This is a genomic window from Bradyrhizobium sp. LjRoot220 (assembly GCF_964252915.1).
Classification (GTDB): domain Bacteria; phylum Pseudomonadota; class Alphaproteobacteria; order Rhizobiales; family Xanthobacteraceae; genus Bradyrhizobium.
This window is the reverse complement of sequence record NZ_CAXUPS020000001.1, coordinates 1,764,884-1,821,760: the sequence shown is the minus strand read 5'-3', so window position 1 is coordinate 1,821,760 and position 56,877 is coordinate 1,764,884. Positions and strand designations below refer to the sequence as shown.

The window sequence follows — 56,877 nt, the reverse complement described above, 5'->3', positions numbered from 1 at the left end:
ATAAAAATCCTCACTGAAAACGTCTATTTCTCCGCCGCCGTTCCCGCGATCGTCAACGGTGCTACGCTAATCGGCCAACTAATACCCGAGAGCATTATTGCGCTTGCCAAGGCCGGGAAGGAGCTCGGCGGCCACATCGTAAACGAGGCCAAAGCGGTTGCAGACTTTGTCGGCGGGCTCTTCTCCTCCCCGCCACCGCCGCCGCGCATCGTCCGCGATGTCGGCGCGGTCGCCAATGCCGGCTACCATTTCCCGCATTCGCGCAGCAATTACGGCGATTTCTATTTCGGCAATGCCGTGGACGGATATATTTCGGGCTCGACAGTCTTCGTCGACTTCAACGAAAACGGCATACTCGACAACGGCGAATTCAGCACGACCACCGACGCAAACGGTGCGTATGCTTTGCCCCTCGGCCTCGGCGGCTCGATCGTCATCACCGGCGGCACCGATACCTCGACCCATCTGCCTTTCAATACCACGCTGACGGCGCCGAGCGGATCGACCAGCGTCACCGCGCTGACCACGCTGGTCCAGAAGATCGCCGCGACCAATGGCGGCAACGTTTTTGCGGCCGAGCAGAGGGTGGCGGCGGCCTTCGGGCTCCCGGCGACGACTGTGGTCACGCAGGTGGATCCGATCGCCGCGGTGAGAGCAGGGCAGGCCGATGGCTCCCGGCTCGTTTTCGCAACCACGGCTGCGCTGAACACGCTGATCCTGCTCGAAGCAGCCGGTGCAACCGGCGACCCCACGGCGGTGCTCGCGGCGAGGATCGGCAACGCCCCGTTTGGCACGATTATCGACCTGACGAACCAGGCGACGATCGCGGAGCTCGCCAACGCCTCCGGCGTATCGGCCGGTCCCGGCGCGGCGGTCGCGCAGCTTGTCGGCGCCAGCAATACGTTGTTGGGCAACCTGGTGAACACCGCGCCGGATCCGACCAGTCTGCTTAATCGGGCGACCGCGGTCACGGTGGTGGCGCAGGGCGAAACCGCCACGGCCCTTGCGAATGCCGGCGATGATCCGACGCTGTTGGGCAGCGTCGTCAATCAGTACACGGGCACGAACCTGGTTACGACGGTGCAGACCGAGCTGACCGGCATCGAGTTGCAGCCGGCCGAACCTTACTACGGACCGCCGCGCTGGTACCTCGATCCAGCGGTTACCGGCGTGGTCTCGACCGGCTCGGCGTCGGGCAATTCGTTGACGGGATCGCAGAGCAATCAGCAGATGCAGACCGCTTTCCACGACGCTGCCGGCAGCCCCAGTTCGGTCGCGTTTACCCCGACCATTGACCTGTTGGCGTCGGTCACCGGATTAACCGCTCCTGTCGACAGCCTGTTGCCTGTGTTCTGAGGAGCTGGTGTTGTCGTACTGCAAAGAACCGGGTGGCAGGTGTCAACGCCCGAACCCGGGAGCATCTGCCCTGTCCGCCCGTTCGAAGAGGTTGCGGTGACCATAGCAATCGATAAACCGTCGGCTCAGAAGCTCGACAGCGGATTGATGGCGCTATGCGGTATTGCGTCCTTTTTTCGGATCGCAAGCGACGCGGCCCATCTCAAGCGCGAACTGGCACTGCTGGACCAGGAATCCGCACCAGACGATCTGGTGCGGGCTGCCAGGATCATCGGCCTGAAGGCGCGCGTGGCCGAGAAGATCACCGCCGACCGGCTGCGCCGCGCGCCGCTGCCGGCAGTGGTCCAGTTGCGCGCCGGCAATTTCGTCGTGTTCGTCGCGCGAACCGAAGGCGGAACGTGCCGGCTGGTCGATCCCGTCACCAAGATGGTACGTGAGCTGACGGTTGCCGATCTGTTTGAAGCCATCAAGCCGCATATGGTGCTGGTGGCGCGCCGTTTTCGGGGTGAGGGCATCGATCCCCTGGCTTTCGGGTTCAGCTGGTTCATTCCCTCGATCTGGCGCTACCGGCGGCCGATCGCGCACGTGCTGCTCGCCTCGCTGTTCGTTCAGATATTCGCGCTGGTGACACCGCTGTTCTTTCAGGTGATCATCGACAAGGTGCTGACCCATCGCGCTTACTCGACGCTCTATGTCCTGGTGGCGGGCCTGGCGCTGATCGGGATATTCGACACCATCCTGCAATATCTGCGCACCTATGCGCTGTCGCATTCGTCGAATCGGATCGATGTCGAACTCGGCCGCCGCATGTTCGCGCATCTGATGCGGCTGCCGCTGCACTATTTCGAGACCCGGCCGGCGGGCCAAACCGTGGCGCGGGTTCGCGAGCTCGAGAACATTCGCTCCTTCCTGACCGGGCAGGCGCTGTTCTCCGGCCTCGATCTCATCTTCGCGTTCGTCTTTATCGCGGTGCTGTTCGTCTATTCCTGGTCGCTGGCGCTGATCGTGTTGGCGACCATACCGGTCTACGCCTTGATCGGGATCGTGCTGCGGCCGTTCTTGCGCGACAAGATCAACGAAAAGTTCAACAAGGGCGCGGTCAGTCAGCAATTCCTGGTCGAGACCATCGTCGGCATGTCGACGATCAAGGGCAGTGCCGTCGAGCCGATCATGCAGGCGCAGTGGGAAGATCGGCTGGCGACGTACGTCAAGACCTCGTTCGACGCCACCATGCTGAGCGCCGGTGGCCAGAACGCGATCCAGTATGCGAGCCGGCTGACCACGGCGCTGACCCTGCTGTTCGGGGCCCAGGCCGTGATGAACGGCGAGCTGACCGTCGGCGCCCTGGTGGCCTTCAACATGATCGCCGGCCAGACCATCCAGCCGATCCTTCGCTTGTCCCAGCTCTGGCAGGATTTCCAGCAGGTCCAGATCTCCGTCGAGCGGCTTGGCGACATCCTCAACTATCCCGCCGAAAGCAGCGCGGGGAACACCTTCCTTCCGCCGAGGCCTCATGGCGCCATCGAGCTGAAGCGCATCAAGTTCCACTACCGGCCTGGCACGCCCGACGTGCTGCGCGACGTCTCGCTCGAGATACGTTCCGGCGAGGTCGTGGGCATCGTTGGCCCCTCCGGCTCCGGCAAATCGACCCTGACCAAGCTGGTCCAGCGCCTGTACGTCCCGACCGAAGGCACGATCCTGCTTGACGGAAACGACCTCAGCAATCTCGATCCATCCTGGCTGCGTTCCAACATCGGCGTCGTGATGCAGGAAAACATCCTGTTCAATCGTACCGTGCACGAGAACATCGCGTTCGCCGATCCGGCGCTGTCACGTTCGGAAGTCATGCGGATCGCCCGGCTGACCGGCGCCCATGAATTCATCTCGAAGATGCAGCAGGGCTACGACACGGTCATCGAGGAGCGCGGAGCAAATCTTTCCGGCGGGCAGCGCCAGCGCATTGCGATCGCGCGCGCGCTTGCGACCAATCCGCCGATCCTGATCTTCGATGAAGCGACGAGCGCACTGGATTACGAGAGCGAGCAGATCATTCAGGCCAACATGGCCCAGATCGTCAAGGGGCGAACGGTGATCATCATCGCGCACCGGCTCGCCGCGGTCCGCGGCTGCAATCGCATCGTGGGGCTTTCCGAAGGCCGTGTCGTCGAGGTCGGCTCCCACGATCAATTGCTGGCGCTTCCAGGCGGCCTGTACGCGCGTCTTTGGGCCATCCAATCCGGTCATACCGTGTCATGAAGCAGAAATTCACCGGGTTCTTCAAACGACGCTCCGCCGCGATGACGGACCGGGAATTCCTGCCGGCCGCGCTGGAGATTCTCGATACCCCGCCGTCGCCGGTTCAAATGTCGCTCATCCTCATTATCTGCGGCTTCTTCACCATTGCGCTGTTGTGGGCGTTCTTCGGCCGTATCGACATCATCGCGATCGCTCAAGGCAAGTTGCAGCCGACCGGCCGCGTCAAGGTTATCCAGCCTTTCGAGACCAGCCGCGTGCTGGCGATCCGCGGCCAGAACGGTTTGCAGGTCAGAGAGGGCGACGTGCTGGTCGAGCTCGATGCACGAGAAGCCAGCGCCGATGTTGCGGCCTTTTCCGCTGACCTGTGGTCGTACCGCGCCGACGTGCTTCGCCGGGAAGCCTCGATCGGCGCCGCGCGTGCCAACCGGATCGAGACGTCGCCGTCAATCGCCTGGCCCGCCGAGATCCCGGCGAGCATCAGATTGCGGGAGGAGCGGGTCCTCGTGGCGGACCTGGTGCGCCTCAATGCGCAGGTCGCCAGCTTTGGTGCGCAATCCGAACAAAAACGCGCCGAGCGGCAACGGATCGCGACGATGATCGTCCAGCAGAAAGAGCTGCTCGATACCCTTCAGCAGCGGGTCAACATGAAGCTGGAACTGGTGGCGCGGGATGCCGGCTCCAAATCCAACGTGATGGATGCCCTGGAATCCCTGCAATCGCAACGCACCACGCTGGCGCAGCAGGTCGGGCAGCTGGCCGAAGCCGAGGCAAACCTGGATGTCATCGCCAAGGAGCTCCAGAAGACGTTCGAGATATTCGTCGCTGAAAATGCGCAGCGGCTGGCCGAGTCGGAACGCCAGGCCGGCGATCTCGCTGAAAAGCTCGTCAAGGCCAAGGCGCGCCTCAGCCATTCGATCCTGCAGAGTCCGATCGACGGCGTGATCCAGGCCTCGACCCTGACCACCGTTGGACAGGTCGTGGGGTCGGGTGAAGAACTGATGCGCGTTGTGCCGGCTGACGCGATCCTGGAGATCGAGTGCTATCTGCCAAACAAGGACATCGGCTTCGTAAAGGAAGGGCAGGAAGCGATCATCAAGATCGATTCCTTCCCGTTCACCCGCTATGGCACCATCAAGGCCCGCGTCACCCGGGTTGCGCGCGACGCCATTCCCGAGCCTGATGCGGCGCAGCAGGAAGCCAACCCGACCAAGTCGGGGCGAAGCGGCGGTCAGGCCGGCGCGCAGCGCACGCAGAATCTGGTGTTTCCGGTGACGCTGCAGCCGGAATCCAGAACGATCAATGTGGACGGGGTGCTGGCGCCGCTCGGAGCCGGCATGGCGGTGACGGCGGAGATCCGCACCGGCGATCGCCGCATCCTCGAATACGTGTTTTCTCCGCTGACGCAAATCGCGTCCGAGGCCATGCGCGAGAGGTGATCGCGCTTCGCCTAACGTGCGCAAACTGAGATATGCCTTTGTCTTTCGCGCGTTAAAAAATCAGGATTCCCCGTAAATCACCTTTCGCAGTTGGTCGAAGGGTGTGCCCTTTGGGGAACAGTATCGTTCTCAATTCCGGCTACCATGTTCCCCAGTAATTTCACGAAAGGTGCTCATTATGAAGAAACTTCTCATTGCAGCTGCGGCAGTAGTTGCATTGTCTGCACCTGCGGTCGCGGCCGATATGGCCCCCCGTTACGTGAAAGCTCCGGCCCCGGCTCCCGTTGTCTACAACTGGACTGGTTGCTACATCGGCGGCAACATCGGCGGGGGCTGGGAACGCACCCGGCAAACCCGGACTGGTCAGCAGACCGCCGCTGGTGTGTTCACCGCGTTGCCGGCTGATTTCGGCTCCAGCGATGGCAGCGACTTCGTCGGCGGTGGCCAGATCGGTTGCGACTATCAGTTCGCCAACAACTGGGTGATCGGCATCCAGGGCATGTACGATTACGCCAGGATTGACAGCACGCACGTCATTCCGGCTTTTTTCCCGCTGTTCAACTCGAACGTCCGCGTCAAGGACATGTATACCGTGACCGGCCGCCTCGGTTATCTCTTCACGCCACAGCTGCTGGGCTATGTGAAGGGTGGCGGCGCCTGGACGTCAGTCGATTATGTAATCAATGGCACATTCCCCGTTGCCTTCAACGCTGAAAACGCGTTCGGCGTGAATCGTTCCGGCTGGACTGTCGGTGGCGGTCTCGAATGGATGTTCGCTCCCGGCTGGTCGGTGTTCGGCGAATTCAACTATATGGATTTTGGCACCAAGACCTCGGTCTACGCAATCGGTCGGGACGCGGTCCCAGGCCCCTTCGGCACGGATGTCGTCAGCAGCAAGCTCGAGGTTACGCAGTTCCTGGCAGGTGTGAACTACAAGTTCAACTTCGGTGGCCCGGTCGTCGCCAAGTACTGAGTTAAGTACTGAGTTCTTCCGCGATCAATCAAAAGCCCCGGCACCGACCGGGGCTTTTTTGTTGTGTGCCGAGTATGAACGGCGGCCTGGAGGTGAAGGTGCGCTGGCCAGCCTGAAGGCAGCGAAGGATGAGCGCGGCGCAAGGGCGTCATCGCAAGATGGGGTCTGAGGAAGGCGCGGACGAGTGGTTCAAACGGCGGTCGCGCGCCATTTCCTGGAAGCCGTGGAAGACGAGACCCGCTCGCTTTGCTGAGTTACGATGCTGCGGCCCAGCTTCTTCAGATCACTTAGGGGCTTGCGGCCGGGGAAAGTGTCAATTCGCGCGGCAAGGCTCCCGGCCTGCTCAGGGGTGCAAAAGGCTTGCGTTCTTAACCGAGCGCAAAAGCCAGCAAGCTCGAGCACAGCAGCACCAGGCTGGCTGTGGTCAGTGCGAGGAATCCGTTAGAGACCAAATCGTGGTTGCGCATGATACACCTGCCACTCTGGATGCTCGTCCGAATTTATTAAACCTTTCCGAATCTCCCGCCTCGAAAGAGGTGATGCGTCTTTCCGCCCGAGGCCAAGCCACAGGCAGGGCCCGAAACTCAGGCCCGGGAACGATAACCTTCAAACGCATGGGCCAGGAAAATCCCCACGCTCACCAGGCCCATTACCGCTGTAACCGTCTCAATCATCGCACAAATCCTTTGCGCCCCTGCACCCACAGAACGACTGCGCCGTTGCACAGTCAAAAAGATTCAGCGGCCGAAACGACAGATCCGGGACGAGTGATGATTTGCTGCAACAGATTGTCTGAAAGCGGGACAGGGCAGGGATGCCTCGGCCATAGTCTGCGGGCGAACGTCACAATGAAGCCCGTAAATCGCCGGATACACAGGGAGATCCAGCGCGGCCATTGGAGTTAGCAACCATTGATTCACCACGGCGGCGTGCACCCCATTTTCGCCGCGTTCGGGTTGCGATATCTTCACGACTTGGTGCGGAGGTGGGCCGTATCAAGGAATCAGGCCGTGCGAGTCGCAACGTAGGCACGCAGGCCGCTGGAATGGTAATTGGGGCGAATGGGGATCCGACAGTCAACTTCGATGGTCCGGGTGGTGCGCAGCGCCGCTGCGGTGGGTGCCTGCCTCGTCCTCGCCAACTGCGGCTCGTCGGGCAAGTTCGCCAGCCGCGTCGATCCCAAATACGGCGTTTCCTCCAGCCCCCGGGTGGTGGCGATGGGCGAGCCCGTGCCGAAGGGCGGCGGGACCTACCGTATCGGTAAACCCTACACGGTGGCCGGCCGGGTCTACGTACCCGAGGAAGACCCTGACTATCGCGCGGAAGGCATGGCCTCCTGGTACGGCGATGATTTCCATGGCCGGCTGACCGCCAATGGCGAAGTGTTCGATATGCTGTCGCTGACCGCAGCCCATCCGACGCTGCCAATCCCGAGCTACGCGCGCGTCACCAATCTGCGGAACGGCAAATCCCTGGTCGTTCGCGTCAATGACCGTGGTCCCTATCATGGCAACCGCCTCATAGACGTCTCGAACAAGGCCGCCGAACTACTTGATTTCAAAAGCAATGGCGTCGCCAAGGTCCGCGTCGAATATGTCGGGCGGGCTCCCTTGGAGGGTTCCGACGACCGCCAGCTGATGGCGACCCTGCGGACCGGTGTTCCGGCACCGTCGCCGTCCACGGTGCGGGTGGCTTCTGCGCGGCCGTTCGTCCCCGAAATGCCGTCATCCGCGGGCCGGATCCGGGGCGAGGTTCCGATGCCGGAAGGGCGGCCCTACAGCCTCGGCAACAGCTCGGCCGATTACGCCTCAAGCAATGCGACCTCGGAACTGTCGGCCTCCAGCCGTTCCCGCGGCCGGGCTTTGGAAAATCCACGTGCGGTGTCGTACGAGAACGAGCCGGGCTATGCGGCCGCGCCGCGCGCGGCCTATCTGCCGATTGATCCGCGGGGGCCGAGCGAGGTCCTGAGCGGGCGCGGGCTCTACTGATTCTTCAAGAAGGCGATCAAGGCGGCGTTGACCGCGTCGGGGCGTTCCTGCTGGACCCAGTGACCGGCGCCCTCGATGATCAGCTTCTGCCGCAGGTTCGGCAGTATCCGCTCCAGTTCGGGGACGCGCTTGGCGCCGATCAGGCCGGTGATGACGGAATCTTTCGATCCCGCAACGAATAAGGACGGCTGATGGATCTGGGCGCCCTGCCAGGGGGCGGTCAGTTCCCAGTTGCGGTCGAGATTGCGGTACCAGTTCAGTCCGCCGCGAAAGCCGGATTCCCGATAGATCTTGGCAAAATAGGCGATGTCGGCCTCATCGAGCCAATCCGGCAGCTGCTCGACGGGGCTGATATTGCCGAGAAAGCCCTTGCCCTCGGTGATGTAGAGCGCGGCCGGATCGGAGACGCCGCGCCCAAGCACCAGGCGCATGGTCAAGGCGACATCCCGCTCGAACTCGGCTTCGGCAACGCCGGGGGTTTGAAAGTACTGCCAGTAGAAATTGGTGATTCCACCTTCGCGCAGGCTCTCCAGCGGCCGGCTGCGGCCGCGGAACGGTGGCGGCACGCTGAGGCCGGCCACCTTCGTGAAGATGTCGGGGCGGAACAGCGCCGCATGCCAGGCGACCGGCGCGCCCCAGTCATGGCCGACAATGACCGCCTGCGTTTCGCCAAGCGCCGACACCAGTGCGACCATGTCGCCGACATGGTCGAAGATGCTGTAGGCGGCAACATCGGCGGGCGCGCTGCTGCGACCAAACCCGCGCATATCGGGCGCCACGACATGGAAGCCGGCAGCCGCGAGCGCAGGAATCTGGTGCCGCCACGAATACGACAGTTCCGGCCAGCCATGACAGAGCAGCACCAGCGGACCCTGGCCTTGCTCAAGCACAAACAGTTCAATCCCGTTGGCGGAAATGGTGCGTGAGGATGGCATCGCGTTTCCGCCCTGTTTTTCGTATCCTGTCGGGGAAATTGCAGCGTGCGCAGGATACGGTCGTTCGTTTGCCCCCGCAATCGGCTGCTCCATAAGCCCGAAAACCTGTGTTGTTTGCGATACTTCCAACTGTTAGAAGGCCGGGATTCAGGACATTGCCGATGGCTGCCGAGAAACCCGTTTCCCGCAAATCCGACGCCGCGGCCGCTCACTTGTGGCGCGGCCTGATCGCGGTCGCGCTGGCACTGGCCGTCGGCTGGGGCGGGATGGTCTATGCCGCCAACAACAGCGTGCAGGGTGGCAAGAAGGAGGTGGAAGGCGGCTTTGACGGCGACGCCCCGACCGCGATCCTGATCGAGGCCGGTAGCGGCAGCGTGCTGTTCGAAAAGAACGCCGACGAGCTGCGGGCACCGTCCAGCATGCTGAAGCTGATGACGACCGAGGTGGTGTTCAACGCCGTCAAGACCGGCAAGGTCAAACTCACCGACGAATACCGCATCAGTGAAAACGCCTGGCGCAAGGGCGGCGCGCCGGCGGGCGGCTCGACCATGTTTGCCATCCTCAACAGCAAGGTTTCGGTCGAGGACCTCCTCAAGGGCGCGATCATCCAGAGCGGCAATGATTCCTGCATCGCGCTCGCCGAGGGGATGGCGGGAAACGAGAAGATCTTTGCCGCCGAATTCATGACCAAGCGGGCGCGCGAGCTCGGCATGACCAGATCGACCTTCGGCAATTCCAACGGGCTGCCCGATCCCGCCAACCGCATGACGGTCCGGGAGCTGGCCAACCTCTCGCGCCATATCATCCTGACCTATCCGGACATGTACAAACTGTTCGCCGAGAAGGAATTTACCTGGAACAAGATCCGGCAGCAGAACCGCAATCCGCTGTTGAACTCGCTCAATGGCGCCGACGGCCTCAAGACCGGCTACACCAAGGACGGCGGCTACGGCATGGTCGGCTCCGCGGTGCAGAACGACACCAGGCTGATCGTCGTGATCAACGGGCTCGACGATCCCGATGATCGCGCGTCCGAAGCCAAGAAAATGCTGGAATGGGGCTTTCGCAATTTCGAGGCGCGGACGCTGTTCGCGGCCAACCAGCCGGTCGGATACGCCAAGGTGTTCGGCGGTGAAAGCCGCTCGGTCAAGCTCGCGAGCCCCGCGCCGATCAAGGTGATGATGCCGAAACAGGGCAACGAAAAGCTGATCGCGCGCATCGTCTATAGCGGACCGGTGCGGGCGCCGGTGGCCGAAGGCCAGCCGGTCGGCGTGGTGCGGGTCTGGCGCGGCGCCAACGTCGCGATGGAAGCGCCGGTCTATGCCGCGGAGGCGATCGCGACCGGCTCGACGATGCGCCGCGCGGTCGACGGCGTCAGCGAACTCGTCATCGGCATGTTCCGCGCGAGCGCAGAGAAGCTCTGACCATGGCGGACGCAACGATTAGCCGGCCTTCGGGACGCGGAAAATTCATTTCGTTCGAAGGCGGCGAGGGCTCCGGCAAGTCCACGCAGATCAAGAAGCTCGCCGACCGCCTTGCTACCGCAAAACTGCGCGCCATCGTCACCCGCGAGCCCGGCGGATCGCCGGGCGCCGAGATCATCCGTCATCTTGTGCTGTCAGGCATGGGCAAGCTGCTGGGGCCGGAGGCGGAAACGCTGCTGTTCGCCGCTGCCCGCGACGACCATGTGCGCACGGTCATTCAGCCCGCGCTCAGTCAGGGGCTCTGGGTGCTGTGCGACCGGTTCTCGGATTCGACGCGGGCCTATCAGGGCCGGCTGGGGCAGGTTTCGCCCGCCGTGCTCAACGCCATGCAGCGCGTCACCATCGGCGACCTCAAGCCGGACATGACCATCATCCTCGATATTCCCGTTGAAGTCGGCCTCAAGCGCGCCGCCGCCCGCCGCGGCACCGGCGCGCCCGACCGTTTCGAGGCGGAGGATGTCAAATTCCATCAGGACCTGCGCGATGCCTACAGGCAGATCGCCGCCGAAGATCCGCAGCGCTGCGTGCTGATCGACGCCAATGCCGATGCCGACACGGTTGGCGACCGGGTCTGGAAGGCGCTACGCGATCATCTGTTTGCCATTCCCTCGACGGTGAGTTCCGCATGAGCGCCCGCAAGATCGAGCAGGAGACCACGGTCCGGCATCCCCGCGAAACGCCTGATCTGTTCGGGCATCGCGAGGCGGAGACGGCGCTGCTGAATGCCTACCGCAGCGGCCGCATCCCGCACGCATGGCTGATCGGCGGCGCGCAGGGCATCGGCAAGGCGACGCTGGCCTATCGGATGGCGCGGTTCGTGCTGACGCATCCCAATCCGCTGTCGCCATCGGTGCAGCGCGCGGAGACGCTGGCCGTCGATTCCGCCGATCCCGTTGCCCGGCAGGTCACCAATGGCGCCCATGGCGGGCTGCTGGTGCTGGAGCGCAGCCTGAACGACCGCGGCGTGATGCGCACGGTCATCACCGTGGATGAGACGCGCGAGACGATCTCGTTCTTCGGCTCGACCGCGGCGGTCGATGGCTGGCGGGTCTGCATCGTCGATACTGTCGACGAACTCAATCCGAACGCCGCCAACGCGCTGCTCAAGATTCTCGAGGAGCCGCCGCAGCGATCGCTGTTCCTGCTCGTCAGCCATTCGCCGGCGCGGGCGCTGCCGACCATTCTGTCCCGCTGCCGCAAACTGCCGCTGCGTCCGCTCGCCACCGACGACGTGATCCGCGCCGCCACGCAGGCCGCGAACCGGGCGGCCGATGATCCCGCGCTTGCGGAAGCTGCCGAGGCGGCGGAGGGCAGCGTGGCCCGCGCGGTCACATTGCTCGGCGGCGATGCGCTCAAGCTGCAGCAACGGACCGCGGCATTGCTGGCGACCCTGCCGCAGGTCGATCCTCGCGAGCTGCACGCGCTCGGTGACGCGCTCGGCGGCACCGACCGCGTCGCACTCGCCGCCTTCATCGACGGTGTCGATCGCTGGATCGGCGAAAAGCTGCGCGCGGACGATGCCAACGCCAACCTGCCGCGCCTTGCACGGCTGGCGGAGGTATGGGAAAAGATCATCCGTGCCGCGCGCGATACCGAATCGTACAATCTGGAACGAAAACCGCTGGTTTTCTCGGTATTCGGGATGCTCGCGGAAGCCACGCGGTAACGCTCCGCCTGAGATCAATCCCGACAATCTGATTTGAACGTCCAAAGGAAATTCGTCGTGGCGAAGGCCAAGAAGAAAAAGAAGACAAAAGCTAAGAAGGCCACCGAGGCGGCTGCGCCGAAAAGGCGCGTGAGGAAAAAGGCGCCTGCCGCAAAGAAAGCCAAGAAAGCCGCAAAGAAAAAAAAGCCAGCAGGGAAGGCTGACGTAAAGCCCGCTCCGCAACAGTCCGCAAAAAAGTCCGTCAAGAAGGCAGCGAAGAATGCGACGTCAAAAGATGTCATCTCTACGCCGAGGCCAACGGGAGTTGTAAAGACGGCCGCGAAGCCTAAGGCCAGCACCACGACAGCGAAGACAACCAGAGACGTTGCACCGAAGACGCGCGCGAAGGCAAGCGAGTCTGAAACTAAGCGAAATGCTGCAGGGAAGAAAAAATCCACCAAGAAAACTGGAGAGCAGTCGGTTCCGCAAAAGGCCGAAGAAAAATCCGTAAAGAAGTCCACAAAGAAAGCTAAATCAAAAGACGTTGTCTCTCCGCCAGAGCCAACAGTCATTGTCGAAAAGACGATTACAAGACCAAAGGCCAGGAAAGCAAAAGCTGCTCCGGTAGCAACGCCCGCGCCGGTCCCGTCGCGCGAAAATATCTTCTACATCACGACAGCGATCGCTTATCCAAACGGACTCCCGCATATTGGCCACGCCTATGAAGCGATCGCGACCGATGCACTGGCGCGCTTTCAGCGGCTCGACGGCAAGGATGTGTTTTTCCTCACCGGAACCGACGAGCACGGACTGAAGATGATCCAGACCGCGGAGAGCGAAGGCCTCGGCGTCGCCGAACTCGCTGCGCGCAATGCCGGGCGGTTCAGGGAGATGGACGAGCGGCTGAACGTTTCGTTCGACCGCTTCATCCGCACGACGGAGCCGGAGCATCATCATTCAGTCCAGGTAGTTTGGAACCGGATGCAGCAGAATGGCGACATCTACATCGACGCCTATTCCGGTTGGTATTCGGTGCGCGACGAAGCCTATTACGCCGAGGAGGAAACCGTCGTCGGCGAAGATAATGTGCGCCGCGGCCCGCAGGGCTCGCCGGTCGAATGGGTTGAGGAGAAGAGTTACTTCTTCAAACTGTCAGCCTATCAGGACAGGCTGCTGGCACTTTATGAAAGCCAGCCCGATTTCATCGGACCGGATTCTCGCCGCAACGAAGTCATCAGTTTCGTCAAGGGTGGCCTGAAGGACCTGTCGATCTCACGCACCACGTTCGACTGGGGCGTCAAGGTTCCGAACGACCCCGAGCATGTGATGTATGTCTGGGTCGATGCGTTGACCAATTACATTACCGGCGTCGGCTTCCCGGACGAGAGCAGCGCCAACTGGCGCTACTGGCCGGCCGACGTGCATATCATTGGCAAGGACATCATCCGCTTTCACGCAGTATACTGGCCTGCTTTCCTGATGTCGGCAGGCATTCCCGTGCAGAAGCGCGTCTATGCCCACGGCTTCCTGTTCAACAGGGGCGAGAAGATGTCGAAATCGGTCGGCAACGTCGTCGACCCCTTCAATCTGGCCGACCAATACGGCGTCGATCAGATGCGCTATTTCTTCCTACGCGAGGTACCGTTCGGACAGGACGGCAACTACAACCATGAAGCCATCGTCGCGCGCATCAATGCCGATCTCGCCAACGATCTCGGCAATCTGGCGCAGCGTTCGCTGTCGATGATCGCAAAGCAGCTCGATGGCGTCCTGCCGGAGCCCGGCGAATTCAGCGAGAGCGACAGAGCGATCCTGGCCCAAGCCGATGCCATGCTGGAGCCGTCGCGGACCGCAATGGCGAGCCAGCAGATTCATCAATGGTTGAACACGGTGTGGGCCGTGGTGGCCGAGGCCAACCGCTACTTTGCGGGCGAGGCGCCCTGGGCGCTAGCGAAGACCGATCCGGCACGGCAGAAAACCGTACTGTACGTGACGGCCGAAGTAGTTCGCCAGATCGCCATATTAGCTCAACCCGCAATGCCGGAAGCTTCGGCGAAGCTGTTGGATAGCCTCGAAATCCCCACGGATGCGCGTAACTTTGCGGCATTAGGCGCGACGAAGCGTATTGCGCCAGGCGTCCAGTTGCCGGCGCCGGTCGGGGTGTTTCCGCGCTACGTCGAACCAAAGGCAGATTGATCGGTTCGAACGCCATGCTCGTCGACAGCCACTGCCATCTCGACTTTCCCGATTTCGCCGAAGATCTCGACGGCATCGTCGCGCGCGCCGAGAGCGCGGGGATCGGCCGCATCGTCACCATCTCGACGCGGGTGAGGCGGCTCGGCGGGCTCATTCAGATCGCCGAGCGGTTTCCGAATGTCTATTGCTCGGTCGGAACCCATCCGCATCACGCCGATGAGGAAGACGGCATTCCCGCGGACGAATTGATCGAACTGACCAGGCATCCGAAGGTCGTGGCGCTGGGTGAAGCCGGGCTGGATAATTTCTACGACGACGGCTCGCCGGAGGCGCAGGAGCGTGGCTTTCGCGCCCACATCGCCGCCGCGCGTGCAACTGGCCTGCCGCTGGTCATTCACACCCGCGACGCCGACGAAGGTTGCGCGCGTATCCTCGAAGAAGAAATGGCCAAAGGACCGTTCCGCGCCGTGCTGCATTGCTACACCGGCGGGCGCGAGCTGGCGATGAAAGCGATCTCGCTCGGGCTATCGATTTCGTTCACCGGCATCCTGACGTTCAAGAAATCGGAAGCCTTGCGCGAACTTGCGGCCGAACTGCCGGCCGACCGCATCATGGTCGAGACCGACGCGCCATATCTGGCGCCCGGCAAATTCCGCGGCAAGCGCAACGAGCCTTCCTACGTGGTCGAGGTGGCAAAGGTGCTGGCGGAAACGCGCGGGGTTTCACTCGAGGAGATCTCTCGGCAGACAACGGAGAACTTCTTCCGCCTGTTTTCGAAAGTGCCCGCACCGAAGGCGGCCGCATGACGCTGACGCTGACGATCCTCGGCTGTGGTTCTTCCGCCGGCGTGCCGCGTCCCGCGCTCGGCTGGGGCGCCTGCGATCCCAACAATCCGAAAAACCGCCGCCGCCGCTGCTCGCTCCTGGTCGAGCGCACAGGCGCCCATGGCACCACGCGGATCGTGATCGACACCTCGCCCGACCTGCGCGAGCAACTGATCGATGCCAATGTCGATCACATCGAGGCAGTGTTCCTGACCCATGAGCATGCCGACCAGACCCATGGCATCGACGATCTGCGTTCGGTCGTGCTGCATCAGCGGCGGCGCATTCCGCTCTATCTCAACCAGTCGACCGCCAACCACATCATGTCGCGGTTTTCCTATTGCTTCGTCTCGCCCGAGGGCAGCGATTATCCGCCGATCCTTGACGGGCATTCGATCGAAGCCGGCGAAAGCCGCACCATCGAGGGGAAGGGCGGTCCGGTGACACTGTCGGCGTTCGGCATGCAGCACGGTTTGATCCCCGCGCTCGGCTATCGCATCGGCGATGCTGTCTACACACCCGACGTCAACGACATTCCGGTCGAGAGCTGGCATGCGCTCGCCAACCTCGACCTCTGGATCATCGACGGGCTGCGCTATGCCGGGCATCCCAGCCATTTCAGCATCAACGATGCGCTGTCCTGGATCGAGCGCTTCAAGCCGCGCCGTGCCGTCATCACCAACCTGCATTCCGACCTCGATTACGAGGTGCTGCGCCAGAGCCTGCCGCCTGGCGTGATCCCGGCCTATGACGGCATGCGGCTGACCCTGGAGCGGGCGGGCTGAGGCTTCAGGCGGCGCGGCGGAACTTCGTCGGCACGAATTGATTATCACTTGGACTCCGCTTGTCAGGAGAGCCGAGATGATCCGCCGCTCGTTGGCCGCCGCACCGGTTCTCTGGGTCTGCCTGGTACTGCCGGCGGCCGGACTGGATGCCGCAGCGATCAACAATGCACAATTCGAGTCCGCAAAGCCTCCAGCACCAAGGAAAGTCGATCCGCTCGTCATCAAGGTCCAGGTTCTGCTGGATCGCGCGCGATTTTCTCCGGGAGAAATCGACGGCAAGCTCGGCGAGAACGCGCAGAAGGCCTTGAAGGCTTTCGCCGAGGCGAAAGGTTTGCAGCCGAACCAGCCACTGACGCCGGAGGTATGGCAGGCACTGGCCGGGACCAACGCGGACGCCATTATCGTCGAGTACAAGATCTTGAGTGACGATATCAAGGGTCCATTCCTGGAAAAGCTTCCCTCCAGAATGGAGAATATGCGTCACCTCAGAGCCCTCAGCTACAGCAGCCCGCGCGAAGCCATCGCCGAGAAATTTCACATGAGTGAAGGGGTGCTGGAAGCGCTCAACCCCGGAAAGAAATTCAGTCACGTCGGCGAAATCGTTTTGGTCACCGACGTGCCCAGAAGCGATACCAAGCTCAGGGTTGACAGGGTCGAGGTCGACAAATCGCGCCAGACGGTAAAGGCCTTCGGGCCGTCCGGTGAACTCGTCGCGTTCTTTCCGGCGACCGTTGGAAGCGAGGAAAAGCCGACCCCGAGCGGGACGCTCAAGGTGGTGTCGAGCGATGTCAACCCGCACTATCGCTATAACCCCGACTACAAGTTCAAGGATGTGAAATCACGGAAGGTTTTCACCATCAAGCCCGGCCCGAACAACCCGGTCGGATCTTTCTGGATCGGGCTTTCAGCGCAGGGATATGGCATCCATGGCACCTCCAACCCCTCGAAGATCAGCAAGTCTGAATCGCACGGTTGCATTCGACTGACCAATTGGGACGCCGGCTTGCTGGGCAGGAGCATCAAGAAGGGCACGCCGGTTGCGTTCGTCGAGCAGTCGCCAACAAACGGAAAGAGCTAGATCGTGCACGCTGGAGCGAGGGGATTAAAGCGGTTATGCTGAGCGCGAGCGCAAAGGGTTTTTGATGATTGGTCTGTTCTTCGAAGTTCAAACAAAGCCCGGGCACCGGAATCAATATCTCGATCTCGCCGCTTCGTTGAAGCCCGAGCTTGAGGCTATCGGTGGCTGCCTGTTCATCGATCGCTTCAAGAGTTTGACACAAGAAAACCTGCTGCTGTCCTACCAGATATGGCAGGACGAGGGCGCGCTGACGGCCTGGCGGGCCCATGCCCATCATCACAAGGTCCAGACGATCGGCCGCGAGAAAGTTTTCTCGGACTATCGTATTCGCGTCGCCCAGGTCATTCACGAAGCAAAGCCGGGACAGCCGGTCTGGCAGCCCGAGCGGCGTACGCCCTACAACGACCCTGCAAGACGTCCGGCAACTTACGTTCTCGCCTCGGAATCGAGGAGCGCGACGCTTCCCGTGGAAACCGAATGGCATCATGGCGCGTTCGCGAGCGTCTATCGTGATGGGTACTTCGCGCATTTGATCGATTTGCCGGACCAACAAGCCGGCGTCTAGGGTGGGCAAAGCGGAAGCGTGCCCACCACTCTCGAGGGATTTGACGAACGATGGTGGGCACGGCGCCTACGCGCCTTTGCCCACCCTACGGTCTACGAACTCACGCCGAAATCGCCTTCGCCGAATCCACCTGGTTGCGCAGCAGGAATTTTTGAATCTTCCCGGTCGACGTTTTCGGAATGACGCCGAACACCACGGCCTTCGGCGTCTTGAAGCCGGACATGTGGCCGCGGCAGAACGCGATGATGTCGGCTTCGGTCGCTTGCGCGCCTTGCTTCAGTTCGACGAAGGCGCAGGGCACTTCGCCCCATTTCGGATCGGGTTTTGCGACCACAGCCGCGAACAGCACGGCGGGGTGCTTGTACAGGATGTCCTCGACCTCGACGGATGAAATGTTCTCGCCGCCGGAAATGATGATGTCCTTGGAGCGGTCCTTGATGATGACGTAGCCGCTCGCATCGAGCACGCCGAGATCGCCGGTGTGAAACCAGCCGCCGGCAAAGGCTTCCTGGGTGGCCTTCTCGTTCTTCAGGTAGCCCTTCATCACGATATTGCCGCGGAACATCACCTCGCCGATGGTTTCGCCGTCGCGCGGCACTTCGCGCATGGTTTCGGGATCGAGCACGGTGACGCCTTCCTGCAGCGGGTAGGGCACGCCCTGCCGGCGCTTGAGCTGGGCGCGTTGATCGGCCGGCAATTCATCCCAGCCCGGCTGCTCGGCGCACACGGAAGCGGGACCATAGACCTCGGTCAGCCCATAGACATGCGTCAGCTTGATGCCGATGCTTTCGGCGCCTTCGAGCACGGCAACCGGCGGTGCCGCGCCCGCGATCAATCCGACCACGGCGCGCGCCTTGGCGCCATCAGGTGCGTCTGGCGCGTTGATCAGCGTGTTGTAGACGATCGGCGCGCCGCACATGTGGGTGACGCCATGTTTGGCGATCAGCTCAAAAATCTTCGATGGGTCGACCTTGCGCAGGCAGACATTGACGCCGGCGGCGGCCGCGACCGTCCACGGAAAGCACCAGCCGTTGCAATGGAACATCGGCAGCGTCCAGAGATAGACCGGATGCTGGCCGAGATTGCCGGCGAGGATATTGCTCACCGCATTGAGATAGGCGCCGCGGTGATGGGTCACGACGCCCTTCGGGTTACCCGTGGTGCCCGACGTATAGCTCAGCGCGATCGCGTCCCATTCGTCGCCGGGCAGGCGCGCCAAGAAACCTGGATCGCCCTGCGCCACCGCCGCCTCATATTCGAGTTCGCCGATCCGTTTGCCCCCGGCAAACGCCGCATCGTCGACGTCGATGACATCAGGCCTTTGTCCCTTCATCAGCGTCAGCGCTTCGGCGATCACGGCGGAAAATTCCGGGTCGACCAGAATGATCTTGGCGCCGCCATGATCGAGCTGGAACGCGATCGAGGGTGCATCGAGCCGAATATTGAGTGCATTCAGCACCGCGCCCGCCATGGGCACGGCGAAATGCAACTCGTTCATCGCCGGGATATTCGGCAGCATCGCCGCCACCGTATCGCCGTGGCCGATGCCGCGGCCGGCGAGGTACGAGGCAAAGCGCCGGCAGCGCTCATAGGTCTGCGACCAGGTGAAGATGCGGCCTTCGTAGACCGTGCTGACGGCGTCGGGATACACGGCGGCGCTGCGGGCGAGGAAGCTCAGCGGCGTCAGCGGCACGTAGTTCGCCGGCGTCTTGTCCAGTCCGATGCTGTATTGACCTTGACCTTGATTAGGGGCTGCGCTCATCGGCTTTGTCCCGTCAGTAAAATTGAACCTACAAGAACCCGATCGAAATCCACGGGAAGATCGCCACAATAATAAGTCCAACCATCAGCGCCAGCAGATAACCCCAGATCGGCCTGATCCCTTCAGCCGGATCGACGCGTCCGATGGCGCAGGCGGCATAATAGCCCACTCCGAACGGCGGCGCGAATAGCCCGATACCCATCGCCAGGATAACGATCATGGCATAATGGACCTCGTGCACGCCGACCGCGCGGGCGATCGGAAACAACAGCGGCCCGAACAGCACGATCGCCGGAATGCCCTCGAGCACGCTGCCGAGGATCACGAAGGCCACGATCGACACCGCGATGAAGGTCGCCGAACCGCCCGGCAGACCGGTCATGGCCGCCGCCAGCGTCCGCGAGAAGCCGGACTGGGTCAGGCCCCAGGCCATTCCGGTGGCGCAGCCGATGATCAGCAGGATCGCGCCCGACAGGCAGGCGGTCTCGACCAGCATGGGCATGATCCGGCGCCAGTCGAAATTGCGGTAGATCAAAAGCCCGTAGATCAGGTAGCCGACGACGAAGGCATAGACGATACCGATGGTGGACACCTCGGTCGCGGTCGCGATGCCCTCGACCACGGCGTAACGGATCACGAACGGCAGCGCCACGGCGGGCAGGGCGATGATGAACGCGCGGACGATCTCGCCGCCGCTGGCCCGTGCAACATGAGTGAGGTCCTCGTCGCGGTAGCGCCACCACACCAGCGCCGACAGCGTGATTGCCAGCACCAAGCCCGGCAGCAGCCCGCCGGTGAACAGCGCCGCAATCGATACCCCGGTGACCGACCCGATCGTGATCAGCACCAGGCTCGGCGGGATGGTTTCGGTCTGGGCGCCGGTGGCCGAGAGCAGGGCGACCAGATCGCCCGGCTTGGCGCCGCGCGCCTTCATTTCCGGAAACAGCACGGGCGCCACGGCCGCCATGTCGGCGGCCTTGGAGCCGGAGATGCCCGAGACCAGATACATCGCGCCGACCAGCACGTAATGCAGCCCGCCCCGGACATGGCCCAGCAGGCTTGCCAGGAACGCCACCATGGCGCGCGCCATGCCGGTCATCTCGATCAGGAGCCCTAGGAACACGAACAGCGGCACCGACAGCAGGATGAGGTGGCTCATGCCCTCGTCCATCCGGCCGACCAGCACCATCAGCGGCGTACTCGTCGTCAGCGCCAGATAGCCATAGGTCGCCAGTCCAAAGCCGAACGCAATTGGAACGCCGGCGAACACGCAAAAACCGGCCACGCCGACGAAGAAGATAATCAGGTTGAGATTGCCGAGCGGCCGCAGCGCGCCCCTCAGCAGCCAGAATACTGCGATGACAATCGCAACCGACAGCAAGGCGCCGAGCACGGTGCGGACATTGCCGGCGCGGGCCAGTCGCAGCAGCGCGAACAGCGCCATCAGAGCAATGCCGACCGGCAGCGCCGCGGCCCGCCAGATATTGGTGATCTGCAGCGCCGGCGTGGTGATGTAGCTTTCCTCGTAGGCGTATTCAAAGGCCGGCCAGGCAATCATCAGAAGAAACGCCAGCGCGGCGCAGGTCGCGACCAGATCGAGATAAGCGCGCATCGCGGGCTTGGCGCTCGCGACCACGGCCGTCATCCGCATGTGCTCGGCGCGCCGGAACGCCACGGCAGCCCCCAGCATCGCCAGCCACAGGAACAGGATCGACGCCAGTTCGTCCGACCAGATCAGCGGCCGGTGCATGCCGTAACGCGCCACCACGCCGGCGAACAGGATGACGATCTCGGTGAGGACCAGGAGCGCCGCCGGAATCTCGACCAGCATCCCGAGGAAGTTTTCAATGGACGCCAACACGGAGCGGCGGCGAGGGGGCTCTGCCACCTCGCCGGTCACGATCTCGGTCAGTTCGGCGTGAGCCATGTAGCGGCCCCCTGCGCTAAGGCTCTTTTTTTGACGCGTTTTCTTCACGCGAACCGGTATCCACTTCGCTCGAAAACGCTATGAGTCACGACAGCTTGCCGACGGACTTTTCGAGCAGCTCCCAGGCCTGGTCGCCGTATTTGCCCTTCCATTCCGCGTAGAAGCCGGCCGAGCGGAGTTTTTCCCGGAACGGCGTGACATTGGGCTGGTTGAAAGCAAGGCCCTTGCCGGCCAGTTCCTGCTGCAGCCCGGCGTTCAATTTGGCGACGTCTTCGCGTTCCTTGACGCCGGCGGCGTTGATGTTTTTGGCGACGATGGTGCGAACATCCGCAGGCAGCTTCTCCCACGCGCGGCGGTTGGCCAGGAACCAGAAGCCGTCCCACATGTGGTTGGTCAGCGAACAGAACTTTTGCACTTCGTAGAGTTTGGCGGTCGAGATGATCGCCAGGGGGTTTTCCTGGCCTTCGACGATCTTGGTCTGCAGCGCGGAGTAAACCTCGCTGAAATTGATCGAGGCGGGCGCCGCATCGAATGCCTTGAACATGGAGGTCCAGAGCGGCGAAACCGGCACCCGGATCTTGAAGCCCTTGAGGTCGTCCGGGCCGTTGATCGGCTTGCTTGACGACGTGGTCTGGCGGAACCCGTTGTCCCAGATCTTGTCCATGACCACGAGGTTGGCCTTGGTGATCTCGCCGCGGACATGCGCGCCCAGGCCGCCATCCATGGCCTTCCAGACCGTGTCGTAGTCCGGAAAAGCGAAGCCGATGCCGCTGATCGAAGCCGCCGGCACCAGCGTCGCCAGGATCAGGCCCGACAGCGTGAAGAACTCGACGCCGCCGGAGCGAATCTGGCTCAGCATGTCGGTGTCGGAACCGAGCTGGTTGTTCGGGAAAATCTGCAGGTCGAACCGGCCATTGGTCTCGGCCTTGATCGCCGCCGCCATCTCCTTGGCGCGGGCGTTCAACGGATGGCCGTCCGGCAGGTTGTTGGCGTATTTGTAGGTGAATTCGGCGGTCTGGGCGCGCGCCACCCACGGGGCGCCGATGCCACCCAAAACCGCTGACGCAGCGGATGCCTTGAGAAGCGTGCGTCGTGAAAAGCTCATCTGTTTCTCCCTTGAGGGTTGTTGTTCTTGAGACCCAATCCCGTGCGGACCGGATGCAGCGTGGTCATGACGATCGCGCCCGGGCGGCTTATTGCAGCGTCCGCCAGCGGCGGCAATATCGGTTTTCGGGACGCAGCTGCGAGCGATCAGGCGTTGGCTGCCGTTTTGGCGCTGCGGGTCGAAAAAACCAGCCAAAACTGGCTCGGGGTTGATCTGAGCTGGAAGGAAGACGCCCTAAATATTTGATCTAATTGGAGATATAAATATTCCATAATATACCTTATGCGAATCAAGCAAATTGCGACAACCCGGCTGCCGAGGTAGGACGCCGTTCTGACGTCCGGGCCCGTCAAGAGCGGCCTCGCGGTGTGGCCCGGTATGTCTCGATTTCGCTCTGAAGCGCCTCGAGGGTTTCAAAGTGGCGGGCCGCATCGTCGGCGCGCGCCCTCCGCTCGGATTGCAGGATTATCTTCAGGACCCGGATTTCGCTCTGCAGGCGGGCGACCACTTCGAGATTTCTGGCATCAAGGGTCGGCCTTGGGGTCAGTCTTCGATCCCAAGGCGCCCGCGGCTTTGGCCTGAGGATCGGCCGAGCCGAGGCCGTCCTTGGCAAGGCGACTTCCGCCGGACGGTCTTGAGTAGTGTCTGAGCGGCGGCGGCCGGATCGTCGGCGGGCTGCTTTCTCATGACCCCGGCGACGCGCTGGCGGAGTCCGTCGTAGAGCGGGTTAGTTAGTTAGTCTAGCTTCGGCCATGCGACCGTTGGCTAGTGGATCGGGGTTCTTGCCGGACCGGGTGGCGAAGCCGGCGGGCTCGCCCAAGATCGCCTTGATGCCGAAGTCGGCCACTTCCAGGGCAACGGTGTCATTCAGGACTTCGAGGGACCATTTGGAGGCGTGGTAAGCGCCGCCAAGTGGCATTGCGATGAACCCGGCGATCGAGGAATCCGGATGATGTGCCCTGCTCGCGCAGGTAAGGCAGCGCGCACGTTTTCTACGAGGACAACCCGCGCGGATCAGTCACACAGTTGGTTGACAAGTTGCACCAAAGAGGCGGCAGTTAGCATCCGATTTAGGAAACTTTTCTGGCTCAATAATCTCAATCGCTTAAGTTCGTCGTGTTGCAGACGTGTTGCATTCATAGGCCGGCAAAACTCTTCGGACGTCTTTCGTCCGAATTACGATTGACCGCCCCCACAAGCGGTCATTCGATAGCCGCTCATCTCCCCAATTGAGCCCTCAGTTAAATCCGCCTCAATAGCTTTGGCACGCCGCCTGGTGCGCACATCCGTCCGGTTCGACGCCGCTCGAGCGCGCCCTCATCTGCGCGGCGCGATCGGGATGACCCGCTCAGCTACCGTGATAGGTCGTGTAACTCCAGGGCGTCACCAGGAGCGGCACGTGGAGGTGGCTTTCCGGCTCGCTCACGGAAAAGCGCACGGGAATTTGGTCAAGAAACGGCGGATCGGATGTCGCTACTTGTCGTCCGGCAAAATAGTCCCCCACGCTGAACGTCAATTCGTAACAGCCGATCGGGACCGGCCGGTGGTAAATCAGCGGTTGATCGGTTCGGCCGTCCGCGTTCGTGATCGTACGGGTCACGACGCGGCTTGCGCCGAGGTCCGACAACTCAATCAGTTCGACCGCAACGCCCTCTGCTGGCCTGCCGCTGTGAGCGTCGAGTACATGGGTCGACAAACGCCCGTACACCCCGAGCCGATCGTCTGACACCACAAGCTCGGCAACACGCAGCGCCGCAATCCGGTATATTTCGTTGATCGCGTTCTGTACCTCGGTCGCGGTATCGTTCGGCAGGCGGCGCTCGAAGTCACGCAGGATGGAACCCTTGGTGTGGCGACGTGCGCATACAATGTACGGAAAACCAAACTTGGTCCGGTAGGCGCTGTTGACCCGCTCAAATGCCTTGAACTCGGCATCCGACAACCGATCGAGTCCAGCGCCGTTCTGTTCAGCGCCAGACTCCGCGGTGAGGCCGGCGGCACATTGCGTCTTGTTGGCGAGATCTGGATGACCCCTGATGAGGGCAAGCCGGCGGTCCGGTGCTGTTTGGCCGACGACAGTCTTCATCGCCTCGAACAGTTGCTGCACGCCCGCAAAGGGCCTTGCGAGAGCAGCGTGTTCCGCGATCCACGGCGAATACTCGAAGACATTGCCGAGAGCCGCGACGAACTCGTCCCTGCTGCAAGCATTCAAAACGGAGAGAAGTACTGACGACATTTTACCCTTGCTACCCGTTAGAGCTAGAGGGGCGGCAGTTCAGACCAGGCTCGACTTGCCGCGGCTCAGCACTTCGCCGGCGCCTTTGGTCCCGACGATCTTTCCATTGTCCGCAACGACCTGCCCCCGGGCGATGGTCATGACCGGCCAGCCTGTCACTTCAAATCCTTCCCACGGCGTATAATCAGAGCCGTGATGCAGATCGGACTGCCGGATCGTTTTCTTGAGCTTCGGGTCCCACAGGACGATATCAGCGTCGAAGCCGACGCCAATCGAGCCCTTGCGCGGATAAAGGCCATAGATCCGCGCATGATTGGTCGACGTCAGTTCCACAAATTTCTGAAGACCGATCCGTCCCTTCGACACCCCTTCCGAGAAGAAGATCGGCAGACGCGTTTCCACTCCGGGGATTCCGTTTGGTACCCAGCGAAACGATGTACGCGAATTCGGTGTCAGCTTCCCCTTGGGATCGTCATAGCGAAACGGGCAATGATCGGATGAAAAGGTCTGAAAGACACCCCCGGTGATACCTTCCCAGATCGCGTCCTGGCTCTCCTTGTCGCGCGGCGGCGGCGAGCACACATATTTCGCACCGCTCATGTCCATATTCAGGCCCTTCATATCGTCGGCGGTCAGGGTGATATATTGCGGGCAGGTCTCCGCGTGCACGGGCAAGCCCCGCTGCTGAGCCCAGCGTACCTGCTCCATGGCCTCCCTGCCCGACACGTGAACGATCATGATCGGGACGCCAACAATCTCGGCATGACTGATCGCGCGGTGCGTCGCTTCCCTTTCAACAATCTGAGGCCGCGAAGTTCCGTGAAAATATGGCGCGATATGCCCTTCACGTTCCAGTCTTTCGGTCAGGTGACGGATGGCATCGTACCCTTCACAATGCACCATTACGAGCGCCTGCTCGCGGCGGGCCACCTCGAAAACCTCGAGCAACTGCTTGTCGCTTAGAACAAGGTCTTCATAAGTCATGAAGACTTTGAAGGACGTGTAACCATCCTTGACGAGTGCCGGCAGTTCCTGACCGAGAACGACCGCCGTCGGGTCAGATATGATCAGATGAAACGATGTGTCGATGTAGCATTCGCCTTCGGCGAGTTTTCGGTATTCCTCGACGCATGCACGCAGCGATGAACCTTTGATTTGCAATGCGAATGGCAGGATCGTGGTATTGCCGCCGGCCGCGGCGGCGCGAGTAGCCGAGGCAAAATCGTCGGCCATCACGACGTCAGGGCCTGACGGTTGCGAAATGTGGACGTGGCTGTCGATGCCACCGGGCAAAGCCAGCAAGCCCGTTGCATCGATCTCCCGCGATGCCCCCTCAATACGGTCCGCGATGCTTACGATGCGGCCATCACGAACGCCGATATCAGCCCGGAATTCGTCGCTGGCCGTTACGATGGTGCCGCCGCGGATGGCGAGGTCAAGCTGTACCAAGTGAAATGCCTCCGGTCGCTTAGGGGGATGGGAACTGAAATACCCGTCCCCACCCTGACAATATTCTCGGGTCTGCATTGGCAAGCAACATCGTTCGCCACAGCGTGACGGCGACGGAATCGAGAATCAAGACATTCAGTTCACGCTCCAGGGCCTCCGTAATGGCTGCCCCGTCCATGTTCGTGCACAGGACGACGATCGCGTCGCAGCCCTCCGCAGCAACGGCACGGATCATGTCAGCTATCTCGGCAGGAGTTACCTCTCCGAACGAGAAATTATCGCGCAGGCTGAGATGTCGCTCGGCATGACAGGCAATACCTTCACCCGCCCAAACCTTGCCGATGCGCAGTTGCACATCGTCGGTATAGGGCGTCACGAAGCCAACACTTTGCGCGCCACTCGACCGCACCGCATCGATGCAGGCCAGCGTCGACGTCGTGGCAGGCTTTCCAGTGCGGGCACCGATCGCTTCGCAAAGGCTCCGGTCGCGCTCGATTCCAACCCAGCTGGCCGAAGTGCCGTTCCAGGCCATGGCATCGACCTTGGCGTCGGCAAGCAAATCCACCGCCGGCAACATCCTGGATGGATCGAACTGATCGAGCGCCTGGGCATCCAACGCGATCTCGGTCACCCGGAAGCGGGAGAAGTGCGCGCTGATCCCGGGGGCTCCAGCGAGCATGGCGCAGGTCACCGGTTCGAGAACCGAATTCGACGATGGCGTGAGCATCCCAAGGCGCGTTCGCATTGCATTCATGAGGACCATTTTTCGGCTGGCCGATATTTGCGGCGCAACGACGCCGTTGTTTCGATCATCCTTCCCAATATAGGCTCCCGCAACGAATTTCTGCACACTGCATACAATTTATCCAATATGCCATTGTTTTCATCTAGATAAGGAACTAATTTAGGCACCTCCCGAGACCAATTGCGGCTAGAACAGCAGTCCAGCGAGGCGGAGCGTGCGAAAGAAAAGGGACGACGTTGCCGGACGAAAGTCACTCAAGCTCAAGCGGACAGGCCTGCATGAGCGCGCCGCGGCGCGGATGCGCGACATGATCATCCGCGGAGAATTGGAGCCCGGATCGTCGATGCAGGAAACCAGGCTGTCAGAGGCGCTTGGCGTTTCCCGAACGCCGTTGCGTGAAGCCATGAAGCTGTTGGCCGCCGAAGGCCTGGTGGAATTAAGACCGAACCGCAGCCCGCGGATCGCCGAGATCGAGAGAGATCGCATACTCGAGCTGTTCGAAGCGCTCGCCGGCATCGAGCGGCTCGCGGCTGAACTTGCGGCCCAACGCGCCACCGAGCGCGACTTGCAACGTCTGCGCCTCCTGCAGACGCGCATGGAGAACTATCACCGGGATGGCAAGCTCGACGATTATTTCGCCATCAATGGCGAGATACACGGCCTGATCGTTCGTGCAGCACGGAATGCGCCGCTGCGCGAGGCGCACGAGACATTGCTGTCGAGGGCAGAGCGCGCCCGCTATCTGGCGCTCGGTGCGGAGCGGCGCTGGAGCAATTCCGTTGAGGAACATGCGGCCATTCTTGCGGCACTCGAGGCTCGCGATGGCGAAGCGGCAGGGCGCCTCCTCTCGGCGCATGTGCAACGCACTGGCACGGCGCTATTGGAGGTTCTGCCCAAAACCCCGATCAGCAGACCGGCGGCCTGACGATGAAAATCCTGCTGCTCAATCCGAACACACGCGCAGATATCACCGACCTCATGCTGAAGGTCGGACAGCGTGCCGCTGCGCGGGGAACATCGTTGATACCCCTCACCGCGCCGCGCGGCGTGCCCTACATATCGACGCGCGCCGAAGCTCAGATCGGCGGAGCCGTAGCGCTGGAAATGCTCGCGGAACGCCACCGGGAATTTGACGGTGCGATCATCGCTGCCTTCGGCGACCCCGGACTGTTTGCAGCCAGGGAACTGTTCGACATTCCCGTCGTCGGCATGGCCGAGGCCGCGATGCTCACGGCATGTATGGCTGGGCGTCGATTTGGCCTTGTGACATTCGCCCGGGCGCTGGGCCCCTGGTTCGAGGAGTGCGTTCGTTCCCACGGGCTCTGGGAACGATGTGCGGGCATCCGCATGCTCGATGGCCCGTTCCGTGAGATCGCCGAGGTGGGGGCCGAAAAGGAAGACCTTCTGGTTGAACTCGCAAAGCGAGCCGTGGAGGAGGATGATGCCGATGTCCTTATTCTGGCCGGCGCGCCATTGTCGGGGCTGGCCGAGCGGGTCGCCGACCGAATTCCGGTGCCTGTCATCGATCAGGTTGTGGCCGCCGTAAAGCAGATCGAAGCCTTGCATGCTCTCCGGCTGCGCAAAGCGAGCGCGGGGACATTTCGCCGGCCCGACGCGAAACCGTCGAGCGGGCTCGAAGCTGCGCTCGCCGCCCGCCTTGAACATCGCGACGCGTGATCAGATGGGTGGCCGACGATGACCAAATCCCAGTTGCTCTTCGATCCGCCGGCCGAATGCGAACAGTTTGGACTCCTGCCCCGGGGACGCAATGATCTGGACGCCGAACGGCGCCTGATCCCGCTGTCGCGGCGTCGGCAAGGTGAGCACGGGAAAGCCGACCAACGAGACGATAAAGGTGACCGCGAGGTAGTCGGTTGGCGTTTCGAGGGCGATATCGTCGATCCGCGTTACATCGGCTATGTCATTGTTCCACGGGAAGACCGACGCGGCTGGCACGACGAGAAAATCCTTGCGTGCCATCAGTTCTCGAAAGCTGCGGTAGATCGCGGTGCGCCGCCGCTCCGCGGCGAGATAATCCTGCGCCGTAAGCTGACCGCCCGCCTCGATGTTCCAAATGACCGTGGGCGTGAGTTCGGCCCGCCGGTCCCGCAGCAGCGCGCCATAACTATCCGCTATATGGGCGGCGCGCAGCGTACGGAATGCCTCGATGGCGCCGCCGCAGTCGGGAGAGATCTTTTCGAGATCGGCGACCCGCGACAGCGCATCGCAAGCCGTAGCAAAGCGCGCGCGAACTTCCTTCGCAACCGGAGCAACGCCGAAGTCGGGCGTCACCGCAAGGCGCGGCCGTCCTGTGCCCGCTTCGATGCGAGGCTCAGCGCCTACAGACAACGGATCAAGAATGTCGGGCCCGACACAGGCGGAGAGCCCAAGTTCGAGATCGTCGACGCTGCGCGCCAGCAGACCGTGCGTAGCAAGCATGTCCCAACCCAGGGCGCGCGCCGGAACCGGTATCCGACCAGGTGTCGGACGGATCGAGGCCACATCGCAGAAACTTGCCGGCGTTCGCACCGAGCCTCCAAAATCGGTGCCGTGAGCGAGAGGAACCATTCCCGTTGCGACGGCGACGGCAGAACCACCCGAGGAGCCACCGGAAGTCAGCGCAACGTCGAACGGATTCCGCGTTGGCCCGCACAGGCGATTTGTACATACCGCGCCGAAGCCGAACTCCGGCGTGTTGGTCTTGCCGATAATCACAGCGCCGGCCTGCCGAAGCCGCGCCACGACGAGTTCGTCCTGATCCGGCACGTGGTTTTGAAACAGCAGCGATCCGGACGTCGTGCGCAATCCCCTAGTGTTCGTCAGATCCTTCACGGCGATTGGCAGGCCATGCAGCGGCCCCACCGGCGCGCGTGCCGCGTCGCATGCATCGGCCTGACGGCGTGCACCGTCGGCATCGACGGTAATGAAAGCCGCAAGTTCTCCGTCGCGCGCGGTGATGCGCGCGAGATGGGCCTCAAGCACGGCACGCGCAGATATCGCACGCCGTGCCAAAGCCTTGGCCAGAACAGCGGCCGTCAATTCGCAAGGATCAGCTTCAATCGACATGGAGCAAGAATGCACGAACTCCGCGGAAATGACGATAGCGCAGGCATGGGATTTGCTTTCCCTCAGATGTCAGGAGGAATGCTCCATGGCTGAAGCAAAGGGCGGTCGTTCGCTCGTACTAGATGCAATCACGCACCGCTATCCCGGTGGCGCGATCGCGGTGGAAAATATCAATCTCGACGTGAAGGGTGGCGAAATCATCGCATTGCTCGGCCCGTCCGGCTGCGGCAAGACCACACTGCTGCGCATCGTCGCCGGCTTTATCGCCCAGACCCAGGGACGGATCATCATCGGCGATGAGATCGTCGATATGCTTCCGCCCAACAAGCGCGCCGTCGGCATCGTCTTCCAGAACTATGCCCTGTTTCCGCACCTGACGATCGCCGAAAACGTCGCCTATGGCCTCGCCGCCCGCGGCGTCGACACGGCGACACGCAGGCAAGAGGCACAGCGCCTGCTCGAACTAGTCCAGCTTCCCTCGATGGGCGAGCGCCTGCCGCGCCAGCTCTCCGGCGGCCAGCAGCAGCGCGTCGCGCTGGCGCGCGCGCTGGCGATCAAGCCGTCAATCCTGCTGCTCGACGAGCCCTTTGCCGCGCTGGACAAAAACCTGCGGCTCGACATGCAGATCGAAGTCAAGCGCCTGCAGCGCGTTTCAGGAATTACGACGGTCATCGTCACTCACGACCAGGAGGAAGCGCTGTCGATGGCCGACCGCGTCGCAGTTCTCAGCCATGGCCGGCTCGAACAATTCGGATCGCCGTCCGACGTCTATGACCGCCCGCAGACCCTGTTCGTAAATACGTTCGTCGGCTCTACCAATCGCATGCCAGGCACACTGGTGTCGGCCGATCCAACCGGCGCGAAGGTTCGCCTCGACGCCGGAGCCGACATCATCGCGCGGCCGGCATCGAAGTCGATGGCAGAAGGCGGTCGCGTCACCGTCTGTATTCGTCCGGAACATTTGCAGTTCGTTACCGACGATTCCGGCTTCGCCGGCGTGGTCGGAATGGCCCTGCCCCTCGGCGCGACCGTCGTGCATGAAGTCACTACCGCCGACGGATCGGGCGTGAAGATATCCCAGGCGCGCTTCGGCGACACACGTCTGCTGGAGAGTGGTGTCGCGGTGCGCATTGCACCGCTCGCGCCTGCCCTCGCCACGGTTTTTCCTGCAACACTTTGAGCACTGCGTCAGCATACAACGGGAGTAAAGCCTCATGATCAATCGCAGAACACTTCTAACGACCGCATTGACACTCGGTGCTATGAAGGCATTCCCCGGGTTGAGCTATGCCCAGGCTCGCCCGCTCGTCTTTGCCACCTTCACGGGAAGCTGGGAGGAAGCCCACAAGGCGGTGCTGGTTCCGGCGTTCCGCAAGGCGAATGCCGATGCGGCGATCGTGCTCGACCCCATGCTGTCGGTCGACCAGATCGCAAAGGTGAACGCAGCGCGTGCCAATCCGCCGATCGACGTGATGCTGCACGATCCCGGTCCGGCGCTCGTTGCCATCGGGCAGGACCTCGTCGAAGCGTTCCCGGTCGAAAAGAGCACCTATTACAAGGACCTTATTACCGAAGCACAGGAACCGATGGGGCCGGCACCGTTTTTCCAGGTCGTCGGGCTTACCTACAATCCCGACACAATCAAGACTCCGCCTACCTCGTGGGCCGACCTGTGGAGGCCGGAATTCAAGGGAAAAGTCGGCATCACCAATCTCAATTCGACGCTTGGCACCGGATGGCTTGTCGAGATCGCCAAGATGCATGGCGGCTCGGAAGCCAATGTCGATCCGGGCTTCAAGGCACTGGAAAAGCTCAAGCCGAATCTGGCTGCGGTCGCAGCAAATCCGGGCGCACTGGCCACTCTGTTTCAGCAGGGACAGATCGACATCTCGCCAGGCAACTTCAACGCCATCCAGATTCTGAAAGCACGCGGTGTGCCCGTTGAATTCGTGGCGCCCAAGGAAGGCGCGATTGCCTTCAAGACCACGATCCATGTCGTCAAGAACTCGCCGAACAAGGCACTCGCCTTCAAGCTCATCGAAGCCTCCCTCTCGCCGGAGGTACAGACGACCCTGATGAATTCGCCGTATCTGATCGTGCCGACGAACTCAAAGGTCCCGATGGGCGGCGCGATCGCCCGCGTGCTGGCGAAAGACACGGCGGAATTGAAGAAGAAATTTGTCTTCCAGGACTGGAAGAAGATCAACGAGCAGCGTTCCGCCTGGATCGAACGGTTCAACCGCGAAATCAAACTCTGAGGACCACCCACGATGGCTGCCGCATCGGCGCCGCGCGACGTCACATCATACGGCATAGGGCTGGCCGCACCGCTGGCGCTATTCTTCCTGTTCTTCTTCGTCGCGCCATTGGTGCAGCTGTTCGTTCTGTCGCTGCATAACGATACGGCCGGTGTCGTCTGGGGCATCGGCCAATACGCCCATTTCCTGACCGATCCATTCAGCCTGAGCGTACTCGGCTCTACGCTGCTCCTCGGCGCGGAAGTGACCGCCTTGTGCCTGGTGCTGGGTTTCCCGATCGCGTGGCTCTACCACCGGGTCGGATCGCGCGCCCAAACGCTCATCATCCTCATCGTCTTGCTGCCCCTCTTGACGAGCGTCGTCGTACGTACCTTTGCGTGGATCGTCATTCTGGGCCGTCAGGGCATCATCAACTCGACGCTCCTTTCGATCGGTGCAATCGACACCCCAATGCGCCTTCTCTACACCCAGGCCGGCGTGGTCCTTGCCCTCGCCCAGGTGCAGATGCCGCTGATGACATTGCCGCTCATTACGGCGCTCGGGCGTATTGACATGAACCTCGAGGACGCATCCTGCTCGCTCGGCGCAGGGAGCTGGCGCACCTTCTGGAAGGTGGTTCTGCCGTTGTCGCTGCCAGGCGTTATCGCCGGTTGCACGCTGACCTATGCCGCCGCCATCACAGCCTTCATCACGCAGTCCCTCGTCGGCGGTGGACAAATGCTCTTCATGCCGATGTATCTCTACCAACAGGCCTCAACATTACAGAACTGGCCATTTGCGTCCGCGATCTCGATCATCTTTCTTCTCGCAGTTCTCGCCGTCGTGACTGTGTTCGGTATGCTCGGCCGGTTGTCGCGCGGATATGGTGGAGCCTGACCGATGGGCGGCCGAAAACGCACATGGGAGGCTGTCAGCTTCGAAGTCGTGATGACGGCGGTCGCGCTGGTCGCACTGATCGTCATCATCGCGCCGTCGCTTGTCGTCCTGATCGTCTCGTTCACCAACGGATTCTCGCTCAAATTCCCGCCGCCGGGCTATTCGGCGCGATGGTACGGCGAGCTGTGGAACGCATGGCAATTGCATTTTGCCGCAAAGAACAGCTTTGTCGTCGCAATGTGGTCGACTGGCCTGTCCATCGTGCTCGGTGTTGCCGCAGCACTGGCCATTGCACGCTCGCCTACGCTGTCGGCACGCGTACTAGACTCGTTGTTCATGTCTCCGCTGGTGCTTCCGGCGCTCGCTTTCGGACTCTCCGCCTTAATGCTGTTCTCGCTGGTAGGCCTGCCCGTATCCCCGCTCACGCTGGTCATCGGCCACACCGTTGTCTGCGTTCCCTATGTGGTGCGCAACACGGTGGCGGCGCTCGCCCAACTGGAGACGACCTTGCTGGAAAGTTCGGCAATTCTCGGCGCCAGCCGCTTTTACACCTTTCGAAGGGTCGTATTGCCGCTGATCCGCCCCGGGGTTATTGCAGGCGCGTTCATCGCTTTCATGTCCTCGTTCGACAATGTGCCTGTCTCGCTGTTCCTGCGCGATGCCGCGACCGACATGCTGCCGATCCGGATGTGGCAGGACCTTGAAGGCAAACTCGACGTGACGATCGCTGCATTGTCGGGGGTTCTGATCATAGCTACGGTGGCGCTCATGGCGATCATGGAGCGTGTCACCGGCCTGTCGAAGCGATTGACCAGCTGACGCGCGCCTCACGCTCCCCGAAACAGGGAATAGCCCCAGCGGGTGAACTTCATTGGCAGATGAAAATGCTCATCCACCTCCTCAATCCTGAAACGGAAAGGCGCGATGGTGAGGAAACTGGCGCCGGCGCTACCCGCGAAGAATTCGCCGAGGTGAAAGCGAACTTCGTATTCGCCGACCTCGATTCCCGATCCGCCTACGATTGGGTGATCGAGCTGGCCATTCGAGCCAAGCCGGCCTTCCGCTACTCGCGTGGGCGAGGGGTCAATGCGCCATATCTCGACACGCAGGCCCTGGGCCGGACGCCCGCTTGCGACGTCGACTGCATGAATGGATATTCCGCCGGCCATTTTCGCTCCTGCCCCTTGGTCCCCTGTCTGCCAGGCCCGGGCGCATGATACACGCACCATTGGCAGGTCGGCCAGCACTCCTGCCGGCACTCGCGGCCATGACGTGGCTCCAGGCGCTCGTGGCGCTCGCGCTGTTTGCACCGGGAGCTGTCGCCCCTTCCGCCCATCTCGATATTCCCAGCCTTTCGATGTTCTCTACGGCGGTTTTCGCCGTCGGCGTCGTCACATCTTTTTGGACGGGCGGCCTGATCAACCGCATCGGATCTCTTCGCATGGCAAGCCTCTGCGCCGGCGCGGTGCTCGCCAGCATGGCACTCGCGGCGCTAGGAACAGGTCCCGCACTGCTTGTGGCGGGACTTTGCCTTGGCCTCGCCTTTGGCCCGGAGACCCCCGCCAGTACGGCACTGCTGGGCAAACTGGTTACCGATGAGCGGCGTCCCCTGGTTTTCTCGGTGCGCCAGACCGGCAATCAGATTGGTGCTGTCTGCGGCTCGCTTACGTTGCCGGCTATCGCTATCTGGCTTGCGCCGCAATGGTCTTACGCAGCGGTGGGGACCTGCGCTGTCGGCGGGATTATCCTATTCGAGTGGCTGCGCCCCCGATATGAAGGCCTGGCCCAAGCGCCTCCGCAGCTCGGCATGCGTGCACGGCTGGCGTTGGTAAGCTCTGACCGGCGTATCGCAGCGCTCGCGGCGGCTTCGATGCCCTTTAGCGGAATGCAGCTTGCCCTCAACACCTACTTTGTCTCGCTCTGTGTACGCGAACTCGGGCTCAGCCATCTCGAAGCGGGGGCCGCGCTTGCCTGCGCGCAAGCAGGCGGCTTGTTGGGACGCCTCGGGTGGGGCTTCCTCGCGATGCGTGTCAGCTCTGTGCGATGGGTACTGATCAGCCTCGGGCTGGGAATGGCCGTTTGTGCAGCCGTATTCGGGCTATGGGGCGATATGCTCGGCAAATCGGGACAATATGTGCTCGCCGCTGCCTTCGGTCTTACGGCCAGCGGCTGGAACGGCATCTTTCTCGCGGAGGTCGCCCGGCTTGCACCGCAAGACCGCATCGGCGAGACGACTGGAGCTGTGCTGACAGCTTCGTATGCCGGCTTGTTGGTGACGCCGGTCCTGATGTCAGCCGTTGAGGCCTTCGCCGGCCTTGCCAGCGCGTTCGTCGGCCTCGCGATCCTCGCGTTTGGTGGGACGGCAGCGCTCATCCGGGGAGGCGCACGATGAATGCGCACGAAATCGTCGCCACAGTCTCGAGCAAGCGCGCCTCAGCCGTCGAAATCGTTCGCGCTGCGCTGGATCGCATCGTTGCCGCCAAAGCGCTCAACGCTGTCGTGACCGTGGACACCGAGCGGTCGCTTTCGGACGCGGCCACGATAGATCGTCGCCTGCAGCTCGGTGAAAGCATGCCTCTTGCCGGCGTCCCCGTTGTCATCAAGGACAATATCTGGGTCGACGGCTGGCGGGTGACGCAGGGGTCTCAGCTTTTTGCCGACTTTGTGGCGCCCTGCGACGCCATTGCCGTCGAGCGATTGAAGAAGGCAGGAGCTATCGTCGTGGGCATGGGCGCCACGTCTGAATTCGCCTGCAAAGGCGTGACGACGTCGTTGCTGTTCGGGCCAACACGGCATCCGCTCAATCCGGAATTGACACCCGGTGGCTCGTCGGGCGGTCCGGCAACGGCTGTCGCAGCCGACCTTGTACCGCTGGCAATCGGCACCGACGCCGGCGGCTCGAGCCGGCGTCCTCCGGCCCATGTCGGTGTTGTCGGCTTCAAGCCATCATATGGTGCCATTCCATATGGCCCGGGGTTCGCCGAGCCGTTTTTCGACATATCCGTGATCGCACCGATCGCTTGCAACGTCGCGGACATAGCGCTCGCATTCGAGGTGATGGCCGGCCCCGATGTCCGCGATTCTGATTCCGCGCTGGTTGAGTCCGCAGATGCCGAATCGTCGGAGCTACGCATCGCATTCTCGCCGAAGCTTGCGCTGGATATCCCCGTCGATCCCGTCATCACCGAAAGGCTCGAGGCCATCGTCGAGCATCTCGGCGAAAAGGGACTGCGAATTGTCCGTCGAGACCCAGTCTGGCCGCAAGGCGCAACCGAGGAGGCGCTGATGCCTCTGCAGCATGTGGGACTTGCCGGGCTCTACGGCGCGGCCTTCCAAAAAGATCCGGCGCAATTCGACCCCGACGTGGCCAGGCAGATCGAACGCGGTCTCTCCTTGCGCGGAGTGGAGGTAACCGCCGCCCTCGGCGCAAGTGCCGCAATCAGAGCCGCGTTCGCTGACTTCTTTTTCGAGTTCGACCTTTTGCTGGCGCCGACCGCTCCCTGTGTAGCCTGGCCACTGGTACAACTGGGCCCCAAAATGATCGGTGGCAAAGAAGTAAGCCCTCGGGCTCACGCTGCCTTCACCCCATTCGTCAATCACGCGCGCTTGCCCGCAATTTCAATCCCCTGCGGCCGTAATGCGAGCGGCCTTCCGTTCGGAATTCAGATCATCGCGCGAAGGAGACGGGACCGGATGTTGCTGCACGCGGCAATGCGCATTGAGGCTGAGATACGCACGCTTGCTCGCTGACTTGTCCCAGCTATCATGAGCAAGCTGGTTCTGGATTCATCAAGCGTGAGTTGGCGAAATCGAACATCCACAGGTCAATGACCGCTTCGCGCCGTTCCCTGGAATTCGAGCGAGTACCCCTAGCGCTACCGAACCGTATTGCCGCCCAAACCCAGTATCCTGTGCCGCGGGCTATCGCGGCCCCTACGTCGCGGGTCGTCAGTGAGGCTGGCCCCCCAACGGACGTCCGGTCGCATTGCGGTGTGTCATGGGATGCCGATCGGCGCACCGGTACCAACTTCTGATTCATGTGTTAATCAAAGATGCGGCCGCGATTGAGGATGGCCTTAGGATCCAGGGCAGCCTTCAGCCGGCGCATGGTCGCGATCTCAGCCTCGCTGCGGCAGAGCCGCAGCCACGGCTTCTTGTCGAAGCCGATGCCATGCTCGGCCGAGATCGAACCGCCGTGGTTGGCAACCAGCAGATAGACCTTGTCGGCTGCCTCTTCGCGCTTCGGCGTCCGGATCACATAATGGAGATTGCCGTCACCCAGGTGGCCAAACACGATGAACTCGGTCGAAGGGTCAACGGCCCGGAGCGCTGTCTGGCTGGCCTCGAGAAATGCAGCCATCCGGTGCATAGGGACACTGATGTCGCATCCGGTGACATGATCACGGCTGCGAACATAGTCGGCGCAGGTATCGCGCATGGTCCAAAGCGCGTGGAATTCGCGCGGCGACTGCGAGACGACGGCGTCGAGCGCAACACCGTCCTCCAGCGCCTGCATCAGGCAGGAGGCGAACGTCTCTAGCGTGGCGTCGTCCCTCAACGCCTGCACCTCGGTGAGGACGTAGACAGGTGCCTTCGTATCGAGCGGCCGCGCCATGCCGAGAAATGCGACGACGCCCTCGAAGGCTTCGGGGAACATCAGTTCGAAGGCCGACAGCGAAGATCCCAGCGTTCCCCGGAGCCTCTTGAGGAGCTTCAGCGCCGCCTCAAGCGACGACACGGCCAGAAAGGCGTTCGCCTCGGCAACCGGTTTGGGGTGCAGGCGCAGCCGTGCGCGCGTGACTACGCCGAGCGTACCCTCGCTGCCGACGAACAGCTGGTTCAGGTCGTAACCGGTGTTATCCTTGTCGAGGCCGCGCAGCGAAGAGAGGATCGTACCGTCGGCCAGCACAGTCTCCAGACCCGCCACCTGGGCGCGGAACATGCCGTAGCGCAGCACGCGGATGCCGCCGGCATTGGTTGCAATGTTGCCCCCGATCGTCGCGGTGCCTCTGGATCCGATATCAACGCCGAACAGATAGCCGGCCTGCTCAGCCGCCTCCTGCACGGCCTGCAGCGGCGTGCCGGCGGATGCCATGATCGTGGTGCTGTCGCCGTGCACTTCGTCGAGATCGGTCATTCGCTCCAACGACAGCACCGCCTCGCCCTCGACGACGCGATGGCCGCCCGACAGACCGGTGCGCCCGCCATGTACGGCGAGAGGTTGCGAAAAATCATTGCAAGCGGCAAGGCAACCGGAGACTTCCGCGGTCGAGCCTGGCCGCATCACGAAACGCGGTGGCGCTGAAAACTTGCCCCTTCGGTCCTCCTGATAACGCGCATCGATTGCATCCCCGACCAGAAGGGCGTTACGCGGCAATGCGCTCGATAGCCGATCAAGCAGTCCCTGGTGGGTGCCTTCAGAAGGCGACAAGGTTGGGTTGGGTTCGACTGACTTCATCGCGTTATAAGCCAAGGGAGAACCCGATCAGTGGTCATTTCAAACCTCGCGTGCAGCTGCCCACCCACGCCGTTTGCGATAATAGAGAAAGACACGTCACTCGCGCGGCGAATAGCCGAGGGCGGCGCCGATGGTCCGGGCCGCCTCCATCACATGGACGGAGTATTCCTTGATCTGCTTGCGCTTGACGCGCGAGTCGGGGCCGGACATGCCGATAGCCCCGACAAGCTCGCCAGACCGGCCGAGAATCGCGCAGGCGCAGGCCGCGATGCCCTCGCGCCATTCGCCATGCAACACGGAAGAAAAGCCCTGCGCCCTTGCCTGCTCGATATCCTTGCGTAGGTCCTTGATGGTGGTGCGCGTCGCATCCGTATAGCGCCGGAGGTGCGGACGGAACTTTTCGAGATAGTCATCGGGCATATATGCAAGCATGGCCTTCCCGGTCGCCATGGTGAACGCCGGCGCGCGCATGCCTACGCTCGTATGGGCGCGGATGTGGTGAGCGCTTTCGATCTTGTCGACGTAGACGACGTCGGTATCTTCCAGAACCGAAAGGTGGATGGTCTCGCCGGTTATCTGGGCGAGCTTCGCCATCGCCGGGTGCGCGGCCTTGATGAGGTCCATTCGGTGAATGACGTGGCTTCCGAGCGCCCAGATCTTGGTCGTGAGTTCATAAGTGCTGTGCTGCGGAATTTGCCGCGCGTAGCCCTGCGACTGCAACGTTGCCAGCAGGCGGTGGACGTTGCTCTTGGTAAACTTCAGTTCGGTCGCAAGGTCGGTAATGCCGCGAGGCTGCTCGCTCAATGCAAGCGTCTCGAGCAGACGAAGTCCCTTGATAAATGCCTTGTCCATTCAATGACCGAAACCGAATCTGTTCACTCGCTCTAGCATGGCCGGAAGTGAAGCCATAGCCAACGGGTGACCGCGGTCTTCCGCACGCGGTCACCCGACTTTGACGAGCCATTCCTACTGGGCAAGCAGCGCGTTCAGCTTCTCCTGGCCATACTCCTCGTTGGTCGACTTGCCCGACGGCGACGCCGCGCCCCAGTAGTCCGGGCTCCACTCGATCGCCTTTGAAACGTTCGCGGGATTATTGGCCCAGTAACGACTGATCTTCCGGTCCGCTGCCTCGAAAACGACAGGGGACGGGAGCGCCACAGGGAATGTCGAGGTCAGTTGCGCGGCGCGTTGGGGGTCGAGACGCCAGGAAAGCAGCTTCAGCGCATTGTCATAATGCGGCGCGCCCTTCGGGATCGAAAAGAAGTCGTAGTAGATGAAGCCCTGATTCCACTCCAGTTCGACCGGCGCCCCCTCGAGAGCGAGCTTGCTCATGGAGCCGGTATAGGCCATGCACATGTCGGCTTCGCCGTCGAGCATGAGCTGCGGCGGTTGGGCGGACGTCGTCCACCACTTCGCGATCGAGGGCTTGATCTCCTTGACCTTCTTCAAGGCGCGCTCCATGTCCAGGGGATAGAGCTTGTTCTTCTCCACTCCGTCCGCCATCAGAGCCGCCTCGAAGACGAACCGCGGCCACGCGGGCATGCAGCGCCGGCCTGGAAACTTCTTCACGTCCCAGAAATCAGCCCAGCTCTTCGGAACATTGTCGCCCTTGTACTTCTCCTTGTTGTAAACGAGACCGACCCCGATCACCTGGAGCGCGACGCCCCTTGGTCGCTTGAGGTTGTCGGGCATGGCCGCAAGGGTCTTCTGGGCGGGCTCCGACAACTTCGAATAATCGATCTTTTCGAGGCAGCAATCGCCGAGCAGCTTGGTTTCCTGGTCGAAGATGAAGGTGAGATCCCACTGGGCCTTGCCCGCTTCAGCCTGAACCTTAATGCGTGGGCCGCTGCGCGCTTCCTGGACGGTAACGACCTTGATTCCGGTGTCCTTCTCGAACGTGTCATACATCACCTTGCGCAGCGCCTCGCCGTAGCCGCCGCCGGGATCCTGCATGATCACAACATTGCCCTGTGCGGCCGCAAAGCCCGTGCCCGCCAGGACCAGCATGGCCGAGGCCAATAGCGATGCCGATCGTCCGAGGTAAGTTATTCCCTGCATATTCCTTTTCCTCCAGTTCGCTTGTTTCACACTGCCGCGCGCGACTTTGCCAACACGGGTCGCGCAAGAACGATTCCTCCCACTACCAGCAGCACCTCGAGCGTCGAGACCACGGCCAGCACCGGATTGAGCCGATAGTTGACGTCCGCCCAGAGCATGAGCGGAAGCGTCTTGAGTTGTGCGCTCGACAGGAACAGCGACAGCACGAGTTCATCGAACGAATGCAGGAACGCGAAAAACGTCGCCGCCGCGAGCCCCGGCGCGATCGCCGGAAGGATGACTGTGCGGAAAACCGTCAGCGACGATGCGCCATGAACGGCTGCAGCTTGTTCGAGCTTCGGATCGACAGCCTGAAGCGCGGCGGACAGGATGACCACGACGATCGGCAGCCCGCCGATCGCGTGCGCCGCCGCCAGACCGAATATGGAACCGACAAGATCGAAACGCAGGAAGAGAGTGTAGAGCGAGAGTCCAAGCACGACCGGTGGGACAATGACCGGGCTCACGAGCAGGAGCATGATGGCGGATTTGCCGCGAATGCTGCTCCTGACGATGCCCATGGCCGCCGACGTGCCGAGTGTCACGGCAATGCAGGCCGACATCGCAGCGACCATCAACGAGTTCGAGAACGCCAGCATCCAATTCGAATCAGAGAAGAACTTCTCGTACCAGCGAAGTGACAAGCCCGGCGGCGGGAAGGTCAGATAGCTCGCGCTGCTGAACGAGATGATCATCACGACGACGATCGGCAGGACGAGAACGGCGATCACCAGGCCGCCCATCCCGCGCACCGTCCAGACGCCGCAACCGGCCGGCAAACGCCCCAACAGCCTCAACAAGGGCCAACCAACCACATCGGCGAGCAAGGTGCCGAGTGTGCGCCGGTAGGTCCCTGTCCCGCCTTCGGTTGTCCCTGCCTTTGCCGGAGCCGCCTCTGACAGCTTGCTGCCGCCCCAGATGAACTCGAAGCCGAGGAAACGGCCGGCCACGGCGACAACCGCCAAGGTGATGGCGAGCAGAACGACTCCGAGCGCCTGGAGAAAGCCCTCCGAGGTGACCGAATCGGCCTGCTGCGTGATGTGCATGGCAAACATCTGGTCGCCCGGCCCCCCGAGGAGCGTCGGCGTGATGAAGAAACCGAGTGCGGTGACGAAGACCAGCAGGAAGCCCGCGCCGATGCCCGGCAGGGTCAGCGGGAGCAGAACCCGCCAGAACACCGCGATCGGCCCGGCACCGCTTGCCAGCGCGGCGCGCGTGAGATTTTGGTCGAGCCGCGCCACGCTGGAATAGATACTGAGTACCATGAGCGGCAGCAGCACCGCCGTCATGCACAGCAGCACGGTACCGCGGGTGAAGAGAAGCTGCGCGGGCTCGCTGAAGATGCCTACCGAGATCAACAGCTTGTTGACCGGGCCGTTGCGGCCGAGAAGGACCATCCAGGCATAGGTGCGGATCAGGATGGCAATAAAATAGGGCAGCACGATCGCGGTGGCGATCAGCACCTGGGTGATGCCGCGGCTACGATGAATGAGGAGTGCAGTGGGATAGCCGAACAGCAGACAGAGAAGTGCGACGGTGACCGAGATCTGCATCGTGCGCACGAGTGAATCCCAGTAGAGCGGAATGGCGAAGACTCGCTCGAAATAAACCGACCAGGTCGGCCCGCTCAGGCTGATCCGGACCAGATCGATCAGCGGCAGCAGGTAGATGAATGCAAGAAACGCCGCAGCCGGGAGCAGCAGGAGCGTCGAGCCCTTCAATCGCCCGGCAAGGCCCGAGACCACGAAGCGGGCCGGTTGCAGACCGATCGACGCCGCGGTCATGCCAACACCCAGCAGTCTTCGGCGCCCCAGCCGACATTGAGGCGGTCGCCGACGGCCGGCAGCGGCCGGTTCGCCGTGTCGGTGCAGCGGATCAGCAGCGCTTCTCCGCCCTCCATGCGCGCCTCGATGCGCAGGATCTCGCCGAGGAAAATTGCCGACGTGACGGTGACCGGCGCCGAGCTGGCAGTCGCCTCGTTTGAAACCGCGATGCGCTCCGGGCGGACCAGCACAGTTGCCCGGCCGACGTCGATCGCGTCGCGGCTCTCGGCGTTGAACACGTATCCCGCGCGGTTCTTCAGCGTCATCGTGGATCCGCGCTTCTGCACGATCTCTGCCTCGATCAGATTGCTCTCCCCGACGAAAGAGGCGACGAAACGATTGACGGGATGACGGTAGAGTTCCAGAGGACGACCGACTTGGACGATCTTGCCGGCATCCAGCACCGCGATGCGGTCGCTCATCGTCAGCGCCTCGCCCTGGTCGTGCGTGACAAAGAGAATCGTACTGCCGATCGTCTGGTGAAGATCGCGAATCTCGATCTGGATCGACTCGCGCAGCCGCCTGTCGAGCGCGCTGAGAGGTTCATCCATCAGGACCACCTTTGGCCTCATGACGATGGCGCGCGCAATCGCCACCCGCTGCTGTTGTCCGCCGGACATCTGTGAAGGAGACTTCCTCGCATGCTCGGAGAGCCGCATGATCTCCAGCGTTTCCGCAACGCGACGGTCGATGGTCGCACGATCGACTCCCGCCATATGCAGCGGAAACGCGACGTTCTGCGTCACCGTCATGTTCGGAAAGAGAGCATAGCTCTGGAACACCATGCCGAAACCGCGCTTGTGCGTCGGAACGTGATCGATCGGCTTGCCATCGACGAGAATCTCGCCGCCATCGAGCTTCTGGAATCCCGCCAGCAGATTGAGCAGCGTCGTCTTGCCGCTGCCCGACGGCCCGAGCAGCGTGATGAATTCGCCAGGCTCGATGTCGAGACTGATGCGGTCGACCGCGATGAAGTGCCCGTAGTTCTTCACGGCCTCGCGGACGGCGATGCTCGATCCAATCACGCTCCGCTCCCGAAGGCCGCCGCTCTGCGAAGCGAGAGCGGTCGGATCTCCGGAACGCCCGGCGCGCAGTGCCAGCGGCTCACCCATTCGCTCCTCCCCTTGTTCTATATTGTAGAACGCTATTCTGAATTATTGTTGGCTTGGGGCTCTGGCTTGTCAAGAGAGGACGGTACGGCTATCTTAGATTTTAGAACTGTGTTCTATAATATAGAACAAGGGGAGAAAATGGTACTGAGCGATCTTCGCGCAATGGCGAAGTATGTCGAGCCGGGCATTCGCCTGGCGCTGCCGGTCGACTATGCCGGCGTATCCATGGCCATGACCCACCCGATTATCGAGCGCGGCACCAACAATCTCGATCTCGTCTGCGTCCCGACCGGCGGACTTCAGGTCGATCAACTCGTGGGAGCAGGTCTGGTCCGATCGGTGGAGACGAGTGCAGTCTCGCTTGGCGAGGCTGGCGGCGCTCCCCGCTTCAACGCTGCCGTCAAGGACGGGGCGATCAAATTGAAGGACGCGACATGTCCCGCCATCCATGCCGGCTTGATGGCGGGGCAGAAGGGCAGCCCGTTTCTGCCGCTCCGCGGACTGATTGGCAGTGACCTGCTCCGCCACCGCGAGGATTGGCGTGTGATCGACAATCCCCTCGCTGACGGCGGCGATCCGATCGTCCTCATTCCAGCCATCCGGCCGGATGTCACGATTTTCCACGCCCCGATGGCCGATCGCTTCGGCAATGTCTGGATCGGACGGCGCCGCGAACTCGCGGCCATGGCCTATGCATCGGTGACGGTTCTCGTCACCGTGGAGCGAATCGTCGACGACAGCCTGCTCGCGAATGAGATGAGCGCCGCCGGCGTTCTGCCATCCCTCTACGTCACCGAAGTCGGCCTCGCCCCGAGAGGCGCGTGGCCCTACGGCCTGTGGGGCGAGTATCCGACCGATACGGCGGAGATCGTGCGCTACGCGAAGGCGGCGCGGACGGCCGAGGGCTTCTCCGACTATATGGCGCACGCCCGGATGGAGCCCGCGTGATGACCGAGGTTCACCCGCGAGAGGTATTGATCTGCACGATTGCGCGGCTGCTTGATGGCGTGAGGCACGTCGCTGTCGGTGCCTCCTCCCCCATTCCTGCCGCCGGCGCCATGCTGCTTCGAGCCCTGCAGCAAGCAGTGGGCGCTGCCGGCCCACGCATTTCGATTCTGGGATCCGTGGAGCACAACTTCTTCACCAATGGCTCGGCCGAACTATTCGACTGCGCGGGACAAGGCCGTATCGACGCCTTTTTCCTCGGCGGAGGACAGATCGACGGCCGCGGCAACGTCAACCTGGTGGGGACCGGCGACTATCCACAGTCGCAAGTGAGATGGCCCGGCTCGTTCGGATCGGCCTATCTTTATTACGTCGTGCCGCGGGTCATCCTGTTCCGCGAGGAGCATACGCCCCGTGCCCTTGTCGAGAAAGTGGACTTCATCAGCGCGCCGGGCGTCAGCGATGACGGCGTGTTCCGGAGCGGCGGCCCGATCGCGCTGCTGACCAGCAAAGCGCTGTTCCGCTTCGACAAGACCCGCCGCGGCTTCGAGCTTCAGAGCATTCACCCCGGATACGACCTCACCGCAATCAAGGACGCCACCGGCTTTCAATTCACCCATGATAGCCAACCGGAACAGACCGCACTGCCCGACCGACAGACTTTGGATCTGCTGCGCGGTCGCGTCTTCGACGAAGTGGCCGAGACCTATCCCGACTTCGCCGCACAGATGCGGCGCGAGCTGCGCGAAATCGAGCGCGCCCCGTCACATGTGTCCTGATTTGCAGCAGCGCGGGCGAGCCCATCGAGATGGCGCACGAGTAAGGTCAGGCGGATACCGCACTGCAGCCATTGGGACGCCTACACCATTCTCGCGCTGGATGATCAGATCGTGGGCGTTGAGCCATTCGAACACGACCCGGCGCCACCGCCTGAAGGAAATCCAAAAACATGACCAAGCCCGCCATCAGCCGCTTTCCTGTCCCCGTAATTTCGGAACTGCCGGACGATATTCGTACCCGCATTCTGGCGGTGCAGGAAAAATCGGGCTTCGTGCCCAACGTCTTTCTGACGCTTGCGCATCGGCCTGAGGAGTTTCGGGCCTTCTTCGCCTATCACGACGCCTTGATGGACAAGCCGGGTCCGATCTCGAAAGCTGAACGCGAGATGATCGTGGTTGCCACCAGCAATGCCAACCAATGCCAGTATTGTGTGGTGGCCCATGGCGCCATCCTGCGTATCCGCGCGAAGAACGCGCAGATCGCGGATCAGGTGGCGGTCAACTACCGCAAGGCCGACATCACCGTGCGGCAGAAGGCGATGCTCGACTTTGCCATGAAAGTTTCGATGCAGGCCTACGAGGTCGGCGATGCCGACATCGAAACGCTGAAGCGCCATGACTTTACCGAGGAGGATGCGTGGGACATCGCCGCCATCGCCGCCTTCTTCGGTATGTCCAACCGGCTGGCGAACGTTACCAGCATGCGGCCGAATGACGAGTTCTTTGCCATGGGGCGCTGAAGCGCTTCGATCGGCATGAGGCGACAACTCCCGGTGACCAGAAGAGCCACGGTGATGCATCTCGAGGAAATACCATGGTGAAATCCCACGGCTCAGACGTCGAAATTCGACAATCCATCATCGACGCGTGTCGCGAGATGTCGGCTCAAGGCATCAACCAGGGCACGTCTGGAAATATCAGCGTTCGGACTGAGGACGGCATCCTGCTCACTCCGTCGGGTGTTCCTTATGACCGCATGCGACCAGAGGACATCGTCGCCATGAGATGGGACGGTTCGTGGACAGCGTCGGCGGGCCACGTGCCCTCGACGGAGTGGCGCTTTCACCTCGACATCCTCAAGTCGAAGCCCGAAGCCAACGCCGTCGTCCACGCGCATCCGATCTTCTGCACGATGATCGCGATCATGAACCGTTCGATTCCGGCCATCCACTACATGATCGCGGCGGCCGGCGGCAACGACATCCCATGCGCGCCATATGCCCAATACGGTACCGAGGAGCTGTCACGCGCGGCCCTGGAAGCGCTTCGTTATCGCCGCGCCTGCCTGTTGGCCCATCATGGACTGATCGCGATCGGCCCGAACCTGCGCAAGGCCCTGTGGCTCGCGGTGGAGGTCGAAGTGCTCGCCAAGCAATATCACGGCTGCCTGCAGCTCGGCACGCCGCCGCTGCTGCCGGACGAAGAGATCGACAGCATCCTCAGGCGATGGGGACAATATGGTTTGCGTGACAGCGACGGCACGCAGAAGACCTCGGCGCATTCAAATTAATAACCCGGCACCAACAACTGCGAGACATGCCTCATGGCACATCCACACGACGTCAGCGTCTGCGGCACCTACATTCTCGATATTCTGGGCGTTCCGGTCACGGAAATCCCGGCTGGCGGCGGTCGGGCGCTGATCGATGAAATACGACTGACCGTCGCCGGCACCGCCGGTGGAACGGTCGTGCCTTGCGCACGGCTTGGCCTGAAGGCTCGCGCGGTCGGCGCGGTGGGCACCGACGAGAAGGCCGATTGGGTGCTGAATGCAATGGAACGCGAGGGCATCGATATCTCCGTCATGGAGCGGATGCCCGGCGTGCCGACGTCAGCGACGATCCTGCCCATCCGTCCCGACGGATCGCGTCCGGTCTTGCATGCGAGGGGCGCTTCTGCTCGCTGGCGCATCTCGCCCGAGACGCAGAAGGCCGCCTGCCAGAGCAAGGTGCTGCATCTTGGCGGCGTTGGCTCCCTGCTGGCAATGGACGGCGCTCCGTCGGTAGTGCTGCTGCGGGACGCCAAGGCGGCCGGCTGCATCACCACGCTCGACCTGATCCAGGCACGGAGCGAGACGCTGGCGCTGGTCGAACCGCTGCTGCCCTATGTGGACTTCTTCATGCCGAGCATCGACGAGACCCACGCCATGGTCGGAACCAACGATCCTGCGGCTTGTGCGCGATTCTTCATCGACAAGGGCGCCAGCGCCTGTGCCATCTCGTTGGGAGAGAACGGATCCTTCGTCATGAACCGCGAAGGGCGGCGGTTCACATTGCCGGCGTTCGAGGTGGCGGTGCGCGACACCTCCGGCTGCGGCGACTCTTACACCGGCGGCTTCATCGCCGGCCTGGTCCGCGACTGGGATCTGCTCGACTGCGCAAAGCTGGCGACGGCAACAGCTGCCATCGTCGCAACGGGCCTGGGCTCCGGTGCCAATCTCGTGTCGTTCGAAGACACCATCCACGCGATGAATACCCTGCCCGTCCGAGGCGCCGCTCGATCTTAGTCGATCGCATCACGTTTATCGAAACAGGAGCACAACATGACCAGACATGCCATCGTGACAGGGGCCAGCCGCGGCATCGGGCGCGCGATTGCCATCGGATTAGCCAACCGGGGCTATAGCCTCGCGTTGAACGACATCCCGGCCCAAGAGGCGGTTCTGCTGGAGACCATCGCCGAGGTGAAGAAACTGGGCGGACAATGCATCCCCGTCCTGGCCGATGTCAGCAATATCGGAGACTGTCAGCGCGCGGTGTCCGAGGCCGTACAGGGCCTTGGACATATCGACGTTCTCGTCAACAATGCGGGGATCCTGAAATTGGCAATGATCGACGAATTGACACCGGAGATCTGGGATCAGACCTTTGCCGTCAACGTTCGCGGCGTCTTCCAGATGACCCAGGCCGTCGTGGCACATATGAAGGAACGTCGCTATGGACGCATCGTCAACATAGCATCCCTCGCCGCACGCACAGGCGCGCCAGGGCAGTCACACTATGCCGCATCAAAATCCGCCGTGGTCGGCTTTACGCGCGTCACGTCCATGGAGTTTGGCGGCTACGGAATAACCGTCAACGCCGTATGTCCCGGCATCATCCTGACGGAGATGGGTCGAAACAATTTACGTGATCCGGATCGCGTGACGTATTTCGAAAAGATCACCGACCTGCATCGACTCGGCGAGCCGGAAGACGTTGTTGGTCCCGTCGCATTCTTTGCTTCGGATGACTCGGCATTTGTAACCGGTCAGGCACTCAACGTGGATGGCGGGATATTCTATAGCTAACAACCGTAACCGTTCATTCCCCGAACGTAGCCGGGGATGCCCTGCCCTCCTTAAATGATTTGACGTCTATCCTCTCAGTTCGAGACTGGATATGCCCATTCCTCATCAGTCAGGAGAGACTTTATGCGTCGAACGACCGCTTGGCGCCAACAGCTGCCGTTGCTCACATGTCGGCTGTTAGGTGCTTTTCGTGCCTACGTGACGTCCGACTTGAGTCCGAAATGCGCGCCAAAGCGGGCGTCGGCCGACCACTCTCAAGTTATGGGTTCACGCCCTAGTCCTCCAGAAACCCGCACAAGCCAGCTCCCATCTTTGGAGCATATTAGCGTTCTTCCTGTGGTGCTCGATCAATGTCAGTGGCAGGGGCGGCTCACACACTTTGCCCGGTACAGCCGCGGGCCGGACCGGGCCAAAACGGATTAGGTGGCGATGCTCCGCGCCGTCGCTGCCAGCCTTGGAACGTGTCCTGGGCGCGCTGTTCGCCGGTGAGGTCGGCGCGTCCGGCCACGCTGCGTCGGCTACCTCCGACGGGACTCGGATTTCGACGAGGCGAAAGGCCCGGGACTGCAAATTTACTTAAACTGGACTCAGATTACGATTACATAGTGAATTGATATTATTAGGCTTTCTGTCCAGAAAGACTCGCAGTTGGGCTTAGGGCTCACGCCTTTCTTTGCATGGGGTTGTTTTCGAGATTTTTGTGCCCGGCCCCTGCGCGCGCGGTGCTACCGCCCCCTGAACCGTGGCTTGCGCCGCTCCAGGAACGCGGCCACGCCTTCCTTGTGATCCTCGCTCAGGCTCGCCAATGCGAACTGGTCGACGTCCATGTGGCTGGTGAGATCGTCGAGCGCGTGGGTGAGCCGGTTGACCGTCAGCTTGGTCATGGCGACCGACAGCGGCGGCTGGGCAGCGACCTTGGCGGCGAGCGCCATCGCGGCGTCGAACGCCTGGCCGGGTTCGGCAACCTCCTCCACCAGCCGCCACTCATACGCCTCGGCCGCCGTGATGCGGTGGTCGGCCAGGATGACGGCTTGCTTGGTGCGGGCCGGTCCCATCAGGTGCAGCATCCTCGGCACGCTCTGCCAGCTCATATTCATGCCGAGGCCGATCTCGGGCACGCGTAGATGGGCGTCGCGGGCCATGACGCGGAAATCCAGCGCCACCGCCAGTGCGACGCCGCCGCCGACGCAGAAGCCCTCGATAGCGCCGATCGTGATCTGTTCCATGTCCTGCCAGGCCCGCGTCAGCCGCGGCCCGAGCTTCAGATGCCGGCGCAGGGTGCCGAGGTCCATGGTCTTCCGCGCCCGGCCCTCCGGGTCCTTCAGATCAAAGCCGGCCGTGAATGCCTTGGCGGCGCCGGTCAGCACCACGACCGAGGTCGCGCCGTCATCCTCAAAACTGCGGGCGGCGTCGGTAAGCTGGCGCATCGCCTCCGGCGACATCGCGTTGATGCCGTCGCCGCGATCGAAGCGCACCACCGCAATGCGGCCATCGGGCCCAAGGCCTTTTTCAATGCTGACAAACTTGGTCAAGCGGCGTCTCCCTGCGCGTTATTTTTGAAGAGACTAGCGCAGAAGTGCGCGGTCGGCCCGCGCTGTTTGCATGCCGACCCCTCCTGCCCGGCGGTGCCACGGGCCGCGTGACACTTTACAAATGGCCGGTGCGATGGTGGTCGGGTTTACCGCCCGGCACCGGAAAGCGGATCGTGGTGCCGAGCGTGATCCAGTTGGCGTTCTCGCCCGTGATGTTATGGCCGTAGATCAGGTCGACCGAGAAAATCTCGTTGGGCCGGTAGCGCATGCCGGTCTGGAACCGGGGCCGGATCGCACTTGGCTCGTCCGACTGGCCGGCCTGGCCGAACGCCTCGATGGTCCACTGCAAGGTTTCGGTGAGTTTCCAGTCGAGGCCGGCGCCATAGGCCAGGTAATGCCGGTCGGCCATGCGGTCCCACATCCAGCCGCCATTGAGATTGATCCGCACCGTCTCGGACAGTCTGTACGTCACCGGCACCACCGCGAGTGCGGTGCGGTGTTCTCCGGTCACCGCGTCGAATGATCCACTTGCATAAAACGACAGGCCAAACCTTCCAACGCCGGTCGGAACGAAGTTCCACTTGGCCTTGGGCGCGAGGCTGTTGCTCCAGTCACCGTCGCTGCGCGAGCGAACGGTCTGCATGCTCAATTCCACCGGCCTGAAAACATTCACCGCGCAGGATGGATTGGCCACGGCGGTAAAATCCGTGTTGGTCGCCGCCTGCAGCCAGCTCTCGACCTTGCAGGACCCGATCTCGGCGATATCTGCGGCGTCGACCGCGTAGGCGCCGTTGGCAGCGCGCGCCTCTCTGGCCGGCAGCCAAATCGGAAGCCATGCCGAAATGGCCGCCGCCGCGATCGCGATGCGCCCTGCCCCAATCCCCATGGCTAAATGCTAGCAGAGTCTTCGCCTCGACATAGCCCGGATTTTGCGACTATCTTGGCCGCATGACAGGCCATGACCACGATCACCACGACCATCATCATCACCACGATCACGACCATTCGGAATTGTCGGAGACCGAGCTGCGCGTGCGCGCGCTCGAGTCGATCTTGACCGAGAAGGGCTATATCGAACCCGCAGCCCTCGATGCCATCATCCAGGCCTATGAAACCAAGATCGGCCCGCATAATGGCGCGCAGGTCGTTGCCAAGGCCTGGACCGATCCCGTGTTCAAGCAGGCGCTGCTGGAGGACGCCACCAGGGCGGTAAGGACGCTCGGCCATGTCAGCCGGGTCGGCGACCACCTCGTCGCGGTTGAAAACACCCCGCAGCGCCATAACGTGATCGTGTGCACCCTGTGCTCCTGTTATCCTTGGGAAATGCTGGGGCTTCCTCCGGTCTGGTACAAGGCGGCGCCCTATCGCTCCCGCGCGGTGAAAGATCCCCGCGGCGTACTCGCCGATTTCGGCGTCAGCCTGCCGAAGGACACCGAAATCCGCGTTTGGGATTCGACCGCCGAGACGCGCTTCCTCGTTCTGCCGATGCGCCCCGAAGGCACCGAAGGGTGGAGCGAGCAGCAGCTCGCTGCGCTCGTAACGCGCGACTCGATGATCGGCACCGGATTCCCAAAAACGCCGGGCGCGCCATCATGAACGGCGTGCACGACATGGGCGGCATGGACGGCTTCGGTAAAGTTGAGCCTGAACCGAACGAGCCGATGTTTCACACCGAATGGGAAGCGCGCGTGCTGGCCATGGTGCGCGCGATGGGCGCCGCCGGCGCCTTCAACATCGACATGTCGCGCTTCTATCGGGAGGCCTTACCGCCGCACGTCTATCTTGCCAGCTCCTACTACAGGAAATGGCTTCTCGGGCTCGAGGACCTCCTGGTCGACAAGGGATTCGTCGCCGCCGAGGACGTTGCTGCCGGGCACGCGGTGCAGCCGCCGAAACCGCTGAAGCGCGGCAAGTTTACCCTCAGTGACGTTGAACGCGTCATGGTGCGCGGCAACTTCGGCCGCGCCGCGCCCGCGCCAGCAAAATTCAAGCCGGGCGACCGGGTACGGGCGAAGAATATTCACCCGGTCACGCACACAAGGTTGCCGCGCTACGTACGCGGCCATGTCGGTGTGGTCGAGCGCGACCACGGCTGTCATGTATTCCCCGACTCGGCCGCGATGGAGGCCGGGGAGAATCCGCAATGGCTCTATACCGTGGTGTTTAACGGCGCCGAACTCTGGGGCCCGGATGCCGACCCGACGGTAAAGGTTTCGATCGACGCGTTCGAGCCGTATCTGGAGCGGGAGGCCGCATGATGGACGTCGCTAGCGCCCGCGCGACCGGAGCCGTACCGGGTATTCCCCGCGATGATGACGGCCCGGTGTTTCGTGAGCCGTGGGAAGCGCACGCCTTCGCGATGGCGCTCGCTCTGCATGAGCGTGGATTGTTCACTTGGAACGAATGGGCGGCAGCCCTCGCCGAAGAGATCAAGCGCGCCCAGGCCGCCGGCGACCCCGACACCGGCGAGACCTATTACCAGCACTGGCTGGCGACGCTGGAGACGCTTGTCGCCGCCAAGGGCGTCACGACGTCGGATGTGCTGCACCGCTATCGCGACGCCTGGGATCACGCCGCCGACCGCACCCCGCATGGTGCGCCGATCGAGCTGACGCCGGGCGATTTCGGCTAGCCTGCGTGTGCGCCCTATGAGGCCCGTTGTTTTCACGACTTGGTGCGCGTCAATCGCCCGCGATTTGGCCGGCAGCGTCCGAACCATCCAATCAATGGATCGTTCGATCCAGTAATTGGTATGCCGTGCCATCGGTCCCCGGTTTTATTCTGTTTACTTGGCCAATCCGGACTGCCTATCCTGTTCGGGAAAATACGGATGTCGGCTAAAATGCCGGCAACGACAAATAAAACATCGAGGGAGGACAATCATGAAGCGAAGAGATTTTCTCGGAGCGGGTGCCGCGACGTTTGCATTAGCTGCGACCGGCGGCATCGGTAGCGCGGGAAGCGCGTTCGCCCAAACCAAGATGGTCATCAGGGCGTCGGATGTTCATCCGCTCGGCTATCCGACGGTCGAGGCCGTGGTGCGCATGGGCAAGAAGCTGGAAGCTGCCACCGACGGCCGCCTTACCATTCAGATGTTCCCGTCGATGCAGCTTGGCGGTGAAAAGGAGATGATCGAGCAGGCCCAGCTCGGCGCGCTGCAGATGGCCCGGATTTCCGTCGGCGCCGTTGGTCCTGTCGTTGATGACGTCAACGTCTTCAACATGCCGTTCGTCTTCCGCGAGTCCAAGCACATGGAAGCGGTGATCGATGGCGAGATCGGCGACGAGCTGCTGGCAAAGATTTCGGCCAATGAGAAGACCAATCTGATTGCACTGTGCTGGATGAATGCCGGCTCGCGCAACATCTACAACAGCAAGCGGCCGATCAAGACGATGGCGGATTTGAAGGGCCTCAAGGTCCGCATGATGGGCAACCCGCTGTTCGTCGACACGATGAACGCGCTAGGCGGCAACGGCGTCGCCTTGGGTTTCGACCAGGTCTTCAGTTCGATGCAGACCGGCGTCATCGACGGCGCGGAGAACAACCCGCCCTCCTTCATCGCCCAGAACCACAATCAAGTCGCAAAATACTTCACGATGACCGAGCACCTGATCATTCCCGAACTGCTCGTGTTCTCGAAGATCTCGTGGCAGAAACTGACGCCGGCGGATCAGGCGTTGATCAGGAAGCTGTCGAAGGAATGCCAGGCCGAACAGCGCGTGCTGTGGTACGAGGCGGAGAAAGTCGCGCTCGACAAGATGAAGGCCGCCGGCACCGAGATGATCATGAACGTCGACAAGAAACCTTGGCGCGACGCGGTCAAGCCGGTGTGGGACAAATACGGCGCCAAATATGCCGAGATGGTCAAGCGCATCGACGCCGTGAAGTAGGACCGGCGGATGAGTACGCAGACCGGAGCGGTCGGCGATCCCGGAGCCGGGCTATTCCGCCGCGCCATGAATGCGGTCTACTGGACCGGTGCCGTGATCGCGTGCGCGGCGCTCGTCCTGGTCTCCGCGATCATTCCCTGGGCGGTTTACACCCGCTATGTCCTGAACAGCGCCTCGTCCTGGCCGGAGCCGCTGGCAGTGTTGCTGACGGTCGGCATCACCTTCATCGGCGCCGCGAATTGCTATCGCCAGCGCATCCATATGAACATGACGGTGGGCACCGATCGCCTGCCCCCTCGCCTGCGCGCGGCAGCTGCCGTGATCAGCGAACTGCTGATGGGTGCCGTGGCGGTTTTCATGCTGGTGTGGGGCATGAAGCTCGCGCTGGCGACCTGGGGCAATTCGGTCGATGAGTTTCCCTGGCTTTCCGTCGGCGTCACCTACCTGCCGATCGCGATCAGTGGCGCCATGATGCTGCTGTTCGTGATCGAGCGGCTGACCATCGGGCCTCCGCCGCCGAGCGGCGGGGATCCCCACGTCCCCTTCGAATAGCGTTTCTCTTCCAGCACGGACGTCCGATGGATATCGCAGTTCTCCTTCTCAGCATGTGTCTGTTCTTTGCCATCGGCATGCCGATCGCCTTTGCGATGGCGCTGTCGGCACTGGTCGGCGCGCTGTGGATCGACCTTCCGGTTGCCGCGGTCATGCAGCAACTGGCCAGCGGCGTCGGCAAGGTGTCGATGCTGACCATTCCATTTTTCGTTCTGGCCGGCGCGATCATGGCCGAGGGCGGCATGGCACGGCGGCTGGTGGACTTTGCCGCCGTCATCGTCGGCTTCACGCGCATGCGCGGCGGGCTGTCGCAAGTGAACATTCTTGCCACGACGATCATGAGCGGCATCTCCGGCTCTTCCGTCGCCGATACGTCCGCGATCGGCTCGGTCATGATTCCGCAAATGGCCGAGAAAGGCTATCCGCGGGTCTTTGCGACCAACGTCACCATCAGCGCCTCGCTGCAGGCGATCGTCGTTCCGCCGAGCCATAACGCCGTGATCTATTCGCTCGCGACCGGCGGGGTGGTTTCGATCACGAGCCTGTTCCTGGCGGGAATCCTACCCGGATTGCTGCTCGGCTTTTCGCTGATGCTGCTGTGTTTCTTCTATGCCTATCGCGACAAGCATCCGAAGGGCGAGCCGGTGCCGATCCGGCAGGCCGCCAAAATGCTGGTCGAAGCGCTGTGGGGCATCGTGACGCTTGCGATCGTGCTCGGCGGCATTCTCACCGGCGTCTTTACGCCGATCGAAGCCGGAGCCGTGGCCTGCGTCTGGGCGTTCTTCGTCACCATGTTCATCTACCGGGACTACAAATGGTCGGAACTGCCGCAGCTTGTCTACCGGACGCTGCAGACCGTGGCCATGGTCCTGACGCTGGTCGCAACCGCCTCCTGCTTCGGCTACATCGCAGCCGTGATGCAGATGCCCGCCAAGATGACGGAATTCTTCGTCGCGATTTCAGCGAACAAATACGTGCTGCTGATGTGGCTCAACATCATGCTGCTGGTGCTGGGCACCGCGCTCGATCTGGCGCCGCTCTTGCTGATCTGCACGCCGATCCTGCTGCCGGTGGTCAAGAGCTTTGGCATCGATCCCGTACATTTCGGCATCGTCATGCTGCTTAATTTGGGCATCGGCCTGTTGACGCCGCCGGTGGGCACGACGCTGTTCGTCGGTTGCGCGATCGGCAAGGTGTCTGTGGACGATATCATGCGCGAAATCTGGCCGTTCTACTACGTGATGTTCGCGGTGCTGATGATCGTGACCTACATCCCCGCGGTTTCGTTGTGGTTGCCGCACTCGTTCGGATTCCACTAGCTGGTGCGAGCCGCATATTCGCGCCAGCCCTTGGCGCGCAGCGCGCAGGCCGGGCATTCGCCGCAGCCGTAGCCCCAATCGTGCTGGTCGCCGCGCTCGCCGAGGTAACAGGTGTGGGAGTGTTCGCGGATCAGGTCGACCAGCCCGGCCCCGCCGAGCTCGTGCGCGAGCTTCCAGGTCGAGGCCTTGTCCAGCCACATCAGCGGCGTGTGCAGTTCGAATTGTTTGGCCATGCCGAGATTGAGCGCGGACTGCAGCGCCTTGATAGTCTCGTCGCGGCAATCCGGGTAGCCGGAATAATCGGTCTCGCACATGCCGCCGATGATGTGGCGGATGCCGCGCCGGTACGCCAGCGCCGCTGCGAAGGTGAGGAACACGAGATTGCGGCCGGGCACGAACGTGTTGGGTAAGCCGTCCGCGCCCATCGCGATCGCGACGTCGCGCGTCAGCGCGGTATCCGAGATATCCGCCAGCGTCGGGACATCAAGCGTATGGCTCTCGCCGATCCTTGAAGCCCATTCTGGCCGCAATGATCTGATGCCCGAAAGCAACCGATCCCGGCAATCGAGCTCGATGGCGTGGCGCTGGCCGTAGCTGAAACCCAGCATTTCGACGCGCGCAAAACGCTGCAGGGCCCAGGCCAGGCAGGTGGTCGAATCCTGCCCGCCGGAGAACAGCACCAGCGCGGTTTCGGGTTGCAACGGGTCGCTCATGGAGCGGCATTAGCATTCCTCGCCGCCGAGGCCAATCGGTGGAAATCGGGACGGTTTCTCCGCGTTCCACTGGGATCCACAGGCCGCTTGCGGCATAAAGCCAGGGACCGCAATTTCGCTCCCCCGACCGGTAGATCCATGACCCCTTCCCGCGATATTTCTCAGCTGCTCGAAATCATGGCGGCACTGCGCACGCCCGTCACCGGCTGCCCGTGGGACCTCGAACAGAACTTTGCGACGATCGCGCCGTACACCATCGAGGAGGCTTACGAGGTCGTCGACGCCATTACCCGTGGCGATCTCGACGATCTGCGCGAGGAACTCGGCGATCTCCTGTTGCAAGTAGTGTTTCACGCCCGCATGGCGGAAGAACGGAACGTCTTCGCCTTTGGTGATGTTGTCGAGGCCATCACGCGCAAGATG

53 protein-coding genes (2 of these 53 only partly in view) are annotated in these 56,877 nt (G+C 62.2%); 35 read left to right on the top strand and 18 right to left on the bottom strand.

Annotated elements, in window-relative coordinates:
- From ACSQ84_RS08170 to ACSQ84_RS08150, 5 genes are all read left to right on the top strand, one after another.
- On the top strand, positions 1-1,356 hold the final stretch of the coding sequence (locus tag ACSQ84_RS08170) for a beta strand repeat-containing protein (RefSeq protein WP_436211088.1). The gene continues 12,036 nt to the left of window position 1, outside the view; 1,356 of the gene's 13,392 nt are visible here — the last part of the coding sequence; its start codon lies off the left edge, out of view; its stop codon occupies positions 1,354-1,356.
- A gap of 108 nt (positions 1,357-1,464) precedes the next feature.
- On the top strand, positions 1,465-3,612 hold the full coding sequence (locus tag ACSQ84_RS08165) for a peptidase domain-containing ABC transporter (RefSeq protein WP_436211204.1): 2,148 nt from the start codon (positions 1,465-1,467) through the stop codon (positions 3,610-3,612).
- Positions 3,609-5,048, top strand: coding sequence for an HlyD family type I secretion periplasmic adaptor subunit (locus ACSQ84_RS08160; RefSeq protein WP_436211087.1), 1,440 nt, complete (start codon positions 3,609-3,611; stop codon positions 5,046-5,048). The genes ACSQ84_RS08165 and ACSQ84_RS08160 overlap by 4 nt, the downstream gene beginning before the upstream one ends.
- A 178-nt stretch (positions 5,049-5,226) precedes the next feature.
- Complete coding sequence (locus ACSQ84_RS08155; protein WP_436211086.1) at positions 5,227-6,021, top strand: outer membrane protein; 795 nt, start codon at positions 5,227-5,229, stop codon at positions 6,019-6,021.
- A gap of 1,061 nt (positions 6,022-7,082) precedes the next feature.
- Positions 7,083-8,009 carry a septal ring lytic transglycosylase RlpA family protein gene (locus ACSQ84_RS08150; RefSeq protein ID WP_436211085.1) on the top strand — a complete coding sequence of 309 codons (927 nt, stop codon included), beginning with the start codon at positions 7,083-7,085 and terminating at the stop codon, positions 8,007-8,009.
- Here the strand turns inward: ACSQ84_RS08150 and ACSQ84_RS08145 are convergent.
- Positions 8,003-8,944 (bottom strand): alpha/beta fold hydrolase, encoded by a 942-nt coding sequence (locus ACSQ84_RS08145; RefSeq protein WP_436211084.1) that lies wholly within the window; start codon positions 8,942-8,944, stop codon positions 8,003-8,005. The genes ACSQ84_RS08150 and ACSQ84_RS08145 overlap by 7 nt on opposite strands.
- 161 nt (positions 8,945-9,105) lie before the next feature.
- On the opposite strand from ACSQ84_RS08145, the gene ACSQ84_RS08140 reads away from it, so the two are divergent.
- The 8 genes from ACSQ84_RS08140 to ACSQ84_RS08105 all read left to right on the top strand — a co-directional run bounded on the left by ACSQ84_RS08140 (position 9,106) and on the right by ACSQ84_RS08105 (position 17,521).
- Positions 9,106-10,368, top strand: coding sequence for a D-alanyl-D-alanine carboxypeptidase family protein (locus tag ACSQ84_RS08140; protein WP_436211083.1), 1,263 nt, complete (start codon positions 9,106-9,108; stop codon positions 10,366-10,368).
- A gap of 2 nt (positions 10,369-10,370) precedes the next feature.
- Entirely contained in the window at positions 10,371-11,057 is a 687-nt protein-coding gene (gene tmk, locus ACSQ84_RS08135) for a dTMP kinase (RefSeq protein WP_436211082.1), read from the top strand.
- Positions 11,054-12,094 (top strand): DNA polymerase III subunit delta', encoded by a 1,041-nt coding sequence (locus ACSQ84_RS08130; RefSeq protein ID WP_436211081.1) that lies wholly within the window; start codon positions 11,054-11,056, stop codon positions 12,092-12,094. The genes tmk and ACSQ84_RS08130 overlap by 4 nt, the downstream gene beginning before the upstream one ends.
- Positions 12,095-12,151: 57 nt before the next feature.
- A complete protein-coding gene (gene metG, locus ACSQ84_RS08125; protein ID WP_436211080.1) occupies positions 12,152-14,269 on the top strand; it encodes a methionine--tRNA ligase in 2,118 nt (705 codons plus the stop codon).
- A gap of 14 nt (positions 14,270-14,283) precedes the next feature.
- On the top strand, positions 14,284-15,075 hold the full coding sequence (locus ACSQ84_RS08120; protein WP_436211079.1) for a TatD family hydrolase: 792 nt from the start codon (positions 14,284-14,286) through the stop codon (positions 15,073-15,075).
- On the top strand, positions 15,072-15,878 hold the full coding sequence (locus ACSQ84_RS08115) for an MBL fold metallo-hydrolase (protein WP_436211078.1): 807 nt from the start codon (positions 15,072-15,074) through the stop codon (positions 15,876-15,878). The genes ACSQ84_RS08120 and ACSQ84_RS08115 overlap by 4 nt, the downstream gene beginning before the upstream one ends.
- 76 nt (positions 15,879-15,954) lie before the next feature.
- Complete coding sequence (locus ACSQ84_RS08110) at positions 15,955-16,956, top strand: L,D-transpeptidase family protein (RefSeq protein WP_436211077.1); 1,002 nt, start codon at positions 15,955-15,957, stop codon at positions 16,954-16,956.
- Between the two features lie 64 nt (positions 16,957-17,020).
- Entirely contained in the window at positions 17,021-17,521 is a 501-nt protein-coding gene (locus tag ACSQ84_RS08105) for an antibiotic biosynthesis monooxygenase family protein (RefSeq protein ID WP_436211076.1), read from the top strand.
- Positions 17,522-17,621: 100 nt separating this feature from the next.
- On the opposite strand, the gene ACSQ84_RS08100 is transcribed toward ACSQ84_RS08105, so the two are convergent.
- The 3 genes from ACSQ84_RS08100 to ACSQ84_RS08090 form a co-directional block, all read right to left on the bottom strand.
- Positions 17,622-19,283 carry an acyl-CoA synthetase gene (locus ACSQ84_RS08100; RefSeq protein WP_436211075.1) on the bottom strand — a complete coding sequence of 554 codons (1,662 nt, stop codon included), beginning with the start codon at positions 19,281-19,283 and terminating at the stop codon, positions 17,622-17,624.
- 28 nt (positions 19,284-19,311) lie between these two features.
- Positions 19,312-21,210 carry a TRAP transporter large permease gene (locus ACSQ84_RS08095; RefSeq protein ID WP_436211074.1) on the bottom strand — a complete coding sequence of 633 codons (1,899 nt, stop codon included), beginning with the start codon at positions 21,208-21,210 and terminating at the stop codon, positions 19,312-19,314.
- 85 nt (positions 21,211-21,295) lie between these two features.
- The gene (locus ACSQ84_RS08090) at positions 21,296-22,315 is read right to left on the bottom strand and encodes a TRAP transporter substrate-binding protein (RefSeq protein ID WP_436211073.1); all 1,020 of its coding nucleotides are present in this window, start codon (positions 22,313-22,315) and stop codon (positions 21,296-21,298) included.
- 66 nt (positions 22,316-22,381) lie between these two features.
- On the opposite strand from ACSQ84_RS08090, the gene ACSQ84_RS08085 reads away from it, so the two are divergent.
- On the top strand, positions 22,382-22,561 hold the full coding sequence (locus ACSQ84_RS08085; protein ID WP_436211072.1) for a hypothetical protein: 180 nt from the start codon (positions 22,382-22,384) through the stop codon (positions 22,559-22,561).
- 481 nt (positions 22,562-23,042) lie between these two features.
- Here ACSQ84_RS08085 and ACSQ84_RS08080 read toward each other — a convergent pair whose 3' ends face one another.
- From ACSQ84_RS08080 to ACSQ84_RS08065, 4 genes are all read right to left on the bottom strand, one after another.
- Positions 23,043-23,234: a hypothetical protein gene (locus tag ACSQ84_RS08080; RefSeq protein WP_436211071.1), complete on the bottom strand. Its 192-nt coding sequence runs from the start codon at positions 23,232-23,234 to the stop codon at positions 23,043-23,045.
- Between the two features lie 429 nt (positions 23,235-23,663).
- The gene (uraD, locus tag ACSQ84_RS08075; protein ID WP_436211070.1) at positions 23,664-24,551 is read right to left on the bottom strand and encodes a 2-oxo-4-hydroxy-4-carboxy-5-ureidoimidazoline decarboxylase; all 888 of its coding nucleotides are present in this window, start codon (positions 24,549-24,551) and stop codon (positions 23,664-23,666) included.
- A gap of 39 nt (positions 24,552-24,590) precedes the next feature.
- A complete protein-coding gene (gene hydA, locus ACSQ84_RS08070) occupies positions 24,591-26,000 on the bottom strand; it encodes a dihydropyrimidinase (RefSeq protein WP_436211069.1) in 1,410 nt (469 codons plus the stop codon).
- Positions 26,001-26,019: 19 nt separating this feature from the next.
- A complete protein-coding gene (locus ACSQ84_RS08065) occupies positions 26,020-26,754 on the bottom strand; it encodes a maleate cis-trans isomerase family protein (protein ID WP_436211203.1) in 735 nt (244 codons plus the stop codon).
- 205 nt (positions 26,755-26,959) lie between these two features.
- Here ACSQ84_RS08065 and ACSQ84_RS08060 point away from each other — a divergent pair, with 205 nt between their 5' ends.
- Both ACSQ84_RS08060 and ACSQ84_RS08055 read left to right on the top strand, forming a co-directional pair.
- Positions 26,960-27,670, top strand: a complete 711-nt coding sequence (locus ACSQ84_RS08060) for a GntR family transcriptional regulator (protein ID WP_436211068.1) — start codon at positions 26,960-26,962, stop codon at positions 27,668-27,670.
- A 2-nt stretch (positions 27,671-27,672) separates the two neighbouring features.
- Positions 27,673-28,422 (top strand): aspartate/glutamate racemase family protein, encoded by a 750-nt coding sequence (locus ACSQ84_RS08055; protein WP_436211067.1) that lies wholly within the window; start codon positions 27,673-27,675, stop codon positions 28,420-28,422.
- Here the strand turns inward: ACSQ84_RS08055 and ACSQ84_RS08050 are convergent, their stop codons facing one another.
- Complete coding sequence (locus ACSQ84_RS08050; RefSeq protein ID WP_436211066.1) at positions 28,423-29,811, bottom strand: amidase; 1,389 nt, start codon at positions 29,809-29,811, stop codon at positions 28,423-28,425.
- Positions 29,812-29,896: 85 nt separating this feature from the next.
- Between ACSQ84_RS08050 and ACSQ84_RS08045 the strand changes: the two genes are divergently transcribed.
- From ACSQ84_RS08045 to ACSQ84_RS08030, 4 genes are read left to right on the top strand one after another with little or no spacing between them, the layout of a single operon-like run.
- Positions 29,897-30,991, top strand: a complete 1,095-nt coding sequence (locus ACSQ84_RS08045; protein WP_436211065.1) for an ABC transporter ATP-binding protein — start codon at positions 29,897-29,899, stop codon at positions 30,989-30,991.
- Positions 30,992-31,025: 34 nt separating this feature from the next.
- A complete protein-coding gene (locus ACSQ84_RS08040) occupies positions 31,026-32,069 on the top strand; it encodes an ABC transporter substrate-binding protein (protein WP_436211064.1) in 1,044 nt (347 codons plus the stop codon).
- A gap of 12 nt (positions 32,070-32,081) precedes the next feature.
- On the top strand, positions 32,082-32,945 hold the full coding sequence (locus ACSQ84_RS08035; protein WP_436211063.1) for an ABC transporter permease: 864 nt from the start codon (positions 32,082-32,084) through the stop codon (positions 32,943-32,945).
- 3 nt (positions 32,946-32,948) lie between these two features.
- Complete coding sequence (locus tag ACSQ84_RS08030; protein WP_436211062.1) at positions 32,949-33,764, top strand: ABC transporter permease; 816 nt, start codon at positions 32,949-32,951, stop codon at positions 33,762-33,764.
- 8 nt (positions 33,765-33,772) lie between these two features.
- Here ACSQ84_RS08030 and ACSQ84_RS08025 read toward each other — a convergent pair whose 3' ends face one another.
- On the bottom strand, positions 33,773-34,114 hold the full coding sequence (locus tag ACSQ84_RS08025) for a hydroxyisourate hydrolase (RefSeq protein ID WP_436211061.1): 342 nt from the start codon (positions 34,112-34,114) through the stop codon (positions 33,773-33,775).
- Between the two features lie 98 nt (positions 34,115-34,212).
- Between ACSQ84_RS08025 and ACSQ84_RS08020 the strand changes: the two genes are divergently transcribed.
- A complete protein-coding gene (locus tag ACSQ84_RS08020; protein WP_436211060.1) occupies positions 34,213-35,337 on the top strand; it encodes an MFS transporter in 1,125 nt (374 codons plus the stop codon).
- Positions 35,334-36,695, top strand: coding sequence for an amidase (locus ACSQ84_RS08015; RefSeq protein WP_436211059.1), 1,362 nt, complete (start codon positions 35,334-35,336; stop codon positions 36,693-36,695). The genes ACSQ84_RS08020 and ACSQ84_RS08015 overlap by 4 nt, the downstream gene beginning before the upstream one ends.
- Positions 36,696-36,987: 292 nt before the next feature.
- Here the strand turns inward: ACSQ84_RS08015 and ACSQ84_RS08010 are convergent, their stop codons facing one another.
- From ACSQ84_RS08010 to ACSQ84_RS07990, 5 genes are all read right to left on the bottom strand, one after another.
- Positions 36,988-38,403: an FAD-binding oxidoreductase gene (locus ACSQ84_RS08010; RefSeq protein WP_436211058.1), complete on the bottom strand. Its 1,416-nt coding sequence runs from the start codon at positions 38,401-38,403 to the stop codon at positions 36,988-36,990.
- Positions 38,404-38,499: 96 nt separating this feature from the next.
- Positions 38,500-39,255 carry an IclR family transcriptional regulator gene (locus tag ACSQ84_RS08005; RefSeq protein ID WP_436211057.1) on the bottom strand — a complete coding sequence of 252 codons (756 nt, stop codon included), beginning with the start codon at positions 39,253-39,255 and terminating at the stop codon, positions 38,500-38,502.
- Between the two features lie 114 nt (positions 39,256-39,369).
- Positions 39,370-40,461 carry an extracellular solute-binding protein gene (locus ACSQ84_RS08000; RefSeq protein WP_436211056.1) on the bottom strand — a complete coding sequence of 364 codons (1,092 nt, stop codon included), beginning with the start codon at positions 40,459-40,461 and terminating at the stop codon, positions 39,370-39,372.
- Positions 40,462-40,487: 26 nt separating this feature from the next.
- Positions 40,488-42,284 carry an ABC transporter permease subunit gene (locus ACSQ84_RS07995; RefSeq protein WP_436211055.1) on the bottom strand — a complete coding sequence of 599 codons (1,797 nt, stop codon included), beginning with the start codon at positions 42,282-42,284 and terminating at the stop codon, positions 40,488-40,490.
- Positions 42,281-43,435 carry an ABC transporter ATP-binding protein gene (locus tag ACSQ84_RS07990; RefSeq protein WP_436211054.1) on the bottom strand — a complete coding sequence of 385 codons (1,155 nt, stop codon included), beginning with the start codon at positions 43,433-43,435 and terminating at the stop codon, positions 42,281-42,283. The genes ACSQ84_RS07995 and ACSQ84_RS07990 overlap by 4 nt, the downstream gene beginning before the upstream one ends.
- Positions 43,436-43,573: 138 nt before the next feature.
- On the opposite strand from ACSQ84_RS07990, the gene ACSQ84_RS07985 reads away from it, so the two are divergent.
- The 6 genes from ACSQ84_RS07985 to ACSQ84_RS07960 all read left to right on the top strand — a co-directional run bounded on the left by ACSQ84_RS07985 (position 43,574) and on the right by ACSQ84_RS07960 (position 48,448).
- Positions 43,574-44,383, top strand: coding sequence for a CoA transferase subunit A (locus tag ACSQ84_RS07985; RefSeq protein WP_436211053.1), 810 nt, complete (start codon positions 43,574-43,576; stop codon positions 44,381-44,383).
- Positions 44,383-45,159, top strand: coding sequence for a CoA-transferase (locus ACSQ84_RS07980; RefSeq protein WP_436211202.1), 777 nt, complete (start codon positions 44,383-44,385; stop codon positions 45,157-45,159). The genes ACSQ84_RS07985 and ACSQ84_RS07980 overlap by 1 nt, the downstream gene beginning before the upstream one ends.
- Before the next feature lie 170 nt (positions 45,160-45,329).
- Positions 45,330-45,899, top strand: coding sequence for a peroxidase-related enzyme (locus tag ACSQ84_RS07975; RefSeq protein WP_436211052.1), 570 nt, complete (start codon positions 45,330-45,332; stop codon positions 45,897-45,899).
- A 74-nt stretch (positions 45,900-45,973) separates the two neighbouring features.
- Positions 45,974-46,669, top strand: coding sequence for an L-fuculose-phosphate aldolase (locus tag ACSQ84_RS07970; RefSeq protein ID WP_436211051.1), 696 nt, complete (start codon positions 45,974-45,976; stop codon positions 46,667-46,669).
- Positions 46,670-46,702: 33 nt separating this feature from the next.
- Positions 46,703-47,665, top strand: a complete 963-nt coding sequence (locus tag ACSQ84_RS07965) for a sugar kinase (protein WP_436211050.1) — start codon at positions 46,703-46,705, stop codon at positions 47,663-47,665.
- Positions 47,666-47,701: 36 nt separating this feature from the next.
- Complete coding sequence (locus ACSQ84_RS07960) at positions 47,702-48,448, top strand: SDR family NAD(P)-dependent oxidoreductase (RefSeq protein ID WP_436211049.1); 747 nt, start codon at positions 47,702-47,704, stop codon at positions 48,446-48,448.
- A gap of 725 nt (positions 48,449-49,173) precedes the next feature.
- Here ACSQ84_RS07960 and ACSQ84_RS07955 read toward each other — a convergent pair.
- Positions 49,174-49,980, bottom strand: coding sequence for an enoyl-CoA hydratase/isomerase family protein (locus ACSQ84_RS07955; RefSeq protein ID WP_436211048.1), 807 nt, complete (start codon positions 49,978-49,980; stop codon positions 49,174-49,176).
- A 115-nt stretch (positions 49,981-50,095) separates the two neighbouring features.
- Positions 50,096-50,866 carry a hypothetical protein gene (locus ACSQ84_RS07950; RefSeq protein ID WP_436211047.1) on the bottom strand — a complete coding sequence of 257 codons (771 nt, stop codon included), beginning with the start codon at positions 50,864-50,866 and terminating at the stop codon, positions 50,096-50,098.
- Between the two features lie 62 nt (positions 50,867-50,928).
- Here ACSQ84_RS07950 and nthA point away from each other — a divergent pair, with 62 nt between their 5' ends.
- From nthA to ACSQ84_RS07920, 6 genes are all read left to right on the top strand, one after another.
- Positions 50,929-51,576 carry a nitrile hydratase subunit alpha gene (gene nthA, locus ACSQ84_RS07945; RefSeq protein WP_436211046.1) on the top strand — a complete coding sequence of 216 codons (648 nt, stop codon included), beginning with the start codon at positions 50,929-50,931 and terminating at the stop codon, positions 51,574-51,576.
- On the top strand, positions 51,573-52,238 hold the full coding sequence (gene nthB / locus ACSQ84_RS07940; RefSeq protein WP_436211045.1) for a nitrile hydratase subunit beta: 666 nt from the start codon (positions 51,573-51,575) through the stop codon (positions 52,236-52,238). The genes nthA and nthB overlap by 4 nt, the downstream gene beginning before the upstream one ends.
- The gene (locus ACSQ84_RS07935; RefSeq protein WP_436211044.1) at positions 52,235-52,612 is read left to right on the top strand and encodes a nitrile hydratase accessory protein; all 378 of its coding nucleotides are present in this window, start codon (positions 52,235-52,237) and stop codon (positions 52,610-52,612) included. The genes nthB and ACSQ84_RS07935 overlap by 4 nt, the downstream gene beginning before the upstream one ends.
- 250 nt (positions 52,613-52,862) lie before the next feature.
- Entirely contained in the window at positions 52,863-53,870 is a 1,008-nt protein-coding gene (locus tag ACSQ84_RS07930) for a TRAP transporter substrate-binding protein (protein ID WP_436211043.1), read from the top strand.
- 9 nt (positions 53,871-53,879) lie between these two features.
- Entirely contained in the window at positions 53,880-54,422 is a 543-nt protein-coding gene (locus ACSQ84_RS07925) for a TRAP transporter small permease (RefSeq protein ID WP_436211042.1), read from the top strand.
- 26 nt (positions 54,423-54,448) lie between these two features.
- The gene (locus ACSQ84_RS07920) at positions 54,449-55,741 is read left to right on the top strand and encodes a TRAP transporter large permease (protein WP_436211041.1); all 1,293 of its coding nucleotides are present in this window, start codon (positions 54,449-54,451) and stop codon (positions 55,739-55,741) included.
- Here the strand turns inward: ACSQ84_RS07920 and queC are convergent.
- The gene (gene queC / locus ACSQ84_RS07915) at positions 55,738-56,454 is read right to left on the bottom strand and encodes a 7-cyano-7-deazaguanine synthase QueC (protein WP_436211040.1); all 717 of its coding nucleotides are present in this window, start codon (positions 56,452-56,454) and stop codon (positions 55,738-55,740) included. The two genes, ACSQ84_RS07920 and queC, sit on opposite strands and share 4 nt — an antisense overlap.
- Before the next feature lie 138 nt (positions 56,455-56,592).
- On the opposite strand from queC, the gene mazG reads away from it, so the two are divergent.
- Positions 56,593-56,877 carry the 5' end (the start) of a nucleoside triphosphate pyrophosphohydrolase gene (gene mazG, locus ACSQ84_RS07910; protein ID WP_436211039.1) on the top strand. The gene runs 576 nt beyond the window's last position, so 285 of the gene's 861 nt are visible here — the first part of the coding sequence; the start codon lies at positions 56,593-56,595; its stop codon lies beyond the right edge, outside the window.

Bases quoted from the DNA above. Each gene is read 5' to 3' on its own strand.
- ACSQ84_RS08160 (WP_436211087.1), top strand. From the start codon at position 3,609: ATGAAGCAGAAATTCACCGGGTTCTTCAAACGACGCTCCGCCGCGATG.
- ACSQ84_RS08155 (WP_436211086.1), top strand. From the start codon at position 5,227: ATGAAGAAACTTCTCATTGCAGCTGCGGCAGTAGTTGCATTGTCTGCA.
- ACSQ84_RS08150 (WP_436211085.1), top strand. From the start codon at position 7,083: ATGGGGATCCGACAGTCAACTTCGATGGTCCGGGTGGTGCGCAGCGCC.
- ACSQ84_RS08145 (WP_436211084.1), bottom strand. From the start codon at position 8,944: ATGCCATCCTCACGCACCATTTCCGCCAACGGGATTGAACTGTTTGTG.
- ACSQ84_RS08140 (WP_436211083.1), top strand. From the start codon at position 9,106: ATGGCTGCCGAGAAACCCGTTTCCCGCAAATCCGACGCCGCGGCCGCT.
- tmk (WP_436211082.1), top strand. From the start codon at position 10,371: ATGGCGGACGCAACGATTAGCCGGCCTTCGGGACGCGGAAAATTCATT.
- ACSQ84_RS08130 (WP_436211081.1), top strand. From the start codon at position 11,054: ATGAGCGCCCGCAAGATCGAGCAGGAGACCACGGTCCGGCATCCCCGC.
- ACSQ84_RS08120 (WP_436211079.1), top strand. From the start codon at position 14,284: ATGCTCGTCGACAGCCACTGCCATCTCGACTTTCCCGATTTCGCCGAA.
- ACSQ84_RS08115 (WP_436211078.1), top strand. From the start codon at position 15,072: ATGACGCTGACGCTGACGATCCTCGGCTGTGGTTCTTCCGCCGGCGTG.
- ACSQ84_RS08110 (WP_436211077.1), top strand. From the start codon at position 15,955: ATGATCCGCCGCTCGTTGGCCGCCGCACCGGTTCTCTGGGTCTGCCTG.
- ACSQ84_RS08105 (WP_436211076.1), top strand. From the start codon at position 17,021: ATGATTGGTCTGTTCTTCGAAGTTCAAACAAAGCCCGGGCACCGGAAT.
- ACSQ84_RS08100 (WP_436211075.1), bottom strand. From the start codon at position 19,283: ATGAGCGCAGCCCCTAATCAAGGTCAAGGTCAATACAGCATCGGACTG.
- ACSQ84_RS08095 (WP_436211074.1), bottom strand. From the start codon at position 21,210: ATGGCTCACGCCGAACTGACCGAGATCGTGACCGGCGAGGTGGCAGAG.
- ACSQ84_RS08090 (WP_436211073.1), bottom strand. From the start codon at position 22,315: ATGAGCTTTTCACGACGCACGCTTCTCAAGGCATCCGCTGCGTCAGCG.
- ACSQ84_RS08085 (WP_436211072.1), top strand. From the start codon at position 22,382: ATGACGATCGCGCCCGGGCGGCTTATTGCAGCGTCCGCCAGCGGCGGC.
- ACSQ84_RS08080 (WP_436211071.1), bottom strand. From the start codon at position 23,234: ATGCCACTTGGCGGCGCTTACCACGCCTCCAAATGGTCCCTCGAAGTC.
- uraD (WP_436211070.1), bottom strand. From the start codon at position 24,551: ATGTCGTCAGTACTTCTCTCCGTTTTGAATGCTTGCAGCAGGGACGAG.
- ACSQ84_RS08065 (WP_436211203.1), bottom strand. From the start codon at position 26,754: ATGAATGCAATGCGAACGCGCCTTGGGATGCTCACGCCATCGTCGAAT.
- ACSQ84_RS08055 (WP_436211067.1), top strand. From the start codon at position 27,673: ATGAAAATCCTGCTGCTCAATCCGAACACACGCGCAGATATCACCGAC.
- ACSQ84_RS08050 (WP_436211066.1), bottom strand. From the start codon at position 29,811: ATGTCGATTGAAGCTGATCCTTGCGAATTGACGGCCGCTGTTCTGGCC.
- ACSQ84_RS08045 (WP_436211065.1), top strand. From the start codon at position 29,897: ATGGCTGAAGCAAAGGGCGGTCGTTCGCTCGTACTAGATGCAATCACG.
- ACSQ84_RS08040 (WP_436211064.1), top strand. From the start codon at position 31,026: ATGATCAATCGCAGAACACTTCTAACGACCGCATTGACACTCGGTGCT.
- ACSQ84_RS08035 (WP_436211063.1), top strand. From the start codon at position 32,082: ATGGCTGCCGCATCGGCGCCGCGCGACGTCACATCATACGGCATAGGG.
- ACSQ84_RS08030 (WP_436211062.1), top strand. From the start codon at position 32,949: ATGGGCGGCCGAAAACGCACATGGGAGGCTGTCAGCTTCGAAGTCGTG.
- ACSQ84_RS08025 (WP_436211061.1), bottom strand. From the start codon at position 34,114: ATGGCCGGCGGAATATCCATTCATGCAGTCGACGTCGCAAGCGGGCGT.
- ACSQ84_RS08020 (WP_436211060.1), top strand. From the start codon at position 34,213: ATGACGTGGCTCCAGGCGCTCGTGGCGCTCGCGCTGTTTGCACCGGGA.
- ACSQ84_RS08015 (WP_436211059.1), top strand. From the start codon at position 35,334: ATGAATGCGCACGAAATCGTCGCCACAGTCTCGAGCAAGCGCGCCTCA.
- ACSQ84_RS08010 (WP_436211058.1), bottom strand. From the start codon at position 38,403: ATGAAGTCAGTCGAACCCAACCCAACCTTGTCGCCTTCTGAAGGCACC.
- ACSQ84_RS08005 (WP_436211057.1), bottom strand. From the start codon at position 39,255: ATGGACAAGGCATTTATCAAGGGACTTCGTCTGCTCGAGACGCTTGCA.
- ACSQ84_RS08000 (WP_436211056.1), bottom strand. From the start codon at position 40,461: ATGCAGGGAATAACTTACCTCGGACGATCGGCATCGCTATTGGCCTCG.
- ACSQ84_RS07995 (WP_436211055.1), bottom strand. From the start codon at position 42,284: ATGACCGCGGCGTCGATCGGTCTGCAACCGGCCCGCTTCGTGGTCTCG.
- ACSQ84_RS07990 (WP_436211054.1), bottom strand. From the start codon at position 43,435: ATGGGTGAGCCGCTGGCACTGCGCGCCGGGCGTTCCGGAGATCCGACC.
- ACSQ84_RS07985 (WP_436211053.1), top strand. From the start codon at position 43,574: ATGGTACTGAGCGATCTTCGCGCAATGGCGAAGTATGTCGAGCCGGGC.
- ACSQ84_RS07980 (WP_436211202.1), top strand. From the start codon at position 44,383: ATGACCGAGGTTCACCCGCGAGAGGTATTGATCTGCACGATTGCGCGG.
- ACSQ84_RS07975 (WP_436211052.1), top strand. From the start codon at position 45,330: ATGACCAAGCCCGCCATCAGCCGCTTTCCTGTCCCCGTAATTTCGGAA.
- ACSQ84_RS07970 (WP_436211051.1), top strand. From the start codon at position 45,974: ATGGTGAAATCCCACGGCTCAGACGTCGAAATTCGACAATCCATCATC.
- ACSQ84_RS07965 (WP_436211050.1), top strand. From the start codon at position 46,703: ATGGCACATCCACACGACGTCAGCGTCTGCGGCACCTACATTCTCGAT.
- ACSQ84_RS07960 (WP_436211049.1), top strand. From the start codon at position 47,702: ATGACCAGACATGCCATCGTGACAGGGGCCAGCCGCGGCATCGGGCGC.
- ACSQ84_RS07950 (WP_436211047.1), bottom strand. From the start codon at position 50,866: ATGGGGATTGGGGCAGGGCGCATCGCGATCGCGGCGGCGGCCATTTCG.
- nthA (WP_436211046.1), top strand. From the start codon at position 50,929: ATGACAGGCCATGACCACGATCACCACGACCATCATCATCACCACGAT.
- nthB (WP_436211045.1), top strand. From the start codon at position 51,573: ATGAACGGCGTGCACGACATGGGCGGCATGGACGGCTTCGGTAAAGTT.
- ACSQ84_RS07935 (WP_436211044.1), top strand. From the start codon at position 52,235: ATGATGGACGTCGCTAGCGCCCGCGCGACCGGAGCCGTACCGGGTATT.
- ACSQ84_RS07930 (WP_436211043.1), top strand. From the start codon at position 52,863: ATGAAGCGAAGAGATTTTCTCGGAGCGGGTGCCGCGACGTTTGCATTA.
- ACSQ84_RS07925 (WP_436211042.1), top strand. From the start codon at position 53,880: ATGAGTACGCAGACCGGAGCGGTCGGCGATCCCGGAGCCGGGCTATTC.
- ACSQ84_RS07920 (WP_436211041.1), top strand. From the start codon at position 54,449: ATGGATATCGCAGTTCTCCTTCTCAGCATGTGTCTGTTCTTTGCCATC.
- queC (WP_436211040.1), bottom strand. From the start codon at position 56,454: ATGAGCGACCCGTTGCAACCCGAAACCGCGCTGGTGCTGTTCTCCGGC.